49 protein-coding genes, 2 tRNA genes and 3 rRNA genes (2 of these 54 cut by a window edge) are annotated in these 55,431 nt (G+C 60.8%); 23 read left to right on the forward strand and 31 right to left on the reverse strand.

The genetic code is table 11. The features are described from left to right. Window positions 1–379 carry the 3' portion of a hypothetical protein gene (locus ACF6ZU_RS03665; RefSeq protein ID WP_392890569.1) on the forward strand. Its footprint begins 2 nt before the window's first position, so only the last 379 of its 381 coding nucleotides appear in the window; only part of the start codon is in view: it crosses the left edge, with 1 base visible at window position 1; it ends in the stop codon at window positions 377–379. 497 nt (window positions 380–876) lie between these two features. Further along, window positions 877–2,367, forward strand: a complete 1,491-nt coding sequence (locus ACF6ZU_RS03670; RefSeq protein WP_392890570.1) for an aldehyde dehydrogenase family protein — start codon at window positions 877–879, stop codon at window positions 2,365–2,367. A 137-nt stretch (window positions 2,368–2,504) separates the two neighbouring features. Here ACF6ZU_RS03670 and ACF6ZU_RS03675 read toward each other — a convergent pair whose 3' ends face one another. From ACF6ZU_RS03675 to ACF6ZU_RS03705, 7 genes are all read right to left on the reverse strand, one after another. Then, window positions 2,505–3,794 carry a tryptophan 7-halogenase gene (locus tag ACF6ZU_RS03675; protein WP_392890571.1) on the reverse strand — a complete coding sequence of 430 codons (1,290 nt, stop codon included), beginning with the start codon at window positions 3,792–3,794 and terminating at the stop codon, window positions 2,505–2,507. Next, complete coding sequence (locus ACF6ZU_RS03680; RefSeq protein WP_392890572.1) at window positions 3,791–4,468, reverse strand: S8 family serine peptidase; 678 nt, start codon at window positions 4,466–4,468, stop codon at window positions 3,791–3,793. Before ACF6ZU_RS03680 ends, ACF6ZU_RS03675 begins: the two co-directional genes overlap by 4 nt. Further along, window positions 4,458–6,176 (reverse strand): ABC transporter ATP-binding protein, encoded by a 1,719-nt coding sequence (locus ACF6ZU_RS03685; RefSeq protein ID WP_392890573.1) that lies wholly within the window; start codon window positions 6,174–6,176, stop codon window positions 4,458–4,460. The genes ACF6ZU_RS03680 and ACF6ZU_RS03685 overlap by 11 nt, the downstream gene beginning before the upstream one ends. Further along, complete coding sequence (locus ACF6ZU_RS03690; RefSeq protein ID WP_392890574.1) at window positions 6,176–8,080, reverse strand: sigma-54-dependent Fis family transcriptional regulator; 1,905 nt, start codon at window positions 8,078–8,080, stop codon at window positions 6,176–6,178. Before ACF6ZU_RS03690 ends, ACF6ZU_RS03685 begins: the two co-directional genes overlap by 1 nt. 232 nt (window positions 8,081–8,312) lie before the next feature. After that, window positions 8,313–9,338, reverse strand: coding sequence for a histone deacetylase family protein (locus tag ACF6ZU_RS03695; protein WP_392890575.1), 1,026 nt, complete (start codon window positions 9,336–9,338; stop codon window positions 8,313–8,315). Between the two features lie 151 nt (window positions 9,339–9,489). Beyond that, the gene (locus tag ACF6ZU_RS03700) at window positions 9,490–10,719 is read right to left on the reverse strand and encodes a Zn-dependent hydrolase (protein WP_392890576.1); all 1,230 of its coding nucleotides are present in this window, start codon (window positions 10,717–10,719) and stop codon (window positions 9,490–9,492) included. Window positions 10,720–10,849: 130 nt separating this feature from the next. Next, window positions 10,850–12,160 (reverse strand): MFS transporter, encoded by a 1,311-nt coding sequence (locus tag ACF6ZU_RS03705; RefSeq protein ID WP_392890577.1) that lies wholly within the window; start codon window positions 12,158–12,160, stop codon window positions 10,850–10,852. A gap of 161 nt (window positions 12,161–12,321) precedes the next feature. Here ACF6ZU_RS03705 and ACF6ZU_RS03710 point away from each other — a divergent pair, with 161 nt between their 5' ends. Further along, window positions 12,322–13,254: a LysR family transcriptional regulator gene (locus tag ACF6ZU_RS03710; protein WP_392890578.1), complete on the forward strand. Its 933-nt coding sequence runs from the start codon at window positions 12,322–12,324 to the stop codon at window positions 13,252–13,254. Here the strand turns inward: ACF6ZU_RS03710 and ACF6ZU_RS03715 are convergent. The 6 genes from ACF6ZU_RS03715 to ACF6ZU_RS03740 form a co-directional block, all read right to left on the reverse strand. Further along, on the reverse strand, window positions 13,251–13,862 hold the full coding sequence (locus ACF6ZU_RS03715; protein ID WP_392890579.1) for an RraA family protein: 612 nt from the start codon (window positions 13,860–13,862) through the stop codon (window positions 13,251–13,253). The genes ACF6ZU_RS03710 and ACF6ZU_RS03715 overlap by 4 nt on opposite strands. Next, a complete protein-coding gene (locus tag ACF6ZU_RS03720; protein WP_392890580.1) occupies window positions 13,855–14,247 on the reverse strand; it encodes a RidA family protein in 393 nt (130 codons plus the stop codon). The genes ACF6ZU_RS03715 and ACF6ZU_RS03720 overlap by 8 nt, the downstream gene beginning before the upstream one ends. A gap of 18 nt (window positions 14,248–14,265) precedes the next feature. Beyond that, window positions 14,266–15,645, reverse strand: coding sequence for an MFS transporter (locus ACF6ZU_RS03725; RefSeq protein WP_392890581.1), 1,380 nt, complete (start codon window positions 15,643–15,645; stop codon window positions 14,266–14,268). A 120-nt stretch (window positions 15,646–15,765) separates the two neighbouring features. Beyond that, window positions 15,766–16,695 carry a 2-hydroxyacid dehydrogenase gene (locus tag ACF6ZU_RS03730; protein WP_392890582.1) on the reverse strand — a complete coding sequence of 310 codons (930 nt, stop codon included), beginning with the start codon at window positions 16,693–16,695 and terminating at the stop codon, window positions 15,766–15,768. Beyond that, window positions 16,692–17,447 carry a class II aldolase/adducin family protein gene (locus ACF6ZU_RS03735; RefSeq protein ID WP_392890583.1) on the reverse strand — a complete coding sequence of 252 codons (756 nt, stop codon included), beginning with the start codon at window positions 17,445–17,447 and terminating at the stop codon, window positions 16,692–16,694. Before ACF6ZU_RS03735 ends, ACF6ZU_RS03730 begins: the two co-directional genes overlap by 4 nt. Continuing rightward, window positions 17,444–18,745, reverse strand: a complete 1,302-nt coding sequence (locus ACF6ZU_RS03740; protein ID WP_392890584.1) for an MFS transporter — start codon at window positions 18,743–18,745, stop codon at window positions 17,444–17,446. Before ACF6ZU_RS03740 ends, ACF6ZU_RS03735 begins: the two co-directional genes overlap by 4 nt. A 156-nt stretch (window positions 18,746–18,901) precedes the next feature. Here ACF6ZU_RS03740 and ACF6ZU_RS03745 point away from each other — a divergent pair, with 156 nt between their 5' ends. Next, window positions 18,902–19,858, forward strand: a complete 957-nt coding sequence (locus ACF6ZU_RS03745; protein ID WP_392890585.1) for a LysR family transcriptional regulator — start codon at window positions 18,902–18,904, stop codon at window positions 19,856–19,858. A 12-nt stretch (window positions 19,859–19,870) separates the two neighbouring features. Here ACF6ZU_RS03745 and mrdA read toward each other — a convergent pair whose 3' ends face one another. Continuing rightward, a complete protein-coding gene (gene mrdA / locus ACF6ZU_RS03750; protein ID WP_392890586.1) occupies window positions 19,871–21,763 on the reverse strand; it encodes a penicillin-binding protein 2 in 1,893 nt (630 codons plus the stop codon). Window positions 21,764–22,037: 274 nt separating this feature from the next. Here mrdA and ACF6ZU_RS03755 point away from each other — a divergent pair, with 274 nt between their 5' ends. Next, window positions 22,038–22,961 carry a TIGR03571 family LLM class oxidoreductase gene (locus ACF6ZU_RS03755; protein ID WP_392890587.1) on the forward strand — a complete coding sequence of 308 codons (924 nt, stop codon included), beginning with the start codon at window positions 22,038–22,040 and terminating at the stop codon, window positions 22,959–22,961. 109 nt (window positions 22,962–23,070) lie between these two features. On the opposite strand, the gene rrf is transcribed toward ACF6ZU_RS03755, so the two are convergent. From rrf to ACF6ZU_RS03780, 5 genes are all read right to left on the reverse strand, one after another. Next, window positions 23,071–23,186, reverse strand: a 5S ribosomal RNA gene (gene rrf / locus ACF6ZU_RS03760). 146 nt (window positions 23,187–23,332) lie between these two features. Beyond that, a 23S ribosomal RNA gene (locus ACF6ZU_RS03765) occupies window positions 23,333–26,224 on the reverse strand. 235 nt (window positions 26,225–26,459) lie between these two features. Continuing rightward, window positions 26,460–26,535 (reverse strand) — tRNA-Ala (locus ACF6ZU_RS03770). A gap of 28 nt (window positions 26,536–26,563) precedes the next feature. Next, window positions 26,564–26,640, reverse strand: a tRNA-Ile gene (locus tag ACF6ZU_RS03775). 82 nt (window positions 26,641–26,722) lie between these two features. Continuing rightward, a 16S ribosomal RNA gene (locus ACF6ZU_RS03780) occupies window positions 26,723–28,259 on the reverse strand. Together the 16S, 23S and 5S rRNA genes with 2 tRNA genes alongside form the textbook arrangement of a ribosomal RNA operon. 670 nt (window positions 28,260–28,929) lie before the next feature. Between ACF6ZU_RS03780 and rhtA the strand changes: the two genes are divergently transcribed. After that, a complete protein-coding gene (gene rhtA / locus ACF6ZU_RS03785) occupies window positions 28,930–29,817 on the forward strand; it encodes a threonine/homoserine exporter RhtA (protein ID WP_392890588.1) in 888 nt (295 codons plus the stop codon). A 170-nt stretch (window positions 29,818–29,987) separates the two neighbouring features. Next, window positions 29,988–30,269, forward strand: a complete 282-nt coding sequence (locus ACF6ZU_RS03790) for a hypothetical protein (RefSeq protein WP_192419429.1) — start codon at window positions 29,988–29,990, stop codon at window positions 30,267–30,269. A gap of 8 nt (window positions 30,270–30,277) precedes the next feature. Here the strand turns inward: ACF6ZU_RS03790 and ACF6ZU_RS03795 are convergent, their stop codons facing one another. Then, complete coding sequence (locus ACF6ZU_RS03795; protein WP_392890589.1) at window positions 30,278–30,838, reverse strand: TetR/AcrR family transcriptional regulator; 561 nt, start codon at window positions 30,836–30,838, stop codon at window positions 30,278–30,280. A 92-nt stretch (window positions 30,839–30,930) separates the two neighbouring features. On the opposite strand from ACF6ZU_RS03795, the gene ACF6ZU_RS03800 reads away from it, so the two are divergent. Then, window positions 30,931–31,659, forward strand: coding sequence for an SDR family oxidoreductase (locus ACF6ZU_RS03800; protein ID WP_392890590.1), 729 nt, complete (start codon window positions 30,931–30,933; stop codon window positions 31,657–31,659). 37 nt (window positions 31,660–31,696) lie between these two features. Further along, window positions 31,697–32,287 (forward strand): 2-hydroxychromene-2-carboxylate isomerase, encoded by a 591-nt coding sequence (locus tag ACF6ZU_RS03805; protein WP_392890591.1) that lies wholly within the window; start codon window positions 31,697–31,699, stop codon window positions 32,285–32,287. On the opposite strand, the gene ACF6ZU_RS03810 is transcribed toward ACF6ZU_RS03805, so the two are convergent. Beyond that, window positions 32,284–33,282: a zinc-dependent alcohol dehydrogenase family protein gene (locus tag ACF6ZU_RS03810; protein ID WP_392890592.1), complete on the reverse strand. Its 999-nt coding sequence runs from the start codon at window positions 33,280–33,282 to the stop codon at window positions 32,284–32,286. The two genes, ACF6ZU_RS03805 and ACF6ZU_RS03810, sit on opposite strands and share 4 nt — an antisense overlap. A 104-nt stretch (window positions 33,283–33,386) precedes the next feature. Between ACF6ZU_RS03810 and ACF6ZU_RS03815 the strand changes: the two genes are divergently transcribed. After that, window positions 33,387–34,307, forward strand: a complete 921-nt coding sequence (locus ACF6ZU_RS03815; protein ID WP_392890593.1) for a LysR family transcriptional regulator — start codon at window positions 33,387–33,389, stop codon at window positions 34,305–34,307. On the opposite strand, the gene ACF6ZU_RS03820 is transcribed toward ACF6ZU_RS03815, so the two are convergent. From ACF6ZU_RS03820 to ACF6ZU_RS03835, 4 genes are all read right to left on the reverse strand, one after another. Next, on the reverse strand, window positions 34,300–36,108 hold the full coding sequence (locus ACF6ZU_RS03820) for an aminopeptidase P family protein (protein WP_392890594.1): 1,809 nt from the start codon (window positions 36,106–36,108) through the stop codon (window positions 34,300–34,302). The two genes, ACF6ZU_RS03815 and ACF6ZU_RS03820, sit on opposite strands and share 8 nt — an antisense overlap. A gap of 64 nt (window positions 36,109–36,172) precedes the next feature. Continuing rightward, on the reverse strand, window positions 36,173–37,330 hold the full coding sequence (locus ACF6ZU_RS03825; RefSeq protein ID WP_392890595.1) for an aminotransferase class V-fold PLP-dependent enzyme: 1,158 nt from the start codon (window positions 37,328–37,330) through the stop codon (window positions 36,173–36,175). Window positions 37,331–37,492: 162 nt separating this feature from the next. Next, window positions 37,493–38,107 carry a LysE family translocator gene (locus ACF6ZU_RS03830; RefSeq protein WP_392890596.1) on the reverse strand — a complete coding sequence of 205 codons (615 nt, stop codon included), beginning with the start codon at window positions 38,105–38,107 and terminating at the stop codon, window positions 37,493–37,495. A 98-nt stretch (window positions 38,108–38,205) separates the two neighbouring features. Beyond that, window positions 38,206–38,475 (reverse strand): hypothetical protein, encoded by a 270-nt coding sequence (locus tag ACF6ZU_RS03835; protein ID WP_392890597.1) that lies wholly within the window; start codon window positions 38,473–38,475, stop codon window positions 38,206–38,208. 480 nt (window positions 38,476–38,955) lie between these two features. On the opposite strand from ACF6ZU_RS03835, the gene msuE reads away from it, so the two are divergent. From msuE to ACF6ZU_RS03855, 4 genes are all read left to right on the forward strand, one after another. After that, the gene (msuE, locus tag ACF6ZU_RS03840; RefSeq protein ID WP_392890598.1) at window positions 38,956–39,519 is read left to right on the forward strand and encodes an FMN reductase; all 564 of its coding nucleotides are present in this window, start codon (window positions 38,956–38,958) and stop codon (window positions 39,517–39,519) included. Between the two features lie 10 nt (window positions 39,520–39,529). Further along, complete coding sequence (gene ssuD / locus ACF6ZU_RS03845; protein ID WP_392890599.1) at window positions 39,530–40,675, forward strand: FMNH2-dependent alkanesulfonate monooxygenase; 1,146 nt, start codon at window positions 39,530–39,532, stop codon at window positions 40,673–40,675. Window positions 40,676–40,811: 136 nt separating this feature from the next. Next, the gene (locus tag ACF6ZU_RS03850) at window positions 40,812–41,999 is read left to right on the forward strand and encodes an acyl-CoA dehydrogenase family protein (RefSeq protein WP_392890600.1); all 1,188 of its coding nucleotides are present in this window, start codon (window positions 40,812–40,814) and stop codon (window positions 41,997–41,999) included. Between the two features lie 21 nt (window positions 42,000–42,020). Continuing rightward, the gene (locus ACF6ZU_RS03855) at window positions 42,021–43,124 is read left to right on the forward strand and encodes a sigma-54 interaction domain-containing protein (RefSeq protein ID WP_392890601.1); all 1,104 of its coding nucleotides are present in this window, start codon (window positions 42,021–42,023) and stop codon (window positions 43,122–43,124) included. Here the strand turns inward: ACF6ZU_RS03855 and ACF6ZU_RS03860 are convergent. Further along, window positions 43,121–43,486, reverse strand: a complete 366-nt coding sequence (locus ACF6ZU_RS03860; RefSeq protein ID WP_392890602.1) for an antibiotic biosynthesis monooxygenase — start codon at window positions 43,484–43,486, stop codon at window positions 43,121–43,123. The genes ACF6ZU_RS03855 and ACF6ZU_RS03860 overlap by 4 nt on opposite strands. Before the next feature lie 93 nt (window positions 43,487–43,579). On the opposite strand from ACF6ZU_RS03860, the gene soxR reads away from it, so the two are divergent. After that, window positions 43,580–44,047: a redox-sensitive transcriptional activator SoxR gene (gene soxR, locus ACF6ZU_RS03865; RefSeq protein ID WP_392890603.1), complete on the forward strand. Its 468-nt coding sequence runs from the start codon at window positions 43,580–43,582 to the stop codon at window positions 44,045–44,047. A gap of 107 nt (window positions 44,048–44,154) precedes the next feature. Here the strand turns inward: soxR and ACF6ZU_RS03870 are convergent, their stop codons facing one another. From ACF6ZU_RS03870 to ACF6ZU_RS03880, 3 genes are all read right to left on the reverse strand, one after another. Further along, entirely contained in the window at window positions 44,155–44,925 is a 771-nt protein-coding gene (locus tag ACF6ZU_RS03870; protein ID WP_392890604.1) for a MetQ/NlpA family ABC transporter substrate-binding protein, read from the reverse strand. Window positions 44,926–44,999: 74 nt separating this feature from the next. Further along, on the reverse strand, window positions 45,000–45,665 hold the full coding sequence (locus ACF6ZU_RS03875; RefSeq protein ID WP_150632175.1) for a methionine ABC transporter permease: 666 nt from the start codon (window positions 45,663–45,665) through the stop codon (window positions 45,000–45,002). 2 nt (window positions 45,666–45,667) lie between these two features. Next, entirely contained in the window at window positions 45,668–46,882 is a 1,215-nt protein-coding gene (locus ACF6ZU_RS03880; RefSeq protein ID WP_392890605.1) for an SfnB family sulfur acquisition oxidoreductase, read from the reverse strand. Window positions 46,883–47,138: 256 nt separating this feature from the next. On the opposite strand from ACF6ZU_RS03880, the gene ACF6ZU_RS03885 reads away from it, so the two are divergent. The 3 genes from ACF6ZU_RS03885 to ACF6ZU_RS03895 all read left to right on the forward strand — a co-directional run bounded on the left by ACF6ZU_RS03885 (window position 47,139) and on the right by ACF6ZU_RS03895 (window position 49,668). Next, entirely contained in the window at window positions 47,139–47,597 is a 459-nt protein-coding gene (locus ACF6ZU_RS03885; protein ID WP_392890606.1) for a VOC family protein, read from the forward strand. A gap of 226 nt (window positions 47,598–47,823) precedes the next feature. Next, the gene (locus ACF6ZU_RS03890; protein ID WP_392890607.1) at window positions 47,824–48,699 is read left to right on the forward strand and encodes an alpha/beta fold hydrolase; all 876 of its coding nucleotides are present in this window, start codon (window positions 47,824–47,826) and stop codon (window positions 48,697–48,699) included. Between the two features lie 18 nt (window positions 48,700–48,717). Next, entirely contained in the window at window positions 48,718–49,668 is a 951-nt protein-coding gene (locus tag ACF6ZU_RS03895; protein WP_392890608.1) for a LysR substrate-binding domain-containing protein, read from the forward strand. A gap of 109 nt (window positions 49,669–49,777) precedes the next feature. Here ACF6ZU_RS03895 and leuD read toward each other — a convergent pair whose 3' ends face one another. Both leuD and leuC read right to left on the reverse strand, forming a co-directional pair. Continuing rightward, the gene (gene leuD, locus ACF6ZU_RS03900) at window positions 49,778–50,389 is read right to left on the reverse strand and encodes a 3-isopropylmalate dehydratase small subunit (RefSeq protein WP_392890609.1); all 612 of its coding nucleotides are present in this window, start codon (window positions 50,387–50,389) and stop codon (window positions 49,778–49,780) included. Then, window positions 50,386–51,807 (reverse strand): 3-isopropylmalate dehydratase large subunit, encoded by a 1,422-nt coding sequence (leuC, locus tag ACF6ZU_RS03905; protein ID WP_392890610.1) that lies wholly within the window; start codon window positions 51,805–51,807, stop codon window positions 50,386–50,388. Before leuC ends, leuD begins: the two co-directional genes overlap by 4 nt. Before the next feature lie 428 nt (window positions 51,808–52,235). On the opposite strand from leuC, the gene ACF6ZU_RS03910 reads away from it, so the two are divergent. The 5 genes in view from ACF6ZU_RS03910 to ACF6ZU_RS03930 are tightly spaced (at most 35 nt apart) and all read left to right on the forward strand, a layout consistent with a single transcriptional unit that may run on beyond the window. Then, window positions 52,236–53,432: a PepSY-associated TM helix domain-containing protein gene (locus ACF6ZU_RS03910; RefSeq protein WP_392890611.1), complete on the forward strand. Its 1,197-nt coding sequence runs from the start codon at window positions 52,236–52,238 to the stop codon at window positions 53,430–53,432. After that, the gene (locus tag ACF6ZU_RS03915; protein ID WP_392890612.1) at window positions 53,429–53,968 is read left to right on the forward strand and encodes a thiamine pyrophosphate-binding protein; all 540 of its coding nucleotides are present in this window, start codon (window positions 53,429–53,431) and stop codon (window positions 53,966–53,968) included. Before ACF6ZU_RS03910 ends, ACF6ZU_RS03915 begins: the two co-directional genes overlap by 4 nt. Continuing rightward, window positions 53,965–54,294, forward strand: a complete 330-nt coding sequence (locus ACF6ZU_RS03920) for a hypothetical protein (protein ID WP_392890613.1) — start codon at window positions 53,965–53,967, stop codon at window positions 54,292–54,294. Before ACF6ZU_RS03915 ends, ACF6ZU_RS03920 begins: the two co-directional genes overlap by 4 nt. Next, complete coding sequence (locus ACF6ZU_RS03925; RefSeq protein ID WP_392890614.1) at window positions 54,291–54,863, forward strand: DUF6162 family protein; 573 nt, start codon at window positions 54,291–54,293, stop codon at window positions 54,861–54,863. Before ACF6ZU_RS03920 ends, ACF6ZU_RS03925 begins: the two co-directional genes overlap by 4 nt. A gap of 35 nt (window positions 54,864–54,898) precedes the next feature. After that, window positions 54,899–55,431: the 5' portion of a metal ABC transporter substrate-binding protein gene (locus tag ACF6ZU_RS03930; protein ID WP_392890615.1), read on the forward strand. Its footprint extends 394 nt past the window's final position; the window shows 533 of its 927 coding nt (coding positions 1–533); its start codon is at window positions 54,899–54,901; its stop codon lies beyond the right edge, outside the window.

Genomic DNA, 55,431 nt, shown 5'->3' on the forward strand with positions numbered 1-55,431 from the left:
GGACGTTAACGGTGACGCGGGCTGTCTGGATGAACGCGGTGTCTGGGCGTTTTTCGCCAGCAAGCTGGCTCCTACAGGGGATTGGGTTTACACGGTCAAAATGGTAGGAGCCAGCTTGCTGGCGATGGACGTTAACGGTGACGCGGGCTGTCTGAATGAACGCGGTGTCTGGGCGTTTTTCGCCAGCAACCTGGCTCCTACAGGGGATTGGGTTTACACGGTCAAAATGGTAGGAGCCAGCTTGCTGGCGATGGACGTTAACGGTGACGCGGGCTGTCTGGATGAACGCGGTGTCTGGAAGTTTTTCGCCAGCAAGCTGGCTCCTACAGGGGGCGCGCGTACGCTTTTGATCTCCACCACTCATCAGGCCGAGCGGTAGCTCGCCTTGGTTTTTGATCTGGCTTTTGATCTGAGCGCCCCCTCGAGAGGCCGAGTGGAGGTTCTGCGCAGTGGGCAACCCGGCATGGATGCAGGGTTAGCCGCCCCCGGCCATGGATGGCCGATGGCGGCGGGCCCACGGAGCAGGACCGGAGCGAGGGAATGCCGAGCCCTGGCGAGGCACCGAACGAAAGGGGCAAGAGCGCTTGGTTACTTGCCGCTTTTGCAAGTGACTCGCCGTAAGGGCGAAACCATTGGCGGCCGTAACCGCAGAAATGGATATGTACACCAAGAAGAAAAGAGTCGGCTACCAGGACGCCATCGTCGGAACGCCGCCCGCAGCAGTCTCCGGGTGTGTCAGGGGTGTCTCAGTTTGCGACAAAACATGCATCAGCCAATGATCCCATTCACCCAGGAACCCCGCTGAACACAGGGCTTCGGCAAACTGGCACAACCGTTGCGAACGACCTCGCCACACGAACAAAAAGAGGTTTGATCATGACGCTCCCGTACCTGCTCCCCGCCACCTCGGCGTTCATCCAGCGCGCCCCGCGCATGCTTATCGGTGGCGACTGGGTCGAGGCCGCCGACGGCCAGACCATGCCCCTGCACAACCCCGCCACCGGCGAAGTGCTGTGCGTGGTGCCACGGGCCACACCGGAAGACGTTGACCGCGCGGTGCTCGCCGCCCGCCGGGCTTTCGATGATTCGGCCTGGACCCGTACCCGCCCTCGGGAACGGCAGAACCTGCTGTGGAAACTCGCTGACCTGATGCAACGCGACGCCGAACAGCTCGCCCAGCTGGAATGCCTGAACAACGGCAAAAGCGCGGCGGTGGCCCAGGTGATGGACGTGCAACTGGCCATCGATTTCCTGCGCTACATGGCCGGCTGGGCCACCAAGATCGAAGGTTCCAGCGTTGAAGTGTCGTTGCCGTTGATGCCCGACGATCAGTTCCACAGTTTCATCCGCCGCGAAGCGGTGGGCGTGGTCGGCGCCATCGTCGCCTGGAACTTCCCCTTGCTGCTGGCCTGCTGGAAACTCGGCCCGGCCCTCGCCACCGGCTGCACCGTGGTGCTCAAGCCTGCGGACGAAACCCCGCTGACCGCTCTCAAACTGGCCGAACTGGTGCTGGAAGCCGGTTATCCCGAGGGCGTGTTCAACGTGGTCACCGGCACCGGCATCACCGCTGGCTCGGCCCTGACCCACAACCCGCTGGTGGACAAACTGACGTTCACTGGCTCCACCGCCGTGGGCAAGCAGATCGGCAAGATCGCCATGGATTCCATGACCCGGGTCACCCTGGAACTGGGCGGCAAATCGCCGACCATCGTCATGGCCGATGCCGACCTGAAGACGGCTGCAGCCGGCGCCGCCAGTGCGATTTTCTTCAACCAGGGCCAGGTGTGCTGCGCGGGTTCGCGCCTGTATGTGCAGCGCAAGCACTTCGACAATGTGGTCGCGGACATCGCCGACATTGCCAACGCCATGAAGCTCGGCAACGGCCTGGACCCGAGCGTGGAGATGGGGCCGCTGATCTCCGCGCGGCAACAGGAACGCGTCTACGGCTACATCGAAAAGGGCCGGGAAAGTGGCGCGACCATCGCCTGCGGCGGCGAGCAGTTCGGGCCGGGGTTCTTCGTCAAGCCGACGGTGATCGTCGATGTCGATCAGAAGCACTCACTGGTGCAGGAAGAGATCTTCGGCCCGGTGCTGGTGGCGATTCCGTTCGATGACGAGGCGGATGCATTGCGCATGGCCAATGACAGCCCTTACGGGTTGGGCGCGAGTATCTGGTCGAATGACCTGGCTGCGGTGCACCGGATGATTCCACGAATCAAGTCGGGTTCGGTGTGGGTCAATTGCCACAGCGCCCTGGACCCGGCGCTGCCGTTTGGCGGGTACAAGATGTCGGGGGTCGGGCGGGAGATGGGGTATGCGGCGATTGAGCATTACACCGAATTGAAGTCGGTGTTGATCAAGTTGTAATGGCGGCGGCTTCCTGGCCGCTATCGCGAGCAGGCTCGCTCCTACAGTGGTTTTGTGTGATGTCAAAATCACGGCTTCACCAAAAAACTGTGGGAGCGAGCCTGCTCGCGATGGCGGCCTGGAGAGCAACCGAGATATCAGGGCTTGAACCCCTGCCCCAACAACCAACTCCGAACCACCCGCCCCTGCTCCACCGTCAACCCAGCCAACGCTTGTTCCGCCGACTCAGCGCGCAACCGCCGCACAAGAGGCGCCAGCTCAACCCCCTGCACATGCCAGATACCCAACGGTTGATCCGCCGTGATCACCACCTCGGCCTCATCCACAAACCCGTCCTTCAACACCGGCGCACGCTCGATCTTCAGTGCCGCAAAATCCGCCGGCGCATGCGCCACTTCAGCATCCGGCCATTGCCGCCGCGCCTGCCAGAACGGCTGATCCGCCCAACGCTGCTCATCGGCATAAAAATCCCGACCGATCCGCGCAAACCGCAAAAACAACTGCTCCACCCGCTGCTGATGAAACCCTTGGGCCAACCCTGCCCGTTCAGGCTTTTGCAGCAGCGTGTTGATCACCGCCGGCGCCTGCAATGCCGAGGACAACGACTGAAAAATCCCGTTACCCGACAACGGGTCCACCGCCATCGCCGCATCACCGACCCGAATCCAGTTTTCGCCACACACCTGCGGGCACAGAATCGCCGTGCTGCTGCGGGCATGCAGTTGCAGGTCGACCTCGGGCTCGCTGCCGAAAAACGCCTGTGCCAGTGCCGAACCCTGCCGGCGCTGGCGACAGTAATCGAGCAACTGCGCCTTGCCCGGCAACTGGGCGCTGGCCACGTCCACCGTCCACTGCCAATAACACTGACCGTCCGCTCGCCGCGCCATCCACGCCCAGCCGTCCTCAAGGCTTTCCACGGCGCTGGCGGTGTCGCCCGGCGCGCCTTGCCAGCGATTGAGCAGGCTGACCGTCTCCGGGCCGCGCAGGCCCTTGCCGAGCGCCGGCGCCTGCCGTCCGCGCGCCTCCACCAGGAAATCGGCGACCCGCACTTCGTGCCCTTCGATCTCGATCCGATGTCCCGCATCCGTTGCCTGAACGCTCAACACCCGACCTTCGATCAGCTCAACCCCGGCGAGACGCAAGTCTTCGCGCAGGCCTCGGTCAAACACCGGCCGGTCCAACAGGTATTCGATGTTCTGCGCATGCTGCTGACCGTTCCACGACACCTGCCGCTGCGACGGCAGCGCCGCATCGGCCAACGCCTGATGCAGGCCGGCGCCGCGCAAGGCCTCCAGCACCCGGATGGAAACGCCCTCCAGCGCCGCGAACCGTCGCCATTCGCTGACCAGCGTCACCGCGTAACCGAGCCGCCGCAACCCCAAGGCCACCGCCGCGCCCGCCGGCCCTGCGCCGAGAATCAGGATCATCCGCCGACACGCCGTTCAGGGCCGCGATACCGGGCGTTTTCCCGCAGCCAGTCGATGACCTGTTCGTTGCTCGCGTCAGGTTGGGCCACCAGAAAACCTGCAATGTGCCCACTGAGTGCCGCGCAACCGAGGCTGGCGCCGGACTGCCCCGGATACGTCCCGTGCACGCACGCAGCGAAATCCGCCTGGGCGCTGTTCAGCCACGACCACTCCTGCTCGGCGCAGCGCGCATCGCCGGTCACGCGCAGCACCTGTGGATAATTCGCCGGGAACACGCCCTCGCCCTGGGCCGGGCTCGACGCACACAGCAGAATGCCCCGCTCAACGGCCGCCGCGCAGGCTTCGCGCAACAGGCTGCGATCCTGACGCAAGCCGAGGCTCAGGTTGATCAGCCGCACGTCCTGCGCCACCAGCCAGTCGATCGCCGTGGCGATCTGCAAGGCGCTGGTGACACCGCGCTGGTCGAACACCTGGGCCACGCAAAACACCGCCGCCGACGCCCGTCGACTGATGGCCTCGATCACCGCGCTGCCGTGGCCCAGCGGGTCGTCGCGCAACGCAGTTTCGGCCAGCCCGTCTTCCAGCAACGAGAAGCGCCGCCCGGCGATCACTTGCACCTGCTGCGCCACCGAATGGCCGCTGTCCACCACCCCGATTCGCAGTTCAGACTTCATGCAGCACCGTTTTTGACGTGAGCACGCCGTCGAGCAATTCGAAGCGCAGATCGGCATCGGCAAGGGTCGAAGGGCGATGGCTGATGAGGATGCGCGTGCGCCCGGCAAACAGGCGGTCGATGGCCTCGATCACTTCGCGCTCGGTGGCTTCATCCACCGCCGACGTCGCTTCGTCCAGCACCAGAATCAGCGGATCCTGCAACAACGCCCGGGCAATCGCGATGCGCTGTTTCTGCCCGCCCGACAGTTGCTGGCCGCGCTCACCCAGCGGGCTGTCGAGGCCTTCGGGCAACGAGGCGATCAGGCTGTCGAGCTGCGCCAGCCGCGCCACTTCGGCAACAGCTTCGCGACTGGCATCCGGCACGGCGTAGGCGAGGTTGTCGGCGAGGCTGCCGCGAAACAGCACGATGTCCTGGCTGACCACGGCAATTCGCCGGCGCAACTGGAACAGGTCCAGTTCGCGCAGATCAACTTCGCCGAGCAGCACCCGACCGGACTGCGGATCGTGGTGCCGTTGCAGCAGGTCGATCAGCGTCGATTTACCGACCCCGGAGCCTCCGCTCAGGGCGACTTTCAAACCGTAGGGAATTCGCGCTTCGATGCCACGCAAGGTGGGCGGGCGACCGGGATGGGTGAAGTGCACGTCGTCAAAACGCAGCTCGCCCGACGCTGGCATCGGTTTGGGCGCAGCCGGGGTCAGTACCGTTGGCTCTTCACCGCGCAACTCCATCACGCGGCCGAGGCTGACGGTCATTCGCTGAATCGCCACGTACAGACCGAGCAGGCTCTGAACAGGCCCGACCGCCATGCCCAGGTAGGTGGAAAACGCGATCAACGCCCCCAACTGCCACGTCCCCTGCACCACCCAATAACCGCCGATCAAAAACGCACAGGCCCGGGACAGCGACGTCAGCGTGCCCGGCACCGCCTGGGTGAAAAACTCGGTCACCTGCAGGCGCAGCAACTGGCTCATGTAGCCCTGCCCCAGCGTCTCCAGCCGTCGTGATTCCCGTTGTTGCTGACCGGCGGACTGGATGAATTTCATCACCGGCAAGGTCTCGACCATGAACGAAGACATGTCCGCCGACCGTTCGCGCAACTGCCGCACATCGCGCTCGACCTTGCGCCGCATCCAGCGCAGCCAGAGCACATCGAGGGGGATCAGCACCAACGCCAGCAACGAGAGTTTCCACGACAGGGTCAGCAGCATCGCCACGGCGCAGACCAGACCGATCACGCTCGATACCGCCGAGAACAACGAGTCCACGGCGAAACGCTGGATCTCCGCGACATCGCCGTCGAGGCGCGACATCAGGTCACCGATGCGCCGCTGCCCGTAGAAGCTCGGCGACAGGGTTTGCAGGTGCCGATAGAGGTCGTCACGCAGCGCGAACAGGATCCGTCCGGAGAGTCGCGTGTGCAGGTAGCGATTGATCCCCGACAGCGCCGTGCCGAGCAGCCCGGCGACGATCATCAGCCCGGCGATCAGCACCAGCATGGGGAAGTTGCGCGCCAGCAGGCCGTCGTCGATCAACAGCTTGGTCAGCCAGGGTTGCACCAGCACCAGCAGCGAGGCGCAGACCGACAAACCGAGCAGCCCGGCAATCGCCAGGCGATGGGGGCGCACAAAGCTGTACAGCCAGCGCAACGCCGCTTGCAGGGCGTCGGGGTTCTGGCTGTCGATCAGCCGAACGATCAGGCGCTGCATCACGAACGCAACTGTTTGAGCTTGCGATACAGGGTCGCGCGGCTGATGCCCAGGGCGTCGGCGGCGGCCGAGACGTTGCCCTGGTGACTGTCCAGGGACTGGCGAATCAGCTCCAGTTCGTTTTCGCGAATGCTCCCGGAGGGCGGGCGTTCGCTGGCGTTCAGTTCATCGAGCATGCTGTCGGGCAAGTGGTCGAGGGTCAGCACCGTGTCCCCCGGCTCGCGCATGGCCAACGCCGTGCGCAAGACCATTTCCAGTTGGCGGATGTTGCCCGGCCAGTGATAGCCGGCGAGCAAGCGGTTCAGATCGTCATGCAGGACCACGGTCGGGGCGTCGAGCTTCGCCAGCAATCGCGCCACCAGACCGCTGAAATCGTCGCGCTCGCGCAAGGCCGGGAGCATCACGCTGATGCCGTTGACGCGGTAGAACAGGTCTTCGCGGAAGTGCTTTTCTTCGACCAGGCGTTTGAGGTCGCGGTGCGTGGCGCAGATCAGGGCGACGTCGATGTCCTGTTCTTCACCCGCGCCCAGCGGCGCCACTTTGCGGTCCTGCAACACCCGCAGCAGGCGCGCCTGCAAGGCCAGCGGCATGTCGCCGATTTCGTCGAGAAACAGCGTGCCGCCGTGGGCCTGTTGCAGGCGCCCGACCATGCCGCCACGCCGGGAACCGGTGAACGCGCCTTCGCGGTAGCCGAACAGTTCCGACTCGATCAGGCCTTCGGGGATCGCCGCGCAGTTCACCGCGACAAAGGGTTTGTCGCAGCGGCTGCCGGCCATGTGCAAGGCGCGGGCAATCACTTCCTTGCCGGTGCCGGTTTCGCCGAGCAGCAACACCGGCAACTCGTTGGCCAGCCCTTGACGGGCCATGCGCAGCGCGCGGGCATAACGGGCATTGCTGCCCGCCAGGGCGTCGAGATCGGGTTGCGGTTTAGTGGTTTTCGCCGGGCTGCGCGGCGGCGTGCTGACGTTGATCGAACGCTGCGGCGCGCGCAGGGTTTTGTAGAAGAACTCGCCTTTGGCGGTCTGCAAACTGCCGACGCCGCCCTGATGCAAACGCGAGAGCAGTTGCAAGCCATCAACCCCGAGAAACTCCTCGCAACGACGCCCGACCAGCGCCGAGCGTTCGGCATGGAGCAGCTGGCAGGCCTGGGCGCTGACCGCGAGAATCTGCCCGCCGAGGCTCACTGCCAGCAGGCCTTGCCAAGGGGATTCGAGGTATTGCCGACGGCTGTGGAAGGCCAGCACGATCTGCTCGGGGAAACTGGCGTTGAACACCCGGCTTTCGATCTGGCTCACGGCCATGGCCAACAGCGCGGTGCTGTCGTGGACTCGGCCGAGAGGGCCTTCGCGGGTCAGGTCGAGGACGCCGAGGATGTCGCCTTGCGGACAATAAATCGGCACCGAGGTGCAGGAGAAATCGGTCAGGCGATCAAGGTAATGCTCGCCGCAATCGATCATGGTCGGCCGGGCTTCCACCAGCGCGGTGCCCAGCGCGTTGGTGCCGCGAGCGGCTTCGCTCCAGCAGGCACCGAGGGTGATGTCTTGCAGGCCGCTGCCCTTGAGGCGATCGGCGCGGCCTTCGACGGCGAGGATGGTGGCGTCGGAGTTGGCGAGGATGATCAGCCCTTCCTTGCCCTGACGCTCGGCCAGGTAATCGATGGCCGGCAACGCCGCGTCGATCAGCAGGCGATTGCTCGCCAGCAGCACATCGAGGCTCGCGCTCGATTCCAGCGCCAGTTCATGCTTGCTGTTGAAATGCACGCCATGACTGAGGCTGCGCCGCCACGACGCATCGATTTCCGCCCGCAATACGCCATCGGGGACTTCGCCCTCGAGGTGGAGTTTTTCCCGGGCCAGCCGGGCTTCACGGTGCAGCTTGGGGGAGGTTGTTTTTATTAGCGTCATCAAGCGCTCCGGATCGGTCCGCCCTGCGCTCTTTTAAGTTCAGCGCCCTGCCGCAATCTTTACGTTAACGTCAGGGCGATGGCAAGTGTGTTTCATCCGTTGCACCGCGTTATCGTTCATCGCCGGCAAGCCAGTTCCTACAGGGTCAGCGTCGTTCACAAATCTGCGATTCAACTCGGACACTGTGGGAGCTGGCTTGCCAGAGATGGCGGCCTTCCAGGTACCACTCAACTCAGATCCGCCACACCTCAGGCCCGACAAAAAACGCCCGCGCATTATCCTCAAGGCTTTCCAGGTGATACCCGCCCTCCTGCACAATCAGACACGGCAACCCCAGGCTGCGAATCCGTTCGCCCAGCAGCGCAAACCCTTCCCGCGTCACCGCCACTTTGCTCTGCGGGTCCAGCTCGAAAATGTCGAAGCCCAGGGACAGCACCAGCACCTCCGCCGCAAAATCCTTCACCGCCGCCAGCGCCGCGTCCAGCTGCCCGAGGAAATCCGCCTCGCTCGAACCATGGGCCATCGGCAGATTCAGGTTATAACCCTCGCCCGCACCCTCGCCGCGCTCATCCGCAAACCCGGCAACCCCCGGATAGAAATTGGTCGGATCGCCGTGCACCGAGACGTACAGCACGTCATCGCGGTCGTAGAAAATCTCCTGGATGCCCTGGCCGTGGTGCATGTCGGTGTCGAGCACCGCGACACGTTCGAACCCGCCGCGCAACACCTGCGCCGCCACTGCCGCGTTGTTCACATAGCAGAAACCACCCGCCGCTTCCGCCCGGGCGTGATGCCCCGGCGGGCGGCACAGGGCGTACGCCGCCGGCTCGCCATCGAGCAGCGCCTGCGCCCCGGCCACCGCGCTTTGCGCTGACCAATAGGCCGAACGCCAGGTCTGCTCGCCCACCGGGCAACTGCCGTCGGCGAGATACCGTGCGGCCTGGGCCAGAATCCCACGCAGCGCGTTAGGCTCGCGGACGAAGATGTTCGACATCACCTCGTCACCCCAATCCTCGGGGATCTCCTTCCAGCGCTGATGGGCTTCCTGCAAAAACGCCAGGTACGGCGCACCGTGCACGGCCAGCAGCGGTTCAAGTCCGGCATCGGCGGGTTGTTCCACGCTGAAGCCCAGTGAGTGCGACGCCTGCACCAGCCGTTGCGCACGCTCGGGCACTTCCTGCGGTGTGCGCATCTGCCCGCGCGAGTAGTAACTGCGTGGGTGGTGAAGCAATTGTTCGGGATGGAAAAAACTGCGCATGGGGCTAATTCCTGTCAGTTAACGTAAATCTTCAAACCGGGCACGTTCAACTGTAGGAGTGAGCCTGCTCGCGATAGCGGTGTGTCAATCGACATCAATGCTGGCTGACACTCCGCTTTCGCGAGCAGGCTCGCTCCTACAGTGATCGGGTTTATTCCGTTCTGCCGGCGCGGGACAGCACGGCGTTGAGAAGCACGTCGGTACCCTGGCGCACGTCTTCCGGCAACACATCTTCCGCTTCGTTATGACTCAGGCCGCCCACGCACGGGATGAACACCATCGCCGTCGGGCAGAATCGCGCCAGGTGAATCGCGTCATGCCCAGCACCGCTGACAATCGATTGCTGAGCGTAGCCCAGCGCATCCACCGCCTGTTGCACCGCCGCCACGCAATCGGCATCGAACGGTGTGGCCGGGCTGATCCAGTGCGGGGTGATCGTCAGGTTCAGACCACGACCCTCGGCAATCGCCTGAAGCCGTGCGCGCACCTGCTGCTCCATCGCCTCGATCGCCTCGTCGCGGTGATGACGCAGGTCGACAGTGAAATTCACCAGCCCCGGAATGGTGTTGCGCGACGACTTGTTGATGCTCAATTCGCCGACGGTGGTCAGGCCTTCCGGGGCGAAATCGCTGGCCAGGCTTTCAATCGCCTGAATCATCCGCGCCACGCCGTACAAGGCGTCTTTACGCAATGGCATCGGCGTGGTGCCCGCGTGGGCGGCCATGCCTTCGACCCGCACGTCGAGCCAGCGAATCGCCTGGCCGCCGCTGACCACGCCGATGCTCTTGGCGTTGTCTTCGAGGATCGGGCCTTGTTCGATGTGTGCTTCGAAATACGCGTCCACCGCGCCGCCCAACGGACGCTCGCCGGCGTAACCGGTGCGCTTCAATTCATCGCCGACGCTGATGCCATCGACATCCCGTACCGCCAGCGCCGCGTCCAGTTGCATGATCCCGGTGAACACCGCGGAGCCGAACATCGCCGGGGTGAAGCGCGCGCCTTCTTCGTTGGTCCACACCGCCACTTCCAGCGGCTTGCGGGTCTGGATGCCGAGGTCGTTGAGGCAGCGCACCACTTCGAGGCCGGCGAGCACGCCATACACGCCGTCGAAGCGGCCGCCTTCAGGCTGGGTGTCGAGGTGGCTGCCCATCATCACCGGCGCGGCGTCGGGGTCAGTGCCGGCGCGGCGGGCGAACAGGTTGCCGATAGCGTCCACGCTCAAGGTCATGCCGGCTTCGCGGCACCAGTGGGCAAACAGTTCGCGACCGGCCTTGTCCTCGTCGCTCAACGCCAGCCGGCAGCTGCCGCCCCGTGCGGTGGAGCCGATTTCAGCCATGGCCATCAGGCTCGCCCACAGGCGTTCGCCATTGATCTTCAACATAAGATTCTCCAAGACAATTCAAATCCCTGTAGGAGCCGGCTTGCCGGCGATGGGGCCTTCAAGACATGTACTCATCTTTCGGACGCCATCGCCGGCAAGCCGGGCTCCTACAGGTTCGGTGGTGTGCCAGTCAGGCGCTGGCCAGTTCGATGCGCTCGGCACTGGCATGGCGACGGGCCAGGGACAGCACGCAGATCAGTGAAGTGGCGGCAATCAAGCTGTAGAACACCGCCATCGGCCACCACTGACCGGCGAACTTATGCGCCAGCAGCGTGCCGATCAGCGGCGTCAAACCACCGGCCAGGGCGCCGCAAACCTGATAGGCCAGCGATATCGCCGTGTAGCGCACGCGGGTCTCGAACATGCCGCTGACGTACCCGGCGATCACCGCGTAGAACGACGCCATGCACACCACCGCCAGCGCAATGCCGAGGATGATCAGCGGCGCCTCGGCCGAGCTGACCAGCACGAACATCGGATAAGGCGAGGCCATCGCCAGCAACGACACCAGGCACAGGAAACGCGTGGCGCCGATTTTCTCCGCGAGCCACGCCGCCAGCGGCTGGATGCAGAACTGGATGATCGCCACCACGAACAGGCACTCAAGAATCAGCGAGCGCGGCAACTGCAGTTGCTGGGTGGTGTAGGCGATCATGAAGGTATTGGTGAAATACACCCCGGCAATCCCCAGGGTATTGGCGCCGATGCACAGCAACAGCGGACGCCATGCAGTGCGCAGGACTTCCATGACCGGTGCCTGCTCTTTGCGCGTGCTTTTCGCCGCGAGCTCGCGACTGGCCAGGAACTCCGGCGACTCATTCACGCCCAGGCGAATCGCCAGCCCCACCAACAGCAACAAGGCACTGGCGAGGAACGGCAGGCGCCAGCCCCAGCTCATCAAATCCTCTTCCGACAAACGGGTGACCGCACTGAACGCCAGCAGCGAGAGGATCAAACCCGCCGGGCTGCCGAGTTGCGCGAAGGACGCGAAGAAATTGCGACGACCTTTCGGCGCATGCTCGCCGGCCATCAACACCGCCCCGCCCCACTCGCCGCCGACGGCGATGCCCTGGACGATGCGCAGCAGAATCAGCAGCACCGGTGCCGCTGCGCCGATCTGTGCATACGTCGGCAGCAAGCCGATGCACACCGTGACCACGCCCATCATCAGCAAGGTGATGATCAGCGACTTCTTGCGCCCGATGCGGTCGCCGATGTGGCCGAAGATGATCCCGCCCAACGGTCGCGCAAAGAAGCCCACGGCGAAGGTGCCGAACGCGGCCATGGTGCTGAACAGTTTGTCGTCGGAAGGGAAGAACAGCGCGCCGAACACCAGCGCGGCGGCGGTCGCGTAAATGTAAAAGTCGTACCACTCGATCATGGTGCCGATGAAGGCGGCGGCGGCCGCACGGCGCGGCTGGGAAGAAGCTGGGGGCTTCATGGTTCGGGCTCCATTGATTGTTTTTTTGGCAGGAGAAAAGCAGCAAATCCAAGGCACTCTGGCGGCGCCTGTCTGGGAGTGATTTATCGGCCCGGGGCTATGATTAGTCAATTTTCTATTTATTATGCGCAGTATTACGACAGCTTATAATCGAGAGCCGCATGGCCGAACGTGACGTACAACGCCTGCTCAATGACCGTCTGGACTGGAACCTGCTGCGCACCTTCCGGGTGATCGGCCAGGAGCTGAGCATCAGCCGCGCCGCCGCCCGCCTGCACCTGACGCAACCGGCCGTGAGCCAGGCATTGAAGCGCCTGGAAGAACAACTCGGCCGGCAACTGATCGCCCGCCGCGGGCCGCGTTTTGCCCTGACCGAAGTCGGCGAGCAGATCTTCGAACTGGCCGGGGAGATCTACGGGCAGATGTCCCAGGTCAGCAGCGTGCTGGAGCAACCGGCCGACGAAGTGATCGGCAAAGTCCGATTGTTGATCATCAGCCGGATCTACTCGGAACGCTTCGATGACTTCCTCGCGGACTTCCATCGGCAGCATCCGCGGGTCGACCTGGAGGTGGACGTGATGCGCAGCTCCGACATCGTCAGCGCGCTCCAGGAAAAAACCGCGACCCTGGGATTGAGCCTCAATCGCCGCCCGCAACCGCGCCTGGAACAACGGCTGTTCCTGCGCCAGCGTTATGCGTTTTTCTGCGGCAAGCATCACGGGATGTTCGGCCAGGAGAACGTCACCGAAAAGGATTTGCAGCGGGAGAATTTCGTCAGTTTCACCAGCGACCAGATCGGCGGCATGCTCTCGCCGCTGACGATTTTTCGTGATCAGCAGGGCTTCAGCGGACGCATCGTCGCGTCGTCACCGAGCCTGGAGGAAGTCCGGCGACTGGTGATCGCCGGGTTCGGTATCGGCTGCTTGCCCGAGCACGTGGTGGCGGCGGACGTCGACGCCGGATTGCTCTGGCGCCTGCCGCCCCACGAAGGGATTGCCGATGTGGACATTCATTTGCTGTGGAACCGCGAGCAGCGCATGAGCCGGGCCGAGACGATGTTCATCGAGAGCCTGCAACGCTGCCTGACGGCTTAGACGCGCAACACCTGCGCGACCGGCTCACCGGCGCGCAATCGTTCGAGCAAACGCGGCTCGGCCTGATCGGACGCCAGCGCCTGTTCGATAACACCGGCCGCCGTGTCCCAGTCGAGAAACAGCACGCCGTTGTCGTCCGCCAGCACCAGGTCCCCCGGTTGCACAGTGACGCCAGCGCAATGAATCGGCTGGTTGATCTGGCTGTCCCCACGGCCATGCAGCTTGGTGGTCAGCAGGCTGGTGCCCCGCGCGAAGACCGGCAGCCCGGCCTCCCGCAGTTCCAGCAGATCGGTGACGGCGCCATCCACCACAATGCCCGCTGCACCGGCGCAACTCGCGGCACAACTGGTCACCGCGCCGACCGGCGCGTGTCGTCCGTCCCCGCCCGTGTCGATGACCAGCACGTCCCCCGGTTTGATCAGCGCGAGTGCCTGATTGACCGCAATCGCATCGGCACCGACCAGTTTCAGGGTCAACGCCCGGCCCACCAGTTTTACATTCGGCACCATGGCCTTCAGCTGTGGATCGGCAAAACCCTCCTCGAGAAAATGCCCGAGGGTGGGAAAACTCACTGCCTTGAACTGCTCGATCAGTTGCGACTTATCCATTGTTCGGCTCCTTATTTATCAACTCGGCCACACAGTCGATCTCCAGTGACACGCCCCACAGCGATACGCACACGGTGGTTCGCGCCGGCGGCGCATGGCCGAGAAACTCGCGGTATACCGCGTTGAAGGGTTCCAGTTGCGCGGGATCGGTGAGGAACGCACTGACCTTGATCACGTGGCTGAAATCCGAACCGGCCTCGATCAGGATCGCCTCGAGATTGCGCAAGGTTTGCCGCACCTGCTCGGTGAAATCGACGGGCTGGTCGTCGAGGCCGCTCTGGGCCGGAATCTGCCCGGCCGTGAACACCAGGTGGCCGCTGACCACCGCTTGCGAATAAGGACCGACCGGACCGATGAAGCCGGGGGCGGATTGGATTCTGCGCATGTTGTTGAGCTCCATGAATCAGGCCGCAGCCGATTTGAAAGGTTTGCGAACGGGTTGATCGTCGGCGGGAACCGCCGCCGGGATTTCGCTGATGTCGCGCTTGAAGGTCTCGGTCAGCAGCAACAACGCCAGCAGGGAAACCAGCGCCGCGCCGATCATGTACCAGGCCACCGACGAGCCCTTGCCGGTCGCCGCGAGCAACGCTGTAGTGACGATTGGCGTTGCGGCGCTGCCGAGCAGGCCAGACAGCATGTAGCTGATCGACAGCCCCGAATAACGCACGCGGGTGCCGAACAACTCGGCGAGGAAGGTTGCGATCGGCCCGTAGTTGGCGGCGAATGCGGTCATCAGCAGCAAGTAGCCGAAGATCACCAGTGACAACTCTTTTGTGTCCATCAGCCAGAACATCGGGAACGCCACCAACGCCTCGGCCACGATCCCGGCGACGATGATCGGCTTGCGTCCGTAACGGTCCGACAGCGCCCCGAACACTGGCAGCATGACGATGCACCAGGCGCAGGACAGCAGCACCACGCCGAGCATCACGCTGCGACTGAAACCGAGATTCTGCGTGCCGTACGTCAGGCCGAACGCGACGATGATGTTGAACGACGCGCCGGTCGACATTGTTGCAATACCGCCGAGCACCACTTGCTTCCAGTACTTGCGGAAGACTTCGGCCAGCGGCATTTTCACCTGCACTTCAGCTTCCTTGACCTTGTTGAAGGCCGGGGTTTCGGCGATGTTCAGCCGGATGTACAAACCGACGGCAATCAACAACACGCTGGCCAGGAACGGAATACGCCAGCCCCAGGCCAACAGGTCTTCCGGGGACAGCCATGCGGCGATCAGCAGGAACGCGAGGTTGGCGATCATGGTCCCGGCCGGGACGCCGATCTGTACCCAGGAACCGTACAGGCCGCGTTTGTTGGCGGGCGCATGTTCCACCGCCATCAACACCGCCCCGCCCCACTCGCCGCCGAGCGCCAAACCCTGGATGACCCTGAGCAATAACAAAAGGATCGGCGCCCAGATTCCGATGGCCGCGTAGTTGGGTAACAAGCCGATAGCGAAGGTCGCCGCGCCCATGGTCAACAGCGAAATCAACAGCATCGATTTACGTCCCAGGCGATCACCGAAATGCCCGAACAATGCCGCGCCGACAATCCGCGCCAGGTACGCCGAAGCGAACGTACCGAAGGCCAGCAACGTACCGATCAACGGCACGAAATCCGGGAAGAACACCTTGTTGAAAACCAGCGCCGAAGCGGTGGCAAACACGAACAAGTCGTACCATTCCACGGTGGTGCCGATGACACTGGCCACCGCCACTTTCTTCATGCTGATTGCAACTTCCGGCGGTGCGCCGGACTTTTCTGCGGACGATAGATCGCTCATCACTGACTCCAGGAATTCGTCGTGAACTCGTTTATTTAATTGTTTTGACTGGCAGTAAATCGTTTGAGAGTGAGGGATTATTGTTATGTCTCGCCCAACTTAATGGGCGAGTTTTTGTATTCAGTAGCCGAGTAATCGGTCGGCGTTATTGATTAACGGTTCGCCGGCATTCAAACGGCGAAAGTTCTCCGCTACTTGTTCGGCAATGCAATCGTGGGACGCTGCCGAGGCCATGTGCGGGGTGATCGTGACGCCGGGCATCGTCCAGAGTCGGTGATCGGCCGGCAACGGCTCCTGCTCGAAAACATCCAGCAGTGCGCCGCGCAGTTTTCCGCGTTGCAACGCGTGTTCGAGATCGTCGATGTCGAGATGACCGCCGCGACCACAATTGACCAACGCCGCGCCGTTGGCCAATTGATCGAAAGTGGCCTGCCCGAGGATGCCGCGGGTTTCGCTGGTCAGCGGCAACAGGTTGATCAGCAACTCCACGCCCTCGAGAAACGGCTTGAGGTCTTGCCCGCCGGCAAAGGTCTGCACGCCACTGATCTGTTTGCTGCTGCGTGCCCAGCCACGCACGTCGTAACCGGCAGTGGCCAGGTCCTGGGCGATGGCGCTGCCCAGCGATCCGAGCCCCATCACCCCGACCTTGAATTGCCCCGCCGCCCGTTGCAGCGGCCGCTCCCACCGCTGTTCCCGGTGCTGCAACAGCACCTGGTCGAAGCCGCGGTGAAAGTGGATCACCGCCCAGCGCACGTATTCGGTCATGCCCTGGCGGTGGCCGGGATCGACCACCCGGCACACCGGCAGGTCCGGGCACGACGGATCGTGGTCGAGGTGATCGATGCCGGCCGCCACCGAGTGGATCACCTGCAGATTCGGCAACGCAGCCAGGCTGCCCGGCAAGGGAAACCAGCACGCGGCGACCTGCGCATTTTTCGCCCGAGGATCATCCGCCAGCACGGCGGTGAGCTGCGGCGCACTGCGGGCGAAGGCGGCCTGCAGTTGCTTGAGCAGCAGGGAGTCGCGGGACAACAGGACCACGGTGTTCATGACAGATAGGACTCGCGCTGGGATTCGATCAGGGTCAGTGCGGCCTCCCAGGCCAGGTCGATGATGTTGTCCTGTTCATCGCGGTCAAACTGTTCGGCGGTGTGCGCGCAGACTTCCGGCGAGGGGTAATGCAACGCAGAACCACCAGATAGCGCCGCCACCTGTGCCTGACACGCACGCTCCAGAAAGTGAATCTCCTGAAACGCCTGGGCCACGCCCGAACCGCCCACCAGCAAACCGTGATTGCGCAGGATCATCGCCCGGTGCGGCCCCAGGTCGGCAATCAGGCGTTCGCGCTCATCCAGCGACAACGCAATGCCTTCATAGGTGTGATATGCCAATTTGCCGTAGAACTTCAGCGCGTGCTGACTGATCGGCAACAGGCCCTGCTTCTGCGCCGCTACGGCCATGCCGGCGGCGGTGTGGGTGTGGATCACACAGTTGAGATCCGGGCGGGCCATGTGGATCGCCGAGTGAATGACAAAACCGGCAGCGTTGACCCGATGGCCTTCGTAATGTGGATCGACGACGCGCCCGTCCTGATCGATCCGCACCAGGTCCGAGGCGCGCATGCGGTCGAAAATCACCCCGTAGCGGTTGATCAGGAAGTGATGCTCAGGCCCCGGAATCCGCAGGGTGATGTGGGTGTCGATCAGGTCGGTCATGCGAAAGTGCGCGACCAGGCGATACAGCGCCGCCAGTTCGCAGCGGGCCTTCCATTCAACCGGGCCGATGTGTTCAGGTTTACTCACGAATACACCTCTTTGACAGCGTGGGTGACGACCGGGTTGGCGCGCAGGCGGGCCAGCCCGCAAACACCGATCAGGGACAGGGCCGAGAGCAGGGTGAAGAACACAGCCAGCGGCAGCCATTGTCCGGAAAACTTGCTCGCCAGCAACGTGCCGATCAGCGGCGTGGTGCCGCCGGCCAATGCGCAACTCAACTGGTAAGCGATGGAAATCCCCGAGTAGCGCAGGTGCACCGGGAACGCCTGGGTCATGTACCCGGCGATCACCGCGTACAGCGCCGACAGAATCACCACCGCGAGGGCGATGCCGAGGGTCATCAACAGAATGTTCTGCGTGCCCACCAGCAAGAACATCGGGTACGGCGTGACCATGCACAGCAACGCGACGAGCTTGAGGAAACGGCCTTCGCCGATGCGTTCGGCGAGCAGCGCGGAGAGCGGTTGCGAGAGCAGCTGAATAATGGTGACCAGGAACAGGCAATCGAGAATCGTCGAGCGCGCGATGCCCTGATACTGGGTGACGTAGGTGATCATGAAGGTGTTGGTGAAGAAGAACCCGGCAGAGCCAATGGTCACTGCGGCGGCCGCGAACAGGATCTGCCGCCAGCAGGTGCGGATCACATCTTTCACCGGGTATTGGGCGGTCTCGTTGTTGTCCCGCGCCTTGGCAAACTCCGGCGACTCCTGAACGCCGGAGCGGATCATCAGGCCAACCATCATCAGCACGCCGCTGGCGAGAAACGGCAGGCGCCAGCCCCAGGACAGGAACTCCTCGGGTTCAAGGGAAGTCACCAGGCGAAAGGCAATCAAGGCCAGCAACAAACCTGCCGGACTGCCAAGCTGGGCAAACGAGGCGTAAAAGGTTTTACGCTTGGCCGGTGCGTGCTCGCTGGCCATCAGCACCGCCCCACCCCACTCGCCCCCGACGGAAATGCCCTGGATCAGGCGCAACACGATCAGGCCGATCGGCGCCCAGATGCCGACGCTGGCATAGCTGGGCAGCATGCCGATGCCCGCGGTCGCCAGTCCCATCAACGCCATGGTCACCAGCAGCATTTTCTTGCGGCCGAGACGGTCGCCCAAATGACCGAACACCATGCCCGCCATTGGACGGGCGATGAAGCCAACGGCGAAGCTGCCGAAGGCCGCCAGTGTGCTCATCACCGGATCGCTACTGGGGAAAAATACCTGGCCAAGCACCAGCGCCGCCGCGGTGGCGTAAATGTAAAAGTCGTAGAACTCGATGGTCGTGCCAATGAAGGCGGCGGCCGCGGCTCGTCGCGGTTGTGCGGTGGTGTGCATGCAAGGACCCTGTGTATTTATAGTTTTGGGCAGGTACTGAAGGCTGTTGACGGTGGCGCTCTGTGGCGCTTGTGGGCTTTATCGCTTCCGTGCCAGGATTAGTCAATTTTCATATTCTTATCTTTACTATTAGCAGTGCTACTACATGGGATTGTCATGACCTCCACGAATCCTTGGGTCGGTCGACGCTTTCTGAATGATCGCCTCGACTGGAACCTCTTGCGCACGTACCTGGTGATTGGCCAGGAAGGCAGCATGAGCCGTGCCGCCGCGCGGTTGCACATCACGCAGTCGGCGGTCAGCCAGGCGCTTAAACGTCTCGAAGAACAACTGGAATGTGTGTTGATTGCACGCAGCGGGCGGCGGTTCGATCTGACGGAAACCGGCGAAGAAGTCCTGCGCATTGCGGCGGATATCTACGGCGATATTTCTCGATTGGGCACGGTGGTAGAGAGTCGTCACGATGACGTGGTGGGCAAGATCCGCATCCTCACCGTCAGCGGCGTGCAGGCACGGCATTACGACGAGTTCCTCGCGGATTTCCATGAAACCCACCCGAAAATCGAGCTGGAAGTCGAGGTGATGGGCAGTTCGAACATCATCAGCTCGCTGTTGCAAAAGACGGCGACCATTGGTGTCGGCCTGTGCCGTTTGCCGCAGCCACGACTGGAGCAGCGGGTGCTGTTTCGCGAGCGTTATGCGTATTTCTGCGGGCAGCGTCATCGACTGTTCGGCCAGGAGAACCTGACCTTGGAACAGCTCGCTGCGGAGAACTTCGTCAGCTTCACCAGCGATCAGCTCGGCGGCAACCTTTCGCCACTGACTTTGTTCCGTGACGAACAGGGTTTTACCGGCAAGATCGTCGCTTCATCGACGAGCTTCGAAGAAATTTATCGATTGATTTGTGCAGGCTACGGCATTGGCTGCCTGCCGATCCACCTGGTGCGCCGGGATGTCGAGCAAGGACTGCTCTGGCGTTTACCGCCGGAAGACGGCGTGGTGGATTTCGATATCCAGCTGCTGTGGAATCGTGAGCAGAAGATGAGTCAGGCGGAAACCGTGTTCCTCGAAAGCTTCCAGCACATGCTCAGCATCCGTGAGCCTGTGCTGTGAAGCCTTCAACGGTTAAACGTGAGGATCGCCGGGCGCTTTGACCGGCGTGGCGTATTGCGGCTTCAGATGGCCTTCCTGATCGAGCAGCCAGGCGTCCATGATCTGCCGCACCACAGGACCGGCAACGCGACCGCCGGCCTCACCGTTTTCGATCATCACCGAGATCACAATCTTTGGATGCTCGGCCGGCGCGAAACCGACGAACAAGGCGTTGTCGCGGTTACGCTCCAGGGTTTTCGCCCGGTTGTAGCGCTCGCCCTGCTTGATCGCGACCACTTGCGCCGTACCACTCTTGCCGGCGATGCGGTACTGCGCGCCCTGTGCCGCCGCTCGGGCAATCCCGCGCGCGTCGTGCATGACCATTTGCATGCCGTGGTTGACCTGCTCCCAGTCACGCGGGTCCTTCAACAGGATGTTTGGCATCGGGTGCTCGTCCACCGGCGCAACACCGTCGACGGTCTTGGCCAGGTGCGGCCGGTTCCAGATGCCTTTGTTGGCAATCAGCGCAGTGGCTTGCGCCAGTTGCAGCGGCGTGACCTGCATGTAGCCCTGACCGATGCCGAGGATCACCGTTTCGCCGGGGAACCACGCCTGACGGCGCGTGGCACGTTTCCACGCCTGGGACGGCATCAGGCCGGCTGACTCTTCGAACATGTCCAGGGAGACCTTTTCGCCGAGGCCGAACATTGCCATGTAGTCGTGCAGGCGATCGATGCCCAGCTTGTGCGCCAGGTCGTAGAAGTAGGTGTCGTTGGAACGCATGATCGCCGCGTCCATGTCCACCCAGCCGTCGCCGCTGTGGTTCCAGTTGCGATATTTGTGATCAAAATCCGGGAGCTGGTAATAACCGGGGTCGAAGACGCGGGTCTGCGGTGTGACCACGCCAGCGTCGAGGCCGGCAATCGCCACTTCTGGCTTGATGGTCGAGCCCGGTGCGTACAGACCGCGCAGCACGCGGTTGAACAGCGGCCGGTCGATGGAGTCGTGCAGTGCCGCGTATTCCTTGAAGCTGATCCCGGTCACGAACAGGTTCGGATCGAAGCTCGGTTTGCTGACCATGGCCAGCACCTCGCCGGTCGACGGGTCGAGCGCGACCACTGAACCGCGACGATCACCCAAAGCTTCCTCAGCAGCTTCCTGGAGCTTGACGTCGAGACTCAGGACGATGTTTTTGCCAGGGATCGGATCGGTGTGCTTGAGCACGCGCAGCACGCGGCCCTGAGCGTTGGTTTCGACTTCTTCGTAACCGACATGGCCGTGCAGTTCCGACTCGTAGAATTTTTCAATCCCGGTCTTGCCGATGGATTGCGTGCCACGGTACTCGACCGTATCCAGGGCTTTGGATTCTTTCTCGTTGATACGCCCAACGTATCCGATCGAGTGTGCGAAGTGCGCGCCCATCGGGTAGTGACGAACGAACTGCGGCTCGACATCGATCCCAGGCAGGCGAAACTCGTTTACCGCCAATACCGCGATCTGCTCTTCGCTCAGTTCATAGAACAGGGTGACGGGCACGAAGGGGTGGCGCGCCTGCTTCATGGCCTTGTCGAACAGTGTGCGGTCTTCTGCGGGCAGGTGCAGGAGGTCGACCACCTCGTCCAGCTCCTCTTTGACGTCGGAGGCTCGTTCGCGGGTGATGGTCAGGTTGAAGCTGGGGCGGTTATCAGCGAGGACCACGCCGTTGCGGTCGTAGATCAATCCGCGTGTCGGGGTGATGGGCAGGACGTGGACACGATTGTTTTCGGAGATCGTCGAGTGATAGTCAAACTCGACCACTTGCAGCACATACATGCGCACCACCAGTGCGCAGGTGATGGCGACGACGAACAGGGCGCAGGCCATCAGTCTTTTGTTGACCAGGCGTGTCTCTTTTTCGTGGTCCTTGATCGGTATCGGTTCGGGCATTTCTGCACCTGCTCTTTGACGGAAAATGAAGCGCCGATCCGTGGGCGTGAAATCAGTCCGTTAAAAAAACGAGCTGCACCATACCAAAAACCGTGCGGTCACTTTAGTGTGATTTCCTCTAACTGTTGTCCTTGATGGCCAAATCGACGGTCGGTGTTTGGGTTTACTCGTGCGTTTTACTCAAGATTGATATTCCCATTCGTGCATTTTTCTTGCTCATAAGCCTGTAGATACTGGGTGCATGTCATTCCATTTTTTTATCTGGGAGTCTTTCATGCATTCACGATTTCAACGATTGCTGGGTTCGAACGGTTTTTCCATCGGCCTGGAACTGCCACTGGATAACGATTGGTCCAGCGACGGTCAGCGGCGGCGGATTGCCGAGAACCGGCCTTTCGGTGTTCCCGACCTGAAGCAGCATGCGGCGATGGCGCGTCTGGCCGACAAGTCCGGGTTTCGTGCGCTGTGGGTTCGCGATGTGCCGGTTTACGATCCAAATTTCGGCGATGCCGCACAGGTGTTCGAAACCTTTTCCTACCTTGGGTACCTCGCCGGGATCACGGACAACATCATGCTGGGTACGGCGGCGGTTGTGCTGCCTCTGCGTCAGCCTTGGCTCACATTGAAGTCGGCAAACAGTATTGATGAGTTGAGTGAAGGCAGGCTGTTGCTGGGTGTAGCCAGTGGCGATCGCCCGATGGAATATCCATTGTTTGGTGTGGACTACGATCAGCGGGGAGAGATTTTCCGCAAGACGGTGGAATTGCTTCGTAGCCAGGGTGAAGGTCGCTTGCCTGAAGGGGCGAGATTGCTTCCGGAGCGCGATCAGCCCGTGCCGTTGCTGGTCGCTGGTCTGGGTCAGCAGTCGCCTGCCTGGATTGGTGAACACATGGATGGCTGGCTCGCTTACCCGGGTACGCCTGAGGAACACCGTCGGCGGGTAGGACTGTGGCGGGAGGTCGGTGGGCATAAACCTTACATCAGCTTCGTTCACCTGGACCTGGCGGCCAATCCTCATGCACCGATGCGACGCGTGCGCTTCGGCGGTATCTGCGGTCGGCTGGCGTTGATTGATGAATTGCAGGCTTTGCGTGAAGCAGGTGTGCAGCATGTTGGCTTGCACGTACGTCGTAGCGAACGACCGATTGCCGAGGTGATTGAAGAGATTGCTGAATACGTTCTGCCGAAGTTCCACTAACCATGCGGTGTATCCAGGGGTAGCCTGTGAGGCTGCCCTTTTTTTCGTCACTTTCCTGCGGGCAAAACAAAACCCCAACTGCTTTCGCAATTGGGGTTTCGGAATTTAATCTTGACGATGACCTACTCTCACATGGGGAAACCCCACACTACCATCGGCGATGCATCGTTTCACTGCTGAGTTCGGGATGGGATCAGGTGGTTCCAATGCTCTATGGTCGTCAAGAAATTCTTGAGCTGACGCGTCTTTCGACGTTCCAGCGAATTGGGTATGCGATAGTTTGTGTGTTTGTTCTCGAACTTTCGGTTCGTTTCGTCTTCACACACCGCAATCTGATGCTCTCTCGAGTAGTCAAATTGCTTGGGTGTTATATGGTCAAGCCTCACGGGCAATTAGTATTGGTTAGCTCAACGCCTCACAGCGCTTACACACCCAACCTATCAACGTCGTAGTCTTCGACGGCCCTTCAGGGGACTCAAGGTCCCAGTGAGATCTCATCTTGAGGCTAGTTTCCCGCTTAGATGCTTTCAGCGGTTATCTATTCCGAACATAGCTACCCGGCAATGCCACTGGCGTGACAACCGGAACACCAGAGGTTCGTCCACTCCGGTCCTCTCGTACTAGGAGCAGCCCCTCTCAAATCTCAAACGTCCACGGCAGATAGGGACCGAACTGTCTCACGACGTTCTAAACCCAGCTCGCGTACCACTTTAAATGGCGAACAGCCATACCCTTGGGACCGGCTTCAGCCCCAGGATGTGATGAGCCGACATCGAGGTGCCAAACACCGCCGTCGATATGAACTCTTGGGCGGTATCAGCCTGTTATCCCCGGAGTACCTTTTATCCGTTGAGCGATGGCCCTTCCATACAGAACCACCGGATCACTAAGACCTACTTTCGTACCTGCTCGACGTGTCTGTCTCGCAGTCAAGCGCGCTTTTGCCTTTATACTCTACGACCGATTTCCGACCGGTCTGAGCGCACCTTCGTACTCCTCCGTTACTCTTTAGGAGGAGACCGCCCCAGTCAAACTACCCACCATACACTGTCCTCGATCCGGATAACGGACCTGAGTTAGAACCTCAAAGTTGCCAGGGTGGTATTTCAAGGATGGCTCCACGCGAACTGGCGTCCACGCTTCAAAGCCTCCCACCTATCCTACACAAGCAAATTCAAAGTCCAGTGCAAAGCTATAGTAAAGGTTCACGGGGTCTTTCCGTCTAGCCGCGGATACACTGCATCTTCACAGCGATTTCAATTTCACTGAGTCTCGGGTGGAGACAGCGCCGCCATCGTTACGCCATTCGTGCAGGTCGGAACTTACCCGACAAGGAATTTCGCTACCTTAGGACCGTTATAGTTACGGCCGCCGTTTACCGGGGCTTCGATCAAGAGCTTCGCGTTAGCTAACCCCATCAATTAACCTTCCGGCACCGGGCAGGCGTCACACCCTATACGTCCACTTTCGTGTTTGCAGAGTGCTGTGTTTTTAATAAACAGTCGCAGCGGCCTGGTATCTTCGACCGGCATGAGCTTACGGAGCAAGTCCTTCACCCTCACCGGCGCACCTTCTCCCGAAGTTACGGTGCCATTTTGCCTAGTTCCTTCACCCGAGTTCTCTCAAGCGCCTTGGTATTCTCTACCCAACCACCTGTGTCGGTTTGGGGTACGGTTCCTGGTTACCTGAAGCTTAGAAGCTTTTCTTGGAAGCATGGCATCAACCACTTCGTGTTCTAAAAGAACACTCGTCATCAGCTCTCGGCCTTAGAATCCCGGATTTACCTAAGATTCCAGCCTACCACCTTAAACTTGGACAACCAACGCCAAGCTGGCCTAGCCTTCTCCGTCCCTCCATCGCAATAACCAGAAGTACAGGAATATTAACCTGTTTTCCATCGACTACGCTTTTCAGCCTCGCCTTAGGGACCGACTAACCCTGCGTCGATTAACGTTGCGCAGGAAACCTTGGTCTTTCGGCGTGGGTGTTTTTCACACCCATTGTCGTTACTCATGTCAGCATTCGCACTTCTGATACCTCCAGCAAGCTTCTCAACTCACCTTCACAGGCTTACAGAACGCTCCTCTACCGCATCACCTAAGTGATACCCGTAGCTTCGGTGTATGGTTTGAGCCCCGTTACATCTTCCGCGCAGGCCGACTCGACTAGTGAGCTATTACGCTTTCTTTAAAGGGTGGCTGCTTCTAAGCCAACCTCCTAGCTGTCTAAGCCTTCCCACATCGTTTCCCACTTAACCATAACTTTGGGACCTTAGCTGACGGTCTGGGTTGTTTCCCTTTTCACGACGGACGTTAGCACCCGCCGTGTGTCTCCCATGCTCGGCACTTGTAGGTATTCGGAGTTTGCATCGGTTTGGTAAGTCGGGATGACCCCCTAGCCGAAACAGTGCTCTACCCCCTACAGTGATACATGAGGCGCTACCTAAATAGCTTTCGAGGAGAACCAGCTATCTCCGAGCTTGATTAGCCTTTCACTCCGATCCACAGGTCATCCGCTAACTTTTCAACGGTAGTCGGTTCGGTCCTCCAGTTAGTGTTACCCAACCTTCAACCTGCCCATGGATAGATCGCCCGGTTTCGGGTCTATTCCCAGCGACTAGACGCCCTATTAAGACTCGCTTTCGCTACGCCTCCCCTATTCGGTTAAGCTCGCCACTGAAAATAAGTCGCTGACCCATTATACAAAAGGTACGCAGTCACCCAACAAAGTGGGCTCCCACTGCTTGTACGCATACGGTTTCAGGATCTATTTCACTCCCCTCTCCGGGGTTCTTTTCGCCTTTCCCTCACGGTACTAGTTCACTATCGGTCAGTCAGTAGTATTTAGCCTTGGAGGATGGTCCCCCCATATTCAGACAAAGTTTCTCGTGCTCCGTCCTACTCGATTTCATGACTAAGAGATTTTCGCGTACAGGGCTATCACCCACTATGGCCGCACTTTCCAGAGCGTTCCGCTAATCTCAAAGCCACTTAAGGGCTAGTCCCCGTTCGCTCGCCACTACTAAGGGAATCTCGGTTGATTTCTTTTCCTCAGGGTACTTAGATGTTTCAGTTCCCCTGGTTCGCTTCTTAAGCCTATGTATTCAGCTTAAGATACCTAACTTATGTTAGGTGGGTTCCCCCATTCAGACATCTCCGGATCAAAGTCTGTTTGCCGACTCCCCGAAGCTTTTCGCAGGCTACCACGTCTTTCATCGCCTCTGACTGCCAAGGCATCCACCGTATGCGCTTCTTCACTTGACCATATAACCCCAAGCAATCTGGTTATACTGTGAAGACGACATTCGCCGAAAATTCGCGATTAAACTCACAAATTTTACCTTAGCCTGATCCGTTACCAGTGAAAGTAACGTTCAGTCTATCTTTCTATCACATACCCAAATTTTTAAAGAACGATCTAGCCAAAGACTAGAAATCAACATTCACCATGTCACCATGGAATGCTCATTTCTAAGCTTTCAACAAACAGAAGCAGTAGTGGTGGAGCCAAACGGGATCGAACCGTTGACCTCCTGCGTGCAAGGCAGGCGCTCTCCCAGCTGAGCTATGGCCCCGTATTGCTACAGGATCCCACACAAAAATTGGTGGGTCTGGGCAGATTCGAACTGCCGACCTCACCCTTATCAGGGGTGCGCTCTAACCAACTGAGCTACAGACCCAATTTCGGGCTGCTTCTTATCGTCTTCTTCAATGAATCAAGCAATTCGTGTGGGAACTTATGGAGCAGCTGATGTCGTCGATTAAGGAGGTGATCCAGCCGCAGGTTCCCCTACGGCTACCTTGTTACGACTTCACCCCAGTCATGAATCACACCGTGGTAACCGTCCTCCCGAAGGTTAGACTAGCTACTTCTGGTGCAACCCACTCCCATGGTGTGACGGGCGGTGTGTACAAGGCCCGGGAACGTATTCACCGCGACATTCTGATTCGCGATTACTAGCGATTCCGACTTCACGCAGTCGAGTTGCAGACTGCGATCCGGACTACGATCGGTTTTATGGGATTAGCTCCACCTCGCGGCTTGGCAACCCTCTGTACCGACCATTGTAGCACGTGTGTAGCCCAGGCCGTAAGGGCCATGATGACTTGACGTCATCCCCACCTTCCTCCGGTTTGTCACCGGCAGTCTCCTTAGAGTGCCCACCATTACGTGCTGGTAACTAAGGACAAGGGTTGCGCTCGTTACGGGACTTAACCCAACATCTCACGACACGAGCTGACGACAGCCATGCAGCACCTGTCTCAATGTTCCCGAAGGCACCAATCCATCTCTGGAAAGTTCATTGGATGTCAAGGCCTGGTAAGGTTCTTCGCGTTGCTTCGAATTAAACCACATGCTCCACCGCTTGTGCGGGCCCCCGTCAATTCATTTGAGTTTTAACCTTGCGGCCGTACTCCCCAGGCGGTCAACTTAATGCGTTAGCTGCGCCACTAAGAGCTCAAGGCTCCCAACGGCTAGTTGACATCGTTTACGGCGTGGACTACCAGGGTATCTAATCCTGTTTGCTCCCCACGCTTTCGCACCTCAGTGTCAGTATCAGTCCAGGTGGTCGCCTTCGCCACTGGTGTTCCTTCCTATATCTACGCATTTCACCGCTACACAGGAAATTCCACCACCCTCTACCATACTCTAGCTTGTCAGTTTTGAATGCAGTTCCCAGGTTGAGCCCGGGGCTTTCACATCCAACTTAACAAACCACCTACGCGCGCTTTACGCCCAGTAATTCCGATTAACGCTTGCACCCTCTGTATTACCGCGGCTGCTGGCACAGAGTTAGCCGGTGCTTATTCTGTCGGTAACGTCAAAATTGCAGAGTATTAATCTACAACCCTTCCTCCCAACTTAAAGTGCTTTACAATCCGAAGACCTTCTTCACACACGCGGCATGGCTGGATCAGGCTTTCGCCCATTGTCCAATATTCCCCACTGCTGCCTCCCGTAGGAGTCTGGACCGTGTCTCAGTTCCAGTGTGACTGATCATCCTCTCAGACCAGTTACGGATCGTCGCCTTGGTGAGCCATTACCTCACCAACTAGCTAATCCGACCTAGGCTCATCTGATAGCGCAAGGCCCGAAGGTCCCCTGCTTTCTCCCGTAGGACGTATGCGGTATTAGCGTCCGTTTCCGAACGTTATCCCCCACTACCAGGCAGATTCCTAGGCATTACTCACCCGTCCGCCGCTCTCAAGAGAAGCAAGCTTCTCTCTACCGCTCGACTTGCATGTGTTAGGCCTGCCGCCAGCGTTCAATCTGAGCCATGATCAAACTCTTCAGTTCAAACATCTTTGGGTTTTTAAGAAACCCTAAACTTGGCTCAGCAATCGTTGGTTACATCTTTGATTTCTCGCGGAGTAACTTGTGATGCTGATAATCTTGTTGACTATCAGTCTGACTCCACAAGCACCCACACGAATTGCTTGATTCAGTTGTTAAAGAGCGGTTGGTTAAGATCTTTCGTCTCAACCGAGGCGCGCATTCTACAGCAGCCTCTGTTGCTGTCAAGCGGTTATTTTCAGAAGTTTTCAAAGTTTCCTTTGCAACTTCAACCACTTGCGCTTCCGATCTCTCGTTAGCGGGAGGCGAATTCTACAGCGTTACTCGCTGCTGTCAACACCTCTTTTTCTCCGCTTTCGACCGAGAAGATCGAACCGTCCATCAAGCCTTACAACACCGCTTGACCGACTCCTTCTGGGCTTCGATGACCTGAAGCAACTCGCTGCCGAATACTGCGTAACTCGTTGTTTACCAAGGAGTTTTCCGTTTCGACTGCGCCGGAAGTGGGGCGAATTATAGACTTCCAGAATCTGCCGTCAACCCCTGATTTGGCTTTTCTATCAGGATGTTCAAAAACACGGCTTATATATAGACGCGCCCCTCTGGAATGCGCAGTATATTGCCCAACACGCAACACAACACTCTCGCTCCCTGCCTTGGACGATGCCACGCAATGAATGACCAGCCTCGCAGCCTTGCCTCGACCCTGTTCTCGGTAGGCCTGCTATTAATAGCCATGGCGTCGATCCAGTCCGGAGCGTCACTGGCAAAAAGCATGTTCCCCATCATCGGCGCCCAAGGCACCACCACCCTGCGCTTGATTTTCGCCAGCCTGATCATGCTGGTGTTGTTGCGCCCCTGGCGCGCGAAGCTCACCGCAAGATCCTTGCGCACCGTCATTGTCTACGGCATGGCGTTGGGCGGAATGAACTTCCTCTTCTATATGTCCTTGCGCACTGTTCCTCTTGGGATCGCGGTAGCTCTCGAGTTCACAGGCCCGTTGGCGGTGGCCATCTACGCGTCACGTCGTGCTATCGACTTCTTGTGGATTGCCCTGGCTGCAGTCGGCTTGCTGCTCCTTATACCGACCGGAGCGACAACCGCGGGCCTCGATCTGCTAGGCGCGGGTTATGCACTGGGCGCAGGCGCCTGCTGGGCGCTGTACATCCTCTTCGGTCAGAAGGCCGGCGCCGACAACGGCGTTCAAACCGCCGCACTGGGGGTGATGATTGCAGCGCTGTTCGTAGCACCTATCGGCATTGTTCATGCCGGAGCCGCGTTGCTCACCCCTTCCTTGATCCCCGTTGCGATTGGTGTAGCCATCCTGTCCACTGCTCTACCCTATACGCTGGAAATGGTCGCCTTGACCCGAATGCCCGCCCGCACATTCGGCACCCTGATGAGTATCGAGCCCGCGTTCGGCGCACTCTCGGGCCTGCTGTTCCTCCACGAGTACCTCTCGCTGTCACAATGGATGGCTATCATGTGCATCATTTTGGCTTCCGTCGGCGCGACCATGACCATGGGCAGCACCGCGAAGCCCGCTGTCGCGGCGGATTGATACGGGATTTGACGAAGCTCTGGTATTTGCCGCGCATTTAGGCCATGTTTAGGCCCGCAAGCCAATGTCAGGCATGGATTTTTCAGGATAGGGATATCAGAAACGCTTCGAACGAAAGCGAATACAGCCAGACCCGGGCGCAAAGATCCGGGGACGCTTTAAGGACAGCAATGAAACGAATTTTGATATTGATCGCCGTTTTAGCAGTTGCGGGCTGCGCGGCGACATCGGAAACACACACCAAGCGTGGTAAGAAAGGATTGCATATCAACTGTTCAGGACTCTCGTCATCCTGGGACAAGTGCTATACCAGCGCCGCCAATTCGTGCGCGCCGAAGGGCTACAAAGTCATCGCCAAGTCAGGGGATGGCGTGGAAGAGCCGGGTGATTACCCATTTGGTCTCAACCCCGCCGGCTACACCAGCCGCAGCATGATCGTCATCTGCAAATAGCAGTATCTTCAGATCCGCGGGCCTGCGATCTGACGACCGATTTCATCGTAACTGGACTTCAGCACCCTGCGCTGAATGTCCGGGGTAGCCAGCATTCGCGCCACGACCAACGCACCGATGCATTGAGACAGAATGGCCCAGGCCAGACTCTCGCTCTCCAGAATCAACGCCCAACTCGCCTGAAGCTTGCAAATCCAGCTCTCCGCCTGCTGACGAACCGAAATGTCCGAGCGTGCGATCTCTGCCCCTAATGCCGGCAGTGCACAGCCTGTTTCCGGGTGTTCGACATGGGACATGTTCAGGTACAGCTTCAGGCAGCGTTCAAGCTTTTCACGATCCTGGTCGGCACCCAGTCGCTCCAGACTTTGGCTCAACTCTCGTTCGACAATGGAAGCGAACAGCTCGTCCTTGGACGAAAAGTGGCTATAGAACGCCCCGCCGCTCAAGCCGATCGCTTTCATCAAAGCATCGACACCTACCGTTGCGAAACCCGACTTTTTCGCTGACACCGCGCTGCTTTCCAGCAGTTTCTCTTTGGTTTCCAGTTTGTGATTGGCCGAGTAACGCATTGCCTTTTCCTCAGGATTGATTGTCTTGACGCATGCCTGATCGTAGCATAACGTTCGTTTAGTTAACGATCGTTTAGCAAAGGGAACAACCCATGAACAACAAGAAGGTCGTACTGGTTGTCGGCGCAGGTGACGCCACCGGCGGTGCTATCGCCAAACGTTTTGCGCAGGAAGGTTTCGTCGCATGTGTCACCCGGCGCAGCGCAGATAAACTCCAGCCGCTGGTGGACGCCATCAACGCCAACGGTGGTGAAGCCCATGGCTTTGCCTGCGATGCGCGCAAAGAGGACGACGTGATTGCGCTGGTCGAGCAGATTGAAAGTCAGATCGGCCCCATCGAAGCGTTCGTGTTCAATATTGGCGCCAATGTGCCATGCAGCATTCTTGAAGAGACCGCCCGCAAATATTTCAAAATCTGGGAAATGGCCTGTTTCTCAGGCTTCCTCAATGCCCGGGAAGTGGCCAAGCGTATGGCCAAGCGTCAGCGGGGCACCATCCTGTTTACCGGCGCCACCGCGGGTCTGCGCGGTGCTGCCGGTTTCGCCGCATTCGCCGGCGCCAAGCATGGCATACGCGCACTGGCCCAAAGCATGGCCCGCGAACTGGGCCCGATGAACATTCACGTGGCTCATGTCGTCGTCGACGGCGCGATCGATACCGACTTCATTCGCGAGTCCTTTCCCGAGAAGTACGCCACCAAGGATCAGGACGGGATACTCAACCCCGAACACATCGCCGAGAATTACTGGTACCTGCACAGCCAGCCCCGCGACGCCTGGACCTTCGAACTGGACCTTCGCCCCTGGAACGAACGCTGGTAAGCCCTCCCCCCATAACAATAAACAGAGTGCATCGAGCATGAGCAAAACCGTGGAGTTCTACTTCGACCTCGGCAGCCCCGCCACCTACCTGGCGTACACCCAACTGCCGAAAATCTGCGCGCAGACCGACAGCCAACTGACCTACATTCCGATACTGCTGGGCGGCGTTTTCAAGGCCACCGGCAACGCCTCCCCGGCGACCATCCCGGCCAAGGGCCTCTACATGTTTCAGGACCTTGACCGCTACGCCAAACGTTATGGCGTGCCGCTGAAATTCAATCCGCATTTCCCCATCAATACGCTGATGCTGATGCGTGCCGTGACCGGCATCCAGTTGCGCCATCCGGCGCGTTTCCAGGCGTTCATCGACTGCCTGTTTCATGCCCTTTGGGTAGAGGGTCGCAGCCTCGATGACCTGGCGACCGTTGCCTCGGTGCTGACGCAAAACGGCTTCGATCCCACGGAAGTGCTGGCGTTGACCGCCGACGAAGAGGTCAAAGCCACACTCAAGGACAACACCGAAAAAGCCGTGCAACGGGGTGTGTTCGGCGCACCCAGCATGTTTGTCGATAACCAGCTGTTCTTCGGCCAGGATCGACTGGAGTTCGTGATCGAGGCCCTGGGTTAAATCTCGATGACCAACCGCCCCTGAGCTGCGCCCGAAGCAAGCAGCTCATGGGCGGACTCGGCCGTTTCCAGTGTGAACGCACGAGGATCCATCAGCGGTTTCAATTGACCCGCCTCAATCAACCGGGCCGCCTCGCGAAGAATCTTTCCGTGATGTTCACGCCCCACCCCGGTGAGCAATGGCAGCAAGGTGAACACACCCGAATACGTGGCCCCACGAAACGAGAGCGGCGCCAGACTGTGTTGACCCCAACCGAGGCAGCTCAACACATGACCGTGATAAACCCGCGCCGCCTTGAATGAAGCATCCAGGGTATCGCCGCCCACGGTGTCGTAGACAATATCGAAGCCCTCGCCGGCCGTGTACTGCTCCATGTATTCCTCGACCGAAGTCTGGCGATAGTCAATGAACGTCGCGCCGAACCCTTCAATGATGGCCTGATGCTTAGCGGAGCCGGTGGCATAGACCTCGGCACCGAAAGCGCGGGCAATCTGCACCGCCGCATGGCCCACACCCCCTGCCCCACCATGAATCAACACCTTTTGCCCCGCCCGCACCCGCGCCCGATCCACCAGCCCTTCCCACGCAGTGATCAGCACCAGCGGCAACCCGGCGGCTACGCGCATGCTCAAGTTGTCCGGCTTGCGCGCCAGTAATCGGGCATCGACCGCCGCGTATTCGGCCAGCGAGCCCTGCGCGCCGCCAATGCCCGTCGCCATGGCATAAACCTCATCACCTGGCTGCCATCCGCTGATGCCCTCGCCTACGGCCTCAATCACTCCCGCCAGATCCATACCGACTATCGCCGGCAACGGCTGACACGCATGAGCCGCCTGGCCGGCACGGATTTTCCCGTCCAGTGGGTTCACCCCGCTGGCCTTGATCCGGACCAGCACCTGCCCCGCTTCCGGCACCGGTCGCTGAAGGGAAACCAAGCGTAACGGCGCACCGGCCGAGTCGACAATCAGAGCGCGCATTTCAAGTGAGTCGGTCATTTCGTTTATTCCTGTCAGAGGTGGCTGTGGGATAAATCTTCAGCTAACCGACTCATGCCGATAAGACGCTATATAGCTATAGTGACCATGCCTGTTTGGCATCAATGAGAGATCCCGTGGACAAACTCAGTGCAATGGCCATTTTCGCCAGGGTCGTCGAACGCGGCAGTTTTTCTGCCGTGGCCCGTGAGATGCAGATCAGCCAGCCCACCATCAGCAAAGTCGTGAAGGCGCTGGAAACCGAGCTGGGCGGAAAACTGATCGCGCGCAGCACCCGTCAGTTGTCCCTGACCGACGAAGGCCTGCGCTACTACGCCGAATGTCGACAGATCCTCGCCGCAGTCGATGCCGCCGAACACAGCTTCCAATCCGGCAAGGAACGCATCGCCGGTCACCTGCGGATCGGTTCATCAGTCAGCTTCGGGCGTTTGCAGATTGCCCCGCGCCTGGCGGAATTTCTGAAGCGCTATCCCGACATCGACATCGACCTGCAATTGAATGACCAGAACCAGGACCTGATCCGCGAGGGATTGGACGTCACTTTCCGGATCGGCGAGCTCAATGACAGCGGCCTGATCGCCCGTCAAATCGGCATCACCCATCGGGTGACCGTCGCAGCCCCCGACTACCTCAGGCAACACGGGCAGCCGCAATCGCCGGCAGAACTGAGCGCGCACAACTGCCTGCAGTTCAACCTGCTGAACAGTCAGAATTTATGGGTTTTCGAGAATAACAATAAACGCCACGAAGTGCGCATCAAGGGCAGCGCGCAAAGCAACAACTCTGAAGCGATCCGCGAGATGGTGTTGGGGGGGCTGGGGATTGCATTGTCGCCGGTGTGGCTGTTCAGCGAGGACCTGAAAGCCGGGCGAGTGACGGCGATTTTGTCGGACTACGTTGCGCAGTCGCTGCCGATACATGCCGTGTCCCCGGCGAATCGTCGCCAATCCGCCAGGGTCAAAGCTTTCGTCGACTACATGAGTCAAGCGCTGGACGCAGCGCCTGAACTCAAGCCGGTCAGATAGCGGCGGTTCGGGTGTTCAGCCACTCCAGGGCGGCACCGTCGACCAACGGGCTCAGGCGTTCGCGCACTTCGGCGTGATAGGCGTTGAACCACTGTTTCTCGTCCTGAGTCAGCAACGACGGTTCCAGGCAACGTGTATCGATCGGGCACAAGGTCAGGGTTTCGAATTTGAGGAACTCACCGAATTCGCTTTTGCCCGCCTCACGGTTCAACACCAGGTTCTCGATCCGCACGCCCCAACGGCCAGGACGGTAGGTGCCCGGCTCGATGGAAGTGATCATGCCCGGCTGCATCGCAGTTTGCGGTGCGGGCGCGGCCTGGTAGGCAATCACTTGCGGACCTTCGTGAACGTTGAGGAAGTAGCCGACGCCGTGTCCGGTGCCGTGGCCGTAGTCGACGCTTTCCGCCCAGATCGGCGCACGTGCGATGGAATCCAGCAACGGCGACAGAATGCCCCGCGGAAACTGCGCACGAGACAAGGCGATCACGCCTTTGAGCACGCGCGTGCAATCGCGTTTTTGCTCATCGGTTGGCGTACCGACCGGCACCATGCGCGTGATGTCGGTGGTGCCGCCCAGGTACTGGCCGCCGGAGTCGATCAGCAACAGGCCGTCACCTTCGATGACCGCGTGCTCTTCTTCAGTAGCGTGGTAATGCGGCATCGCACCGTTGGCGTTGTACGCGGCGATGGTGTTGAAACTCAACGACACGTAATCCGGACGGCGCATGCGCGCGGCGGTCAGGTGTTCGTCGATGGTCAGTTCGGTGATGCGCTCCTTGCCCCACGCCGACTCCAGCCAGGCGAAGAATTCGCACAACGCCGCACCGTCCTGCTCCATGGCCTGACGGATGTGCTCGGCGTCGGCCAGGCTTTTCTGCGATTTGGCCAGGGTCGTCGGGTTCAGGCCTTCGACCAGTTTGACGCCGCTGTCGAGGTTATCCAGCAGACCGGCCGTGACGCGCGCCGGATCGACTTGCAGGCTGGCGCCGCTCGGGACTGCGCGCAGGGCCTCGGCCACTTCGCTGTAGTCGCGCAGGGTAACGCCGTCCTGTTCGAGGACCGCGCGCAGCTCGGCGCTGACTTTGCTCAACGCCACGAACAGGGTTGCCTGTTGCTGGCTGATCAACGCGAAAGAAACGAACACCGGGTTGAACGACACATCGCCGCCACGCAGGTTGAACAGCCAGGCGATGTCGTCGAGGGTGGCAATGAAATGCCAATCGGCCCCGCGCTCTTGCAAGACCTGACGCAGGTTGGCGAGTTTTTCGCCACGGCTGACGGTCGCTTGCGGCGGCAAGTGCTGATAGATCGGCTCGTTCGGCAGCGTCGGACGATCGCTCCAGACGCTGTCCAACAGGTCGAGGTCGGTACGCAAACGGGCGCCGCGCTCTTCGAGCTTACCGCCCAAGGTTCGCGCCGAGGCCACGGCCATCACAGCGCCGTCCACCGCGACCACGCCGCCTTCAGGGGTTTGCTCGGCCAGCCAGTCCAGCGGCCCCGGCTGACCCGGTTGCAGCTTGACCAGCTCGATGCCGCTGCCCTTGAGTTCCTTGGTCGCTTGTTCCCAATAACGGCTGTCGGCCCAGACACCGGCGAAGTCCGGCGTCACGATCAGTGTGCCGACCGAGCCGTGAAAGCCCGACAGCCATTGCCGCCCTTGCCAGTAGCCCGGCAGGTATTCCGAAAGATGTGGGTCGGCCGACGGCACCAGCAGGGCATGAATGCCCTCCCGGCTCATCAGCTCGCGGGTGTGGGCCAGGCGCTGGGGCACCGATCCATTGATCGAAGGCTGCGTACTCATCATGTCTCCTGCTAATCACTTCTTCATTATTGTTGAGTGCCGATCAACGTCGGCACTTGAGGCCTTACTGCCAGAATGCCGGGGCACTGGCGCAGGCCGCTTTGATCAGTTGTGCCGCCTGGTCGATATCCTGGTCGGTGGTGAAACGTCCCAGGCTCAAGCGAATGGTGCGACTGGCCGAACGGGCGTCATGCCCCAGGGCCAGCAGCACGTGGGATGGTGTATTGCTCGCGGAATTGCAGGCCGACGTCGCGGAAAACGCGATCGAGGCACTCAACGCCGCGGAATTGAACTCGCCTTCATTGAAGGTCAGGCTCAGGGTATGGGGAATGCGCTGGGTCGCACTGCCGTTCAGGCGAACGCCAGGAATGCTCAACAACGGTTCGAGCAGACGTTCACGCAGACGCGCGATCGTGGCTTTCTCCTCATCGAACAATTGCGCCGCCAGCGCGAAGGCTTCGCCCATCGCGGCAATCTGGTGAGTCGCCAGGGTGCCGGAACGCAAACCGCCTTCGTGGCCGCCGCCATGAATCTGCGCCTGCAAACGCTGCTGCGCGCGAGGCCCGACATACAACGCACCGATGCCCTTGGGGCCGTAGATCTTGTGCGCTGAAAACGACATCAGATCCACCGGCAAACGCGCCAGGTCGATCGCCACTTTACCCGCGCCCTGGGCGGCGTCGACATGGAACAAGCCGTCTCGGGCACGCACCACTTCGCCGATAGCGGCGATGTCATTGACCGTGCCCAGCTCATTGTTGACCAGCATCAGCGACACCAGGAAGGTGTCCTCGCGCATTGCTTCGCTGACAGCCTGCGCGGTGATCAGCCCTTCGGCATCCGGCACCAGGTAGGTTACCGCCACACCGGCGTCCTGCAATTGCCGCGCGGTATCGAGAATGGCCTTGTGTTCGATCTGGCTGGTGATGATGTGGCCGCCGGAAATGCCGCGAGCCTGGGCCACGCCCTTGAGGGCAAGGTTGTTGGATTCGGTGGCACCGGAGGTCCAGACGATCTGCTCCGCCTGGGCGCCCACCAGTTCCGCTACCTGCCGCCGTGCCTGCTCGACCGTTTGCCGGGCCTGCTGGCCGAACGCATGGGAGCTGGACGCAGGGTTGCCGAAATTGCCGGTAAAGCCCAGACACTCGACCATGACCTGAATGACCCGCTCGTCCACCGGCGTGGTGGCGGCGTAGTCGAAATACAACGGACGTTTATTCATAAAAAGACTCGCAGAGCTTGTTCCGGGATCAGGTGCGGGAACCCAGTTAACCCGCAATACCTGATCGGATGCGTTAAAGAAGTACGACTTCATTTAAAAGTGCGTAGGAACGCTCCTGAAGTCGAGCTTAACAGGCATCGGGCAACCGGTTGAAGCAATGCGTCAGCTAAAGCTTTCCAGCAACAACGGATACAGCGAAACCACCAGCAGTGCGGCCATGCCCCAGTTGAACAGACGCAACCAACGGCGATCCTTCAGCACGTTGCGCAACAGCGTACCGCACGCTGCCCAGACGCCGACGCTCGGCAGGTTGATCAGGGCGAAGACCGCCGCAATCACGATCACATTGGTGAAGTAGCCCTGCATCGGCGTGTAAGTGCTGATGGCACCGATGGCCATGATCCAGGCCTTGGGATTGACCCACTGGAACGCGGCTGCGCCGAGGTAGCTGATCGGTTTGCTCTCCCCCTGCTCACCCTCGGACACCGGCCCGGAATGGGCGATTTTCCACGCCAGGTACAGCAAATACGCCGCGCCGACGTAACGCAGCACGGTGTAGAGCAACGGATAGGTTTGAAACACGGCGCCCAGACCAAAACCCACCGCCACCACCAGCACAAAGAAGCCGCAGGTAATGCCGAGCATATGGGGGATGGTGCGGTTAAAGCCGAAGTTCACGCCCGATGCCAGCAACATGGTGTTGTTCGGGCCGGGGGTGATCGAGGTGACGAGGGCAAACAGGGCGAAGCCCAGCAGCAGATCGAGAGAGAGCGTCATCGGTGGCAGTCCATCAGGGTCAGTCAGGTACCGACCCTATCGCACACCTGCCGCGAAACCCATGGACAGTTGGGTGAAACTTCGAGCGGTACAGTCGCTCAGCTTGGGCGACCGTGCAGTTGAACGGTGCGCTCGGCGTTCATTTCGCCTTGTTTGTCGAAGCTGAAGGATTTCTGTGGCTGACCGAGCAGTGCGGCTTTTTGCGCATGGTATTCGTCGAACGACAAACCGCGACGGTTCAGCGATTCCAGCGCCAGTTGCCGGGTTTCCTCGGCGGTGTAGGGGCGCAATTCCGGGGAGACGTGGCTGGCACATCCGGCGAGAACGGAGACGGCGAGCAGCATGAAAGTGGTGAGCAGGGTTTTCATGATCGAGTGTCCTGGCAACTGGGTTCGGGGCAATGAACACAGGCTACTCGCGCCCTTTGATCGGCAGAAATCAACGCTCTCGATAGTGGGTATTGAGGCAGAAGGCATCACGAAACTTGTAGGAGCCAGCTTGCTGGCGATGGCGGTGAATCTGATTCACCGCGGCGCGCTTGATCGCCAGCAAGCCGGCTCCTACACGAGCTCGCATATTTCTTAATGATCTATAAATATCCTGCAATGATCTTTTGAGGAATAACAAAGAGCCTTTATAACAACCTCATCGCCTTACACAACTGTTGCCCACGCAACTGTTCGCCAGGCAACAGTCATTCAACAAACAGTGCTGCAAATCAAACAGCGCGAAGGTACTTACCCGCTGCAAGCCCCGGAAAAACTGGGCTCGAAGGATTGGTACAGCTCTTGCTCAAGCCCTGTGACTACTCACTGCTCGCTGAGCAACTGTTTAAAAAGGAACTGATCATGTCGCGTCCATTGAAAGTCGTTGCCCTCTCCGGCGGAACCTGGCGTCCGTCCCGCACCCTGGTGCTGACCCAGGCGCTGCTGGCCGAACTGGCCGGCCAACTGCCGATCGAGAGCAAGCTGATCGAACTGGGCGACATCGCCCGGCCATTGGGCGCGGCCCTGTCCCGCCAGGAACTGAGCGCCGATGTCGAAGCCGAGCTGCAAGCCATCGAGAATGCCGACCTGCTGATCGTCGCCGCGCCGGTTTATCGCGGCTCTTATCCGGGCCTGCTCAAGCACCTGTTCGACCTGATAGACCTCAACGCCCTGATCAATACGCCGGTGCTGCTCGCCGCCACCGGTGGCAGCGAACGGCATGCGCTGGTACTCGATCACCAGCTGCGCCCGCTGTTCAGTTTCTTCCAGGCCCTGACCCTCCCGATCGGCGTCTACGCCACCGAAGCCGATTTCGCCAATTACCAAATAACCAGTGAGCCCTTGAAGGCCCGCATTCGTCTTGCTGCAGAACGCGCCGCGCCGTTGTTCGGCGTGCACCCCAAAAATCTGCTGAAAATCGCTTAAGGATCTTTTCATGGATGTTTTCTGGTTTCTGCCGACCCACGGCGATGGCCATTACCTGGGCACCACCCAGGGCGCACGCCCGGTGACCCTCAACTACCTGAAACAAGTGGCCCAGGCCGCCGACAGCCTCGGCTATCACGGCGTGCTGATTCCCACCGGGCGTTCCTGCGAGGATTCGTGGGTCATCGCTTCGGCGCTGGTGCCGTTGACCGAGCGCCTGCGTTACCTGGTGGCGATCCGGCCGGGGATCATTTCGCCGACCGTCTCCGCCCGTATGGCCGCGACCCTGGATCGGTTGTCCAACGGCCGCTTGCTGATCAACGTGGTCACCGGCGGCGACCCGGACGAAAACCGCGGCGACGGGATCTTCCTCGATCACAGCGAACGCTACGAAGTCACCGACGAATTCCTGCAGATCTGGCGCCGCGTGCTGCAAGGCGAAGCGGTGGATTTCGAAGGCAAACACCTGCAGGTACAAAACGCCAAGGCGCTGTACCCGCCTGTGCAGAAACCTTATCCGCCGCTGTATTTCGGCGGTTCGTCCGAGGCGGCCCATGACCTGGCTGCCGAGCAGGTGGATGTCTACCTGACCTGGGGCGAACCACCGGCCGCCGTGGCGGAGAAACTCGCCGATGTACGCGAGCGCGCGGCACGCAACGGACGCACAGTGAAGTTCGGAATTCGCCTGCACGTGATCGTTCGCGAGACCGCCGAGGAAGCCTGGAAAGCCGCGGACAAACTGATCGAGCACATCAGCGACGAGACCATCGCTGCGGCGCAGAAATCATTCTCGCGTTTCGATTCCGAAGGTCAGCGGCGCATGGCGGCACTGCACGACGGTCGTCGCGACAACCTGGAAATCGCTCCGAACCTGTGGGCCGGCGTAGGCCTGGTGCGCGGCGGTGCCGGGACGGCGCTGGTGGGCGATCCGCAGCAAGTGGCGGCGCGCATCAAGGAGTACGCGGACCTGGGAATCGAGAGCTTCATCTTCTCCGGTTATCCACACCTCGAAGAGGCGTATCGATTTGCCGAGCTGGTGTTCCCGCTGCTGCCTGAACCGTACGCGAGCCTGGCCGGGCGTGGTGTCACCAACCTCACCGGGCCGTTTGGCGAAATGATCGCCAACGATGTACTGCCCGCCAAAGCCACGGCCTGACCCGGATACCTCTGTAGGAGCGAGCCTGCTCGCGATAGCGGTGCATCAGCCACCATCAAAGTGAATGACCCACCGCTATCGCGAGCAGGCTCGCTCCCACAGGGGATCTGCGCTGATTTCACTGAGGAACCCCCGCGTGACTGCCAAGCCGCAAAGCACCCTGATTTCCCCGCTGCAAACCGCCCGTCAGCTGGCTGCCGAGTTTGCCCTGACCGCCGTCGAGCGCGACGAGCGTGGCGGTACGCCGAAAGCCGAACGTGACGCCCTGCGCCAAAGCGGTCTGTTGGCATTAAGCATTCCCACCCAGTACGGCGGCCTCGGCGCCAGCTGGAGTGAAACCCTGACCGTCGTGCGCGAATTCGCCAAGGTCGACAGTTCGATCGCCCACGTCTTCGGTTTTCATCACCTGATGCTCGCCACCGTGCGCCTGTTCTCGCGGCCCGAACAATGGCAGCCATGGTTCGAACAGACTGCGCGCAAGAACTGGTTCTGGGGCAACGCCCTCAACCCGCTGGACACCCGCACCGTGGTGAAGAACCTCGGCGGCTGGCGCGAATTTTCCGGCAAGAAAAGTTTCTGCTCCGGCGCCAGCGATTCGGAAATGCTGATCGCCTCGGCGGTGGACGAGAGTGCCGGCGGCAAGCTGTTGATCGCGGCGATCCCCAGCGGCCGCAGCGGCATCACCCTGCACAACGACTGGAACAACATGGGCCAGCGCCAGACCGACAGCGGCAGCGCCACGTTCGAGCGGGTGCGGGTCGAAGAATCGGAACTGCTGCTCGATCCGGGCCCGCTGAGCACACCGTTCGCCTGCCTGCGTCCCTTGATCGCACAGCTGACGTTCACGCACATGTTCCTCGGCATCGCCGAAGGTGCGTTCGAGGAAGCGCGGCAATACACCCTCACCGAAACCCGGCCGTGGCATAAGTCCAGCACTCAGGATGTGCGCCAGGACCCGTATGTGCTCAGCCATTACGGCGACTTCTGGGTGGCGCTCGAAGGTGTTCGCTTGCTGGTGGAACGCGCCGCCGACCTGCTCGACAAGGCCTGGGCCAAAGGCCCGAACCTCAGCGCCGAAGAGCGCGGGCACCTGGCCACGGCGATCGCCACGGCCAAGGTCGCCGCGACCCGCAACGGCCTCGATCTGTGTAGCCGGTTGTTCGAAGTGACCGGCGCGCGCTCGACTCACGCTTCACTGCGTCTGGATCGCCACTGGCGCAACCTGCGCACGCAAACCTTGCACGACCCGGTGGATTACAAACTCCATGAACTGGGCGATTGGGCGCTGAACCAGTCCCTGCCGATTCCGACTTTCTATTCATAGCCTTCTCATGGAGCCTGCCCCATGCAACTGCTGACCTTACCGCCCTCGCCCGCGCTGGCCACGTCCATCCGCGCCACGGCCCAGGTATTCGAAGACCCGAAATCCGAGGCCTTGCTCGCCCACATCCAGCAAGTCGCGCCCAGCGAAGCCAGCGTGCTGATCATCGGCGAAACCGGCACGGGCAAAGAGTTGGTGGCACGGCATATCCACAACCTCAGCGCCCGGCGCAACCGGCCGTTCGTGGCGGTGAACTGCGGTGCGTTTTCTGAATCCCTGGTCGAAGCCGAATTGTTCGGCCACGAAAAAGGCGCCTTCACTGGTGCCTTGAGCGCCAAGGCCGGCTGGTTCGAAGAGGCTGACGGCGGCACCTTGTTCCTCGATGAAATCGGCGACCTGCCAATGGCGATTCAGGTCAAGTTGCTGCGGGTGTTGCAGGAACGCGAAGTGGTGCGACTGGGCTCGCGCAAAAGCATTCCGATCAACGTGCGTGTGCTCGCAGCGACCAACGTGCAGCTGGAAAAAGCCATCAACGCCGGGCATTTCCGCGAAGACCTGTATTACCGTCTCGACGTGGTCAGCCTGGAGCTGAGCCCATTGCGCGACAGGCCCGGCGACATCCTGCCGCTGACCCGACACTTCGTCGAAGCCTACAGCCAGCGCCTGGGTTACGGCACCGTCACCATCAGCAAAGAAGCCGAACTGAAACTGCGCAGCTACAGCTGGCCGGGCAATATCCGCGAGCTGGAAAACGTCATCCACCACACCCTGCTGATCTGCCGAAACGGCGTGATCGAGCGCGACGACCTGCGCCTGTCGAACATGCGCATCGAACGTCAGGACGATCATCAAGGCCACCTCGACGACTCACCGGAAGCCCTGCTCGACCGCGCCTTCCAGAAGCTGTTCGAGGAACAGGCCGGCGCGCTGCACGAAAAAGTCGAAGACGCCCTGTTGCGCGCGGCTTACCGTTTCAGTCATTACAACCAGGTGCACACCGCCGCGCTGCTGGGCCTGAGCCGCAACGTGACGCGCACGCGCCTGATCAAGATTGGCGAACTGGCGGTGAACAAGCGCCGTCCCACGGAAAACCTGCAGGGCGAGCGCTTGATGCAGTTGTCGATCTAAAGCACCAGGTTGCAGTGCAACGCGTTGTCGTGGCTGCGTTCCAGGCTGTGCAGCACCTGGAACGAGCCGAACGTCACGGTTTTCGCCTGATGGGTGCGAATCAGTTGCCAGAAATCCTGCTCGCCGCTTTCAAAGCTTTGAAACGCGGCCTCCCCTGCCTCGCGGGTTTGCCATTGCAGATAATTGAGCACCCGCCGGCCATCGTCGCTGGCCTGGATGCTCGCACTCAAAAACCCGCCGTAGCCTTGGGCCAGACGCTCGGTCTGCCGGGACAAGGCCGACACCAGAGCGGGTTGCTGATGGGGTTCGATCTCGAATTCGATCAACTGGGTGAAGCTGCGATTTTTCTCTGACGCTTGCATGAAGAGTCCCCACTGACGTGTAAGCCGGATCTTGCGATCCGAAGGCGTGCAGGGTAAAACCTCCAGTTAACTAGAGGTCAAGGGACTTTTTCAATGATCACCTCGGAACACCTGCATAAAGAGCTCACCGTCGGCCAGCTCGCCGCGCGCAGCGGCGTGGCCGTCACGGCGTTGCATTTTTATGAAACCAAAGGGCTGATCAAAAGCAATCGCAACCAGGGCAACCAGCGGCGTTATCCGCGGGAAGTGTTGCGACGGGTGGCGTTGATCAAAGTGGCGCAGCGCCTGGGGATTCCGCTGGCGGAGATTGGCGAGGCGTTGAAAACCCTGCCGGACAACCGGGCGCCGACGGCGGCGGACTGGAAGGTGTTGTCGGCGCAATGGAGCCGGGAGCTGGATGAGCGGATCAGTCAGTTGACCTTGCTGCGGGACAAGCTCAATGGCTGTATTGGTTGTGGGTGTTTGTCGATGGAAGCGTGCCCGTTGCGCAATTTTGGTGATGTGCTGGGTGATCAGGGGCCCGGGGCGCAGCTGCTGGAGTCATCGGCAGATCCGGAATAGGCGGCGCGGCCATCGCCGGCAAGCCGGCTCCTACAGGTTTTTGTGTTGCTTGCGAAACCTGTAGGAGCTGGCTTGCCAGCGATGGCGTCCTCAAATATCACCGAAAATCAGAAGCCTGGCGCAATCTGCCCTTTGTAGCGGGTCAGGATGAACTGCCGAACCTCATCGGAGTTCAGCGCCTTGGCCAGTTTCTGCAAACCTGGATCGTTGATATTGTCCGGGCGAGCCACCAGGAATTCGATGTACAGGCTCTTGCCCTTCTCGACGATCAACGCACTGTTGGTGTCGATCCCGGCTTCCAAAGCGTAGTTGGCGAAGACAAACGCCAGGTCCACCTGGCTCACCGAACGCGCCAGCAAGGCACCTTCCAGTTCACGGATTTTCAGGTGTTTCGGGTTTTCGGTGATGTCACGCTGCGTGGCCAGGGTGTTGCTCGGATCCTTGAGCTTGATCAGCCCGGCTTCGTGCAACAGCACCAGCGCACGGCCGGTGTTCACCGGGTCGTTGGGGATCGAGACGGTGGCGCCGTCCTTCAGCTCGGAAATGTTCTTGATCTTGGTCGAATAGGCCCCGAACGGTTCGATGTGCACGCCGACGACCGGCACCAGGTCGGTGTGGCGGGTCTTGTTGTAGTCATCGAGAAACGGCCGGTACTGGTAGTAGTTGGCGTCGAGGTTCTTCAACGCCAGTTGCTGGTTGGGCTGGATGAAGTCGGTGAAGACCTTGATGTCCAGGTCCACGCCTTCCTTGGCCAGGGTCGGTTTGACGAATTCGAGGATCTCCGCGTGCGGCACCGGCGTGGCACCGACGGTGAGTTTTTCGTTGGCGTGAACGCTCAACGACACAAGGGCAGCCAGAATGGCCAGGGTCTTTTTCATGTTGTGCTCCTAGGCAGATTAAGTGGCCGTCGTGGGGTGAACGTGGGCCTTGGTGTTTGGGTTGAATCGAATATTCAGCGTCGGCTGTAGCGCGCCACCAATCGGTCGCCGGTCATTTGCAGGGCCTGGACCAGGATCAGCAAAAGCACCACGGTGACCACCATCACGTCGGTCTGGAATCGCTGGTAGCCGTAGCGGATCGCCAGGTCGCCGAGTCCGCCGCCGCCGATCACGCCGGCCATCGCCGTGTAATCCACCAGCACGATCGCGGTGACCGTAACCGCCGCCAGCAACCCGCCGCGCGCCTCGGGCAACAAGGTGTGGCGGATGATCTGCCAGGTGGTGCCGCCCATGGCCTGGGTCGCTTCCACCACCCCGCGATCGACCTCGCGCAACGCGGTTTCCACCAGCCGCGCGAAGAACGGCGTGCAACCGACCACCAACGGCGGAATGGTCCCCGGGACGCCCAGCGAAGTGCCGACCAGCAGCGTGGTCAGCGGAATCAGCACGATCAGCAAAATGATGAAGGGCAGCGAACGCAGCATGTTCACGATCACCGACAACACCCGGTACACGCCGATGGCTTCGTGCAACTGGCGCTTGCCGGTGAGAAACAGCACCACCCCCAGCGGCAACCCCAGCAGCACGGTGAAACCGAGGGCGGCACCGAGCATGCTCAAGGTGTCGAGGCAGGCCTGGCCGATGTCGGCCCAATAAATGTTCTTGAACAATTCGGCCATGATCAGGACCAGTCGTGGCGCGGTGGCTTGATTCCGTTGAGCAGCCAGTTGCCGACCACGTGGTATTTCCAGCGCACCGGATCATGCAAGGTGTGCACCCGGGCGTTGCGCCAGTGACGGTCGAAGTTGTGCTTCTTCAGGGTCGAACGGGTGCCGCCGAGTTCGAACAATTTGTTGCTGGCTTCGATGGCAATTTCGGTGGTCAGCACTTTGGCCTTGGCCACCGCGAGCGACGCTCGGGCCACATTGTTTTCGTCGGGTGCCGGGCGCGCCGCATCGAGCGCCCAACCGGCGCGTTCCAGCAAGGCTTCGGCGGCTTCCAGGCGGATTTCCAGCGCGCCGACCTGAATGATGGTCAGCGGATCTTCGCTGGCCTTTTCCACACCGGCATCGATCCATGGCCGGGCGAATTGCTGGACGAACGCGATGGTGTCCCGCAGCGCTGCGCGGGCGATGCCGGCATCGATGGCGGCGGTGGTCAGTTGCGCGAACGGTCCGGCCAGGGTCGGGCTTTCATAGGAGCGATAGGTCGGGAACACATTGAACGCCGGGACGTGCAGGTCCTCGGCCAGCACCGTGCCGCTGGAGGTGGTGCGCTGGCCAATGCTGTCCCAGTCGTCGACGATCACCAGCCCCGGCGTGCCGCGTTCGACGAACGACAATTGGCCCTTCTGCTCTTCATCCAGCGCCAGCACCGCCAGCCAGTGGGCATAAAGCGAACCGGTGCAATAACCCTTGCGCCCATTGATCACATGCCCGTCGCCATAACGGCGAATCGTCGCCTGAATGTCCTGCACGTTCTTGCCGCCGGTTTCCGACAGGGCGTTGGCGAAGCGATGCCCCTGCAACGCCAGGCCAAAGAAGTGCGCTTGCTGCTCGGGGGTGCCTTGCAGACGGATGTCTTCCAGCAGGCAATAGTGGTTTTGCGGGATCTGCCCCAGGGACGGATCGGCCGCCGAGATGATCGCGATGACCTGCGCCAGCACCGCGTAGGACACCTGCGCGCCACCGAACTCCTTCGGCACGCTGATGCCCCACAAGCCACTGTTGGAATACAGATCGACGATCTCGGCGGGCACCTCGCGGCTGCGGTCGCGCTCGGCGTCCTGTTCCAGCAACACGGCGGCGACGCGCTCGGCCACACGCAGGGCTTCGGCGCCGTCGGCGATCCGATGGGCGGCCGGTGGGTTGATCGGATAAACGGCAGATTCAGGCATACAGGTCTCTCGGCAACAGTGTTTACCGGAGGACATTGCAGCTTCTGTGCCTGACCGCCCCGCCCCGTGTTTCCGGGGAGTTCAAGGCGTTTTCAGGGGTCAGTCAGTGAGAAAGCCGGGCATTCTGTTGCTTCACTGTTGATGGCTGAACAGTGGCGCTGCTGCTCGTCGGGCGCTCGGCTGACGAAAAGGGGCTGACCTATATTTATCGGCGAAGGAGCACCTTTCACTCACGACAAAAACAGGGAGACTGATCATGAGCGTCAAACCCATTCCAGAGGGTTATCACAGCATCACCCCGTATCTGGGCATCAAGAAAGCGGCCGAAGCCATCGAGTTCTACAAGAAAGCCTTCGGCGCCACCGAAGTCATGCGCCTGTCCATGCCCGACGGCGGCATCGGCCACGCCGAACTGCGTATCGGCGATTGCCCGATCATGCTCGGCACACCCTGCGATCAAGGGCCGCTGAGCAATCCGGACAACTCGCCGTCCGTGGGCTTGCATCTGTATGTGAACGATGTGGACAAGTCTTATAAACAGGCGATTGCGGCCGGTGGCACGGTGGTGTCCGAGGTCAAGGATCAGTTTTATGGCGATCGCTCGGGGACCTTGAAGGATCCCTATGGGCATTTGTGGTTTCTGGCGACGCGCAAGGAGGATCTGACCCAGGAACAGATTGAGCAGCGGGCGAAGGAGATGTTTCAGCAGGGCTGAGTTTTTGCACTGCCCATTCGGGCCTATCGCGAGCAGGCTCGCTCCTACAGGTTTTGTGTCGCTCACAAGACCTGTGGGAGCGAGACCGGCTTGCCGGCGATGAGGCCATCCCAAAAACCACAAATCCCCCTTGAACACACTTCATGAACCCGCCCACCACGCTTTGCGCCTTGCCGTAGTCGCCGAACACTTTCAGGATGCAGGCAATCACAACAAGGAGGCCTCCATGTTCGCCGGATTCCTGAAAGACCAGCGCCACGTCAACGGTGTCGACATTGCCTACCGCATCGGCGGCAGCGGGCCGGGCCTGCTGTTGCTGCACGGTCACCCGCAAACCCACGTCATCTGGCACAAGGTCGCCGAACAACTGGCCGAGCACTTCACCGTGATCGCCGCTGACCTGCGCGGTTATGGCGACAGCGGCAAACCGCCGGCCAACGACCTTCACACGAATTATTCCAAACGCGAGATGGCCAAGGATGCCGTGGCGCTGATGCACTCCCTGGGCTTCGAACAGTTCTCGGTGCTGGCCCACGATCGCGGCGCCCGCGTCGCCCATCGCCTGGCGCTGGATCATCCGCAGGCCGTGCAACGCCTGGTGCTGCTCGACATCGCCCCGACGCTGTCGATGTACGCGCAAACCAACGAAGCCTTCGCCCGCGCCTACTGGCACTGGTTCTTCCTGATCCGCCCGGCGCCGCTGCCGGAAACCCTGATCGAAGCCGACCCCGAAGCCTACCTGCGCAGCGTGATGGGCAGTCGCAGCGCCGGCCTGAAACCCTTCACCGACGAAGCGTTTGGCGAATACCTGCGCTGTCTGGAATTGCCGGGCGCGGCGCGGGGCATCTGCGAAGACTACCGCGCCAGCGCCAGCATCGACCTGGAGCATGACCGGGCCGACATCGAGGCGGGTCGTCATTTGAATCTGCCGCTGCTGGTGTTGTGGGGCGCCGAAGGCACGGTCGGCCGTTGCTTCGAGCCGCTCAAGGAATGGCAACAGGTGGCCACCGACGTGCGCGGCAAGGCGCTGCCCGCTGGCCATTACATCGCCGAAGAAGCCCCTGAACTGCTGCTCGCCGAAGCCCTCGGTTTCCTGCGCTGACACCGGCGGCGCACTGCTATGCTGGCGGCTCATGCCGCCAGTGCCCGTTCTGTCATGACCACCAAGAAAGACACCGTGCCCCTGCCCGAAGACCTGCGTGTATTCCTCACCGTGGTGCGCAAAAGCGGTTTCGCCGCAGCCGCCGATGAACTGGGCCTGTCGCCCGCCTACGTCAGCAAGCGCATCCAGATTCTCGAAACCACCCTCGGCACCCGCCTGTTGCACCGCACCAGCCGCCGCATCGCCCTGACCGAAGACGGCGAACGCGTGCAGCGCTGGGCGTTGCGCATTCTCGATGACTTCCAGCAACTGCACGACGAACTCTCCGACGCCCACGACAGCCCTCGCGGGCGCCTGCATTTGTGCAGCAGTTTCGGCTTCGGCCGTCACCACGTGGCGCCGGCCGTGTCGTTGCTGGCCGAGCGTTACCCGGACCTGGAGATTCGCCTGGACCTGTTCGACCGGGTGGTGGACATCGTCAGCGAAGGTTTCGATCTGGAGATTCGTGTCGGTGACGACATTCCCGGCCAGCACATCGGCCGGCGCCTGGTGAGCAACCGGCGAGTGGTGTGTGCCGCGCCCGGTTATCTGCAACGCGAGGGTGTGCCTCAGGCATTGAGCGAACTGGAGCAGCATCATTGTCTGGTGATCAAGGAGCGCGACAACGCGTTCGGCATCTGGAACCTGGAGCGCGATGGAGTTCAGGAGAGCGTGCGGGTCAGCGGGCCACTGTCATCCAACAACGGCGAGATTGTCTTGCAGTGGGCACTGGATGGGCGCGGCGTGGTGCTGCGCTCATTGTGGGATGTGAAACCGTTGCTGGATCAGGGACGGTTGGTGCAGGTGCTGCCCGAGTACAGCCAGAGCGCCAACGTCTGGGCGGTGTACCCGACGCGGCTGGCGTATTCAGGGAAGTTGCGGGCGTGTGTGGAGTTTTTGCAGGAGCATTTCAAAGACCTGTCCATATAACGCAACACTTGTAGGAGCCGGCTTGCTGGCGATAGCGGTCTATCCGGCGATGAGTGTTTTGACTGGACGGACGCCATCGCCAGCAAGCTGGCTCCTACAGAGGGTTGTGTCAGCTGAGCCAGGGGTTGGCGGTCAGGTGTTGGCGTTCGAAGGCTTTGATTTCGTCGCTACGCTGCAAGGTCGTGCCGATGGCGTCGAGGCCTAGCAACAGCGCGGTCTTGCGCAAGGTGTCGATGTCGAACGGGATGATTTCACTGTGGAGACGGATTTCCTGCGCCTCCAGATTCACGCTGATCTGTGCCCCTTCCGGCTGACTGACGACCTGTCCGAGTCGCTGCAACACAGGCTCATCGAGGGTGATCAACAACACGCCGTTGCGCTGGCAGTTGTCATAGAAGATCCCCGCGAAACTGCTACCGATCAGTGCGCGAATCCCCATCTGCTGCAAGCCCCAGACCGCATGCTCGCGGCTCGACCCGCAACCGAAATTCGGACCGACCACCATGAAACTCGCGCCCTGCCACGCCGGCTGATTGAGCACGAACTCAGGGTTGGGCTGGCCATCCGGCAGAAACCGCAAATCAAAAAACAACCCGCGATCCAGCCCGGCGCGGTCGATGCCCTTGAGAAACTGCTTGGGCATGATCACGTCGGTGTCGATATTGGCCGCCAGCATCGGCGCAGCCTTGCCGCTGACGTGGGTGAAAGGTTGCAGGCTCATGGACGGTCTCCAAAGTGGCGGATGTCGGTCAGGCGACCGGTGATCGCAGCGGCGGCGACCATCGCCGGGCTCATCAAATGCGTGCGGGCACCGGCGCCCTGGCGGCCTTCGAAATTGCGGTTGGTGCTGGAGGCGCAACGGTCGCCCGGCGCCAGTACGTCATCGTTCATCGCCAGGCACATCGAGCAGCCGGACTGGCGCCACTCGAACCCGGCGTCGATAAAGATCGCCGCCAGGCCTTCGGCTTCAGCCTGATTACGCACCTCGGTGGAACCCGGCACGATCATCGCCCGCACATGCTCGGCGACGCGTTTGCCACGCACCACGCTGGCGGCGTCGCGCAGGTCTTCAATACGGGCGTTGGTGCAGGAACCGATGAACGCGTGGCTGATGACGATTTCGCTCAGGGGCATCCCCGCTTCCAGGCCCATGTAGTTGAGGGCCCGGCGCATATCCTGGCGCAGGATCAGGTCGCTGATGTCTTGCGGGTCCGGCACCCGGGCGCCGATCGACGACGCCTGATCGGGGCTGGTGCCCCAGGTGACCATCGGCTCCAGGGCACTGGCGTCGAGAAACACTTCCCGGTCGAACTGCGCATCCGCATCGCTGTGCAAGGTGCGCCATTGTTCGATCGCCTGCTCCCACAACGCACCTTTCGGTGCGCGGGGCTTGTCCTTGAGGTAGGCGAAGACTTTCTCGTCCGGGGCCATGAATGCCCCGCGTGCACCCGCCTCCACCGCCATGTTGCAGATGGTCATGCGCGCTTCGACACTCAGGGTATCGATGGTCGAGCCGCAAAACTCGATGGCGTAGCCAGTGGCCCCGGAGGCGCCGATCCGGCCGATCAGCGCCATGATCACGTCCTTGGACGTCAGCCCTGGCGGCAGTTCGCCGTCGACCGTCACGCGCAGGGTTTTCAGGCGTTTGTAGACCAGGGTCTGGGACGCCAGCAGGTGTTCGATTTCCGAGGTGCCGATGCCGAAACCGAACGCACCGAGGGCGCCGTAAGTGGTGGTGTGGCTGTCGCCGGCGGCAATCACCATGCCCGGCAGGATGAAGCCCTGCTCCGGGGCGATGACGTGTTCGATGCCCTGGCGCTTGTCGAGGATGTCGAGCAATTCGATGCCGAAGTCCCGACAGTTTTCCGCCAGGTAAGACACCTGCCGCGCGCCGCCGGCATCCGGCATGGCCGCCACGCGATTCGGTGCCGTCGGGTTGACATGGTCGACCACCGCCAGCGCAGTGCCGGCGCGCCAGACGCTGCGCTTGGCCTCGCGCAAACCGCTGAACGCCTGGGGGCTGGTGTATTCGTTGATGACCTGACGATCGATGTACAACAGGACGTGGCCCTGGTCATCGAGACGACACACCGTGTGGGAATCGATGTGTTTGTCGTAGAGGGTTCTTGCTGAAGTCATGGGGATATTCGCTCAGGCTCGCGGGTTTCAGGCGTCTGCGCTCCATCTTAGGCAGACGCCCGGCCCCATCAATGGCCGGAGAGTGATCCCTTGGAACATGGTTCGTGTTGGATCAAGGCGCACGCCGCAACCGGAAATGAATACAAATCCCCTGTGGGAGCGAGCCTGCTCGCGATAGCGGTGTGCCATTCAACATGGGTGTCGATTGATACACCGCTATCGCGAGCAGGCTCGCTCCCACAATGGGATAGGTGTTCGCAGGAATAGGAAACATTTACTTTCATATCGAGGTTCGGGATTTCTGATTCTCATTCGTCTTATATAGATGCAGGCGGTTCGCGTAGGCAAAAGCCACGGCCGCACTTTTCATGGACCCCACGCTGGGAAGCCCGCAGCAGAGGCCCTCTCATCGATACAAGACCTTAATCATGTCGAAGAAATCCCGTTCAAAACTCTGGTTTCTGGTCCACAGCTGGCTGGCGTTGCCCATCTGGTTTTTTGTGCTGATCGTCTGTGTGACCGGCACGCTTGCGGTGATCAGCCAGGAAATCGTCTGGCTGGCCAACCCGCAGATGCGCGCCAGCCAACCTTCCGACGATGCGCCGTTGCTGAGCTATGACCAGCTCATCGCCGCGATCAAGCAGGCCGAACCGCAGATTCTGGTCGAAAGCATCAGTCGACCCGACGAAACGCATTTCGCCCTCGACGTGGAAGTCACCTACCCCGACGGCCGTTCAGTGGTGGTCTACGTCAACCCGTACAGCGGCGTGATCCAGGGCACCGCTCCGCAATTCAACTTCAGGGCCTTCACCCGCGCCCTGCATGGCTGGTGGCTGGTGCCGTTCACCAACGGTTACAGCTGGGGCTGGTACCTGGTGTCGTTCCTCAGCCTGCCGTTGCTGGCGTCGCTGATTACCGGGCTGGTGGTCTACAAGAAGTTCTGGAAAGGCTTTTTGCGACCGACCCTGCGCCTGCGGCATGGCGCGCGGATTTTCTGGGGCGACTTTCATCGGCTCAGCGGCATCTGGTCGATCTGGTTCATCGCGGTGATTTCCGTCACCAGCACCTGGTTCCTGATCGAAGCGTTCATGTTCGATAACCAGATCACGATTTCTACCGCGCCGGTCGCGGCGGTGGTGCCACGTGAAAGCGTGCCCCTCACCGCCGATGGTTCGCCGGCACCGATGATCAGCCTGGAAACGGCGATCCGCGAAGCCAAGGCCCGCATTCCCGGCCTTGAAGACAGCTTCATCAGCCTGCCCGCCAATGCCTACAGCTACCTCTCGGTGGGTGGCCGCAGCTGGTATCCATTGATGTTCCAGACCGCCGAAATCAACCCCTACACTGGCGACGTCGCCGTAACCCGCCTGCTCTCGGACCGCTCTGGCCTGGAGCTGGTGACCGAATCCATGCGGCCGTTGCACACCGGTGATTTCGGCGGGATCTGGATCAAGCTGATCTGGTTCTTCTTCGGCCTGCTCCTGAGCATGATGGTCCTCAGCGGCCTGCTGATCTGGACCAAGCGCACCGCACTGGCCACCGCCAACGCCTTGAAGCGCGATAACAAGCGTGCTCGCGTCACCACCCAGACCGCCAGCCATGACACCACGGAGGTCAGCCAATGAGCCTGTTCGCCGCCGAGAACCCGAGGTCCGGCCTGAGCCGCTTCTGGCACAAATGGCGCTTCCACATCAACGTGCTGCTGTTGCTGGTGCCGCTGGGTTTCATGCCCAAGTACTTTGCCGATGCCGCACTGTTTCGCGGCGACACCGGCCTCGGTGAACGGGAAATCGGTGAGGTTCAAGTCGGCCCCTGGAGCCTGCGCCTGGCCGAGTTTCGTAATGAAGCACCGCGGCCCGATGCCGCCGGTCACATGAAAAGCTTCAACGCCGCGCTGTGCGACAGCTGCCGCGAACAGGTCAAGGCCACTTACCTGCGCATCGGCAAACCGCGCAGCCTGCGCGCCGCCGGGGTGATTTTCTTTGGTACGCCGTACCGCATGGGCGCCATGTTGCCGATCCCGGAAAAAACCAAGGCCGATGCCGAGCTGTGGATCACCATGGAAGGCTGGGACGGCACGATGCATCAGGCCTCCATCCCCCTGAGCCAGGCATCCCCCGCCACCCTCGAGTGGCTGAGCAAACAAGGAGGCAAACCATGAGCAACGCATTTCGCCCTCTCCACGCTGTTTTGCTGGTGCTGTGCGCCGGCTTCAGCGCCAGCGCCCTGGCCCACAACCCGATGTGCGAGTGCAAGGCCATCGACGCGGAACAGATCCAGTGCACCGGCGGTTTTTCTGACGGCAGCGGCGCACCGGGCGTGACCCTGGACGTGATCGGCTACGACGAAACCATCCTGGTCCCGGGCAAGCTCGGGGCCGATTCCAAACTGACCTTCAAGAAACCCGGCGCCGAGTTCTACGTGCTGTTCGACGCCGGTCCCGGCCACGTGGTCGAGATCGACCAAGCGGACATCCAGGCCCCATGAGTACGCCAACGACACACGTCGTCCGCCCGGCCGGTGCCGGTCATGAAACCCTGTATGTGCTGCTGTTGTGCCTGCTGATTCTGGCGGTCGCCGGCTCGGTGGTCGCCTGGCGCCACGAGTCCCAGGAAACCAGCAACGTCAGCAGCCATCAACTGGATGCCCGCCGCGATCTCAGCGCCTCCGAACAAGGCATTTATGCCGACCTGCGGGTGACGCTGGACGAGATTCACCTGCTGCGCCAGGAACAGCAAACGCTGCCCACGCCTGCCGCCCTCGCCGACGAGGGTTTTGCGCCGTTCGCCCAGGACGCCAGTTCCGTCAGCCGAGGCGCGCATGCCTGGCAATTGCTCGACGCCAAGGCCTACTTCGGCCAGAGCCAGGCGCCCGCCGTGGCCGGTTCGTTCCTGATGCGCCTGACCGCCGACGATGACGCCCCGGACATCTGGCTCAACCGAGGTGCCGACCTCAAAGCGCCGGCCGACCTGACTGACGCCGCGCTCGAAAGCGCCGGCTGGCAGCAGATCGTCGCGCAATTCGATGCCGGCGTGACCCGCCAGCACCGGCACTGAACCCTCGCCTTCACCCGAGAGAAGACCGCTTTCCCATGCCTATTTCATCTCAACGTTCTTTCCTGCGCCCGCTGCTCGTTGGCCTGCTCGCCTTGCTGCTGACGCCACTGGCCAGCGCCGACGACGCCAAGCGCCTGCGCATCGGCATCACCCTGCACCCTTATTACAGCTACGTGGCCAACATCGTCGGCGACAAGGCCGAGGTGGTGCCGCTGATTCCCGCCGGTTTCAACCCGCATGCCTATGAACCCCGCGCCGAAGACATCAAGCGCATCAGCGGGCTGGACGTGATCGTGCTCAACGGCGTTGGCCATGACGACTTCGCCGACCGCATGATCGCCGCGAGCGAAACGCCGAACGTGCCGGTGATCGAAGCGAACGAAAACGTCCCGCTGCTGGCGGCCACCGGGGTTGCCGCGCGCGGTGCCGGCAAGGTGGTCAACCCGCATACTTTCCTGTCGATCAGCGCCTCGATTGCCCAGGTCAACAACATCGCCCGGGAGCTCGGCAAGCTCGATCCGGCCAACGCCAAGACCTACACCCAGAACGCCCGCGCCTACGGCAAACG

It is taken from the genome of Pseudomonas migulae, assembly GCF_043225285.1.
Taxonomy (GTDB): domain Bacteria; phylum Pseudomonadota; class Gammaproteobacteria; order Pseudomonadales; family Pseudomonadaceae; genus Aquipseudomonas; species Aquipseudomonas migulae_C.

What these genes read in the sequence shown, in the direction of transcription:
- soxR (WP_392890603.1), top strand. Translation starts at nt 43,580, where the DNA reads ATGATCACCTCGGAACACCTGCATAAAGAGCTCACCGTCGGCCAGCTC.
- msuE (WP_392890598.1), top strand. Translation starts at nt 38,956, where the DNA reads ATGTCGCGTCCATTGAAAGTCGTTGCCCTCTCCGGCGGAACCTGGCGT.
- ACF6ZU_RS03835 (WP_392890597.1), bottom strand. Translation starts at nt 38,475, where the DNA reads ATGAAAACCCTGCTCACCACTTTCATGCTGCTCGCCGTCTCCGTTCTC.
- ACF6ZU_RS03730 (WP_392890582.1), bottom strand. Translation starts at nt 16,695, where the DNA reads ATGAACACCGTGGTCCTGTTGTCCCGCGACTCCCTGCTGCTCAAGCAA.
- ACF6ZU_RS03710 (WP_392890578.1), top strand. Translation starts at nt 12,322, where the DNA reads ATGGCCGAACGTGACGTACAACGCCTGCTCAATGACCGTCTGGACTGG.
- ACF6ZU_RS03805 (WP_392890591.1), top strand. Translation starts at nt 31,697, where the DNA reads ATGAGCAAAACCGTGGAGTTCTACTTCGACCTCGGCAGCCCCGCCACC.
- mrdA (WP_392890586.1), bottom strand. Translation starts at nt 21,763, where the DNA reads ATGCCCGAACCGATACCGATCAAGGACCACGAAAAAGAGACACGCCTG.
- ACF6ZU_RS03860 (WP_392890602.1), bottom strand. Translation starts at nt 43,486, where the DNA reads ATGCAAGCGTCAGAGAAAAATCGCAGCTTCACCCAGTTGATCGAATTC.
- ACF6ZU_RS03800 (WP_392890590.1), top strand. Translation starts at nt 30,931, where the DNA reads ATGAACAACAAGAAGGTCGTACTGGTTGTCGGCGCAGGTGACGCCACC.
- ACF6ZU_RS03745 (WP_392890585.1), top strand. Translation starts at nt 18,902, where the DNA reads ATGACCTCCACGAATCCTTGGGTCGGTCGACGCTTTCTGAATGATCGC.
- ACF6ZU_RS03830 (WP_392890596.1), bottom strand. Translation starts at nt 38,107, where the DNA reads ATGACGCTCTCTCTCGATCTGCTGCTGGGCTTCGCCCTGTTTGCCCTC.
- ACF6ZU_RS03715 (WP_392890579.1), bottom strand. Translation starts at nt 13,862, where the DNA reads ATGGATAAGTCGCAACTGATCGAGCAGTTCAAGGCAGTGAGTTTTCCC.
- ACF6ZU_RS03890 (WP_392890607.1), top strand. Translation starts at nt 47,824, where the DNA reads ATGTTCGCCGGATTCCTGAAAGACCAGCGCCACGTCAACGGTGTCGAC.
- leuD (WP_392890609.1), bottom strand. Translation starts at nt 50,389, where the DNA reads ATGAGCCTGCAACCTTTCACCCACGTCAGCGGCAAGGCTGCGCCGATG.
- ACF6ZU_RS03795 (WP_392890589.1), bottom strand. Translation starts at nt 30,838, where the DNA reads ATGCGTTACTCGGCCAATCACAAACTGGAAACCAAAGAGAAACTGCTG.
- ACF6ZU_RS03685 (WP_392890573.1), bottom strand. Translation starts at nt 6,176, where the DNA reads ATGCAGCGCCTGATCGTTCGGCTGATCGACAGCCAGAACCCCGACGCC.
- ACF6ZU_RS03810 (WP_392890592.1), bottom strand. Translation starts at nt 33,282, where the DNA reads ATGACCGACTCACTTGAAATGCGCGCTCTGATTGTCGACTCGGCCGGT.
- ACF6ZU_RS03875 (WP_150632175.1), bottom strand. Translation starts at nt 45,665, where the DNA reads ATGGCCGAATTGTTCAAGAACATTTATTGGGCCGACATCGGCCAGGCC.
- ACF6ZU_RS03910 (WP_392890611.1), top strand. Translation starts at nt 52,236, where the DNA reads ATGTCGAAGAAATCCCGTTCAAAACTCTGGTTTCTGGTCCACAGCTGG.
- ACF6ZU_RS03920 (WP_392890613.1), top strand. Translation starts at nt 53,965, where the DNA reads ATGAGCAACGCATTTCGCCCTCTCCACGCTGTTTTGCTGGTGCTGTGC.
- ACF6ZU_RS03880 (WP_392890605.1), bottom strand. Translation starts at nt 46,882, where the DNA reads ATGCCTGAATCTGCCGTTTATCCGATCAACCCACCGGCCGCCCATCGG.
- ACF6ZU_RS03700 (WP_392890576.1), bottom strand. Translation starts at nt 10,719, where the DNA reads ATGTTGAAGATCAATGGCGAACGCCTGTGGGCGAGCCTGATGGCCATG.
- leuC (WP_392890610.1), bottom strand. Translation starts at nt 51,807, where the DNA reads ATGACTTCAGCAAGAACCCTCTACGACAAACACATCGATTCCCACACG.
- ACF6ZU_RS03815 (WP_392890593.1), top strand. Translation starts at nt 33,387, where the DNA reads ATGAGAGATCCCGTGGACAAACTCAGTGCAATGGCCATTTTCGCCAGG.
- ACF6ZU_RS03755 (WP_392890587.1), top strand. Translation starts at nt 22,038, where the DNA reads ATGCATTCACGATTTCAACGATTGCTGGGTTCGAACGGTTTTTCCATC.
- ACF6ZU_RS03720 (WP_392890580.1), bottom strand. Translation starts at nt 14,247, where the DNA reads ATGCGCAGAATCCAATCCGCCCCCGGCTTCATCGGTCCGGTCGGTCCT.
- ACF6ZU_RS03855 (WP_392890601.1), top strand. Translation starts at nt 42,021, where the DNA reads ATGCAACTGCTGACCTTACCGCCCTCGCCCGCGCTGGCCACGTCCATC.
- ACF6ZU_RS03870 (WP_392890604.1), bottom strand. Translation starts at nt 44,925, where the DNA reads ATGAAAAAGACCCTGGCCATTCTGGCTGCCCTTGTGTCGTTGAGCGTT.
- ACF6ZU_RS03790 (WP_192419429.1), top strand. Translation starts at nt 29,988, where the DNA reads ATGAAACGAATTTTGATATTGATCGCCGTTTTAGCAGTTGCGGGCTGC.
- ACF6ZU_RS03895 (WP_392890608.1), top strand. Translation starts at nt 48,718, where the DNA reads ATGCTGGCGGCTCATGCCGCCAGTGCCCGTTCTGTCATGACCACCAAG.
- ACF6ZU_RS03915 (WP_392890612.1), top strand. Translation starts at nt 53,429, where the DNA reads ATGAGCCTGTTCGCCGCCGAGAACCCGAGGTCCGGCCTGAGCCGCTTC.
- rhtA (WP_392890588.1), top strand. Translation starts at nt 28,930, where the DNA reads ATGAATGACCAGCCTCGCAGCCTTGCCTCGACCCTGTTCTCGGTAGGC.
- ACF6ZU_RS03885 (WP_392890606.1), top strand. Translation starts at nt 47,139, where the DNA reads ATGAGCGTCAAACCCATTCCAGAGGGTTATCACAGCATCACCCCGTAT.
- ACF6ZU_RS03695 (WP_392890575.1), bottom strand. Translation starts at nt 9,338, where the DNA reads ATGCGCAGTTTTTTCCATCCCGAACAATTGCTTCACCACCCACGCAGT.
- ACF6ZU_RS03705 (WP_392890577.1), bottom strand. Translation starts at nt 12,160, where the DNA reads ATGAAGCCCCCAGCTTCTTCCCAGCCGCGCCGTGCGGCCGCCGCCGCC.
- ACF6ZU_RS03740 (WP_392890584.1), bottom strand. Translation starts at nt 18,745, where the DNA reads ATGCACACCACCGCACAACCGCGACGAGCCGCGGCCGCCGCCTTCATT.
- ACF6ZU_RS03675 (WP_392890571.1), bottom strand. Translation starts at nt 3,794, where the DNA reads ATGATCCTGATTCTCGGCGCAGGGCCGGCGGGCGCGGCGGTGGCCTTG.
- ACF6ZU_RS03820 (WP_392890594.1), bottom strand. Translation starts at nt 36,108, where the DNA reads ATGAGTACGCAGCCTTCGATCAATGGATCGGTGCCCCAGCGCCTGGCC.
- ssuD (WP_392890599.1), top strand. Translation starts at nt 39,530, where the DNA reads ATGGATGTTTTCTGGTTTCTGCCGACCCACGGCGATGGCCATTACCTG.
- ACF6ZU_RS03925 (WP_392890614.1), top strand. Translation starts at nt 54,291, where the DNA reads ATGAGTACGCCAACGACACACGTCGTCCGCCCGGCCGGTGCCGGTCAT.
- ACF6ZU_RS03670 (WP_392890570.1), top strand. Translation starts at nt 877, where the DNA reads ATGACGCTCCCGTACCTGCTCCCCGCCACCTCGGCGTTCATCCAGCGC.
- ACF6ZU_RS03825 (WP_392890595.1), bottom strand. Translation starts at nt 37,330, where the DNA reads ATGAATAAACGTCCGTTGTATTTCGACTACGCCGCCACCACGCCGGTG.
- ACF6ZU_RS03680 (WP_392890572.1), bottom strand. Translation starts at nt 4,468, where the DNA reads ATGAAGTCTGAACTGCGAATCGGGGTGGTGGACAGCGGCCATTCGGTG.
- ACF6ZU_RS03725 (WP_392890581.1), bottom strand. Translation starts at nt 15,645, where the DNA reads ATGAGCGATCTATCGTCCGCAGAAAAGTCCGGCGCACCGCCGGAAGTT.
- ACF6ZU_RS03690 (WP_392890574.1), bottom strand. Translation starts at nt 8,080, where the DNA reads ATGACGCTAATAAAAACAACCTCCCCCAAGCTGCACCGTGAAGCCCGG.